This window comes from Sphingomonas sorbitolis (genome assembly GCF_036663875.1).
Taxonomy (GTDB): Bacteria; Pseudomonadota; Alphaproteobacteria; order Sphingomonadales; family Sphingomonadaceae; genus Sphingomonas.
The window spans coordinates 1-54,912 of the sequence record NZ_JAXOJS010000003.1 but is presented as its reverse complement, the minus strand read 5'-3'; the positions used below and the strand labels follow the sequence as shown (position 1 = coordinate 54,912).

General features: G+C 65.7%; 56 protein-coding genes and 1 tRNA gene (1 of these 57 only partly in view). 28 read left to right on the top strand and 29 right to left on the bottom strand.

Features of this window, described 5'->3' with window-relative positions; translation table 11 throughout:
* Window positions 1-289 carry the 5' portion of a MarR family transcriptional regulator gene (locus U1763_RS09510; protein ID WP_243643313.1) on the bottom strand. It extends 200 nt beyond the left edge of the window, so only the first 289 of its 489 coding nucleotides appear in the window; its start codon is at window positions 287-289; its stop codon lies beyond the left edge, outside the window.
* A 58-nt stretch (window positions 290-347) separates the two neighbouring features.
* Between U1763_RS09510 and U1763_RS09505 the strand changes: the two genes are divergently transcribed.
* The 4 genes from U1763_RS09505 (at window position 348) to U1763_RS09490 (ending at window position 2,828) form a co-directional block, all read left to right on the top strand.
* On the top strand, window positions 348-1,457 hold the full coding sequence (locus U1763_RS09505; RefSeq protein WP_277982235.1) for a branched-chain amino acid aminotransferase: 1,110 nt from the start codon (window positions 348-350) through the stop codon (window positions 1,455-1,457).
* A gap of 52 nt (window positions 1,458-1,509) precedes the next feature.
* Window positions 1,510-1,584 (top strand) — tRNA-Gln (locus U1763_RS09500).
* 86 nt (window positions 1,585-1,670) lie between these two features.
* Window positions 1,671-2,087, top strand: a complete 417-nt coding sequence (locus U1763_RS09495) for a secondary thiamine-phosphate synthase enzyme YjbQ (protein WP_332755029.1) — start codon at window positions 1,671-1,673, stop codon at window positions 2,085-2,087.
* A 123-nt stretch (window positions 2,088-2,210) separates the two neighbouring features.
* Window positions 2,211-2,828 carry a CC0125/CC1285 family lipoprotein gene (locus U1763_RS09490; RefSeq protein ID WP_332755028.1) on the top strand — a complete coding sequence of 206 codons (618 nt, stop codon included), beginning with the start codon at window positions 2,211-2,213 and terminating at the stop codon, window positions 2,826-2,828.
* Between the two features lie 166 nt (window positions 2,829-2,994).
* Here U1763_RS09490 and mfd read toward each other — a convergent pair whose 3' ends face one another.
* Both mfd and U1763_RS09480 read right to left on the bottom strand, forming a co-directional pair.
* Window positions 2,995-6,465, bottom strand: a complete 3,471-nt coding sequence (gene mfd, locus U1763_RS09485) for a transcription-repair coupling factor (RefSeq protein WP_332755027.1) — start codon at window positions 6,463-6,465, stop codon at window positions 2,995-2,997.
* Window positions 6,466-6,583: 118 nt separating this feature from the next.
* Entirely contained in the window at window positions 6,584-6,850 is a 267-nt protein-coding gene (locus U1763_RS09480) for an FAD assembly factor SdhE (RefSeq protein WP_307085518.1), read from the bottom strand.
* A gap of 73 nt (window positions 6,851-6,923) precedes the next feature.
* Between U1763_RS09480 and recG the strand changes: the two genes are divergently transcribed.
* On the top strand, window positions 6,924-8,975 hold the full coding sequence (gene recG, locus U1763_RS09475; protein WP_332755026.1) for an ATP-dependent DNA helicase RecG: 2,052 nt from the start codon (window positions 6,924-6,926) through the stop codon (window positions 8,973-8,975).
* A gap of 2 nt (window positions 8,976-8,977) precedes the next feature.
* Here the strand turns inward: recG and U1763_RS09470 are convergent, their stop codons facing one another.
* From U1763_RS09470 to serS, 5 genes are all read right to left on the bottom strand, one after another.
* Window positions 8,978-9,295 (bottom strand): PilZ domain-containing protein, encoded by a 318-nt coding sequence (locus tag U1763_RS09470; protein WP_132738446.1) that lies wholly within the window; start codon window positions 9,293-9,295, stop codon window positions 8,978-8,980.
* Between the two features lie 106 nt (window positions 9,296-9,401).
* Complete coding sequence (gene tyrS, locus U1763_RS09465; RefSeq protein ID WP_332755025.1) at window positions 9,402-10,625, bottom strand: tyrosine--tRNA ligase; 1,224 nt, start codon at window positions 10,623-10,625, stop codon at window positions 9,402-9,404.
* A gap of 249 nt (window positions 10,626-10,874) precedes the next feature.
* Window positions 10,875-12,080 carry a peptidoglycan DD-metalloendopeptidase family protein gene (locus tag U1763_RS09460; RefSeq protein ID WP_332755024.1) on the bottom strand — a complete coding sequence of 402 codons (1,206 nt, stop codon included), beginning with the start codon at window positions 12,078-12,080 and terminating at the stop codon, window positions 10,875-10,877.
* Window positions 12,080-12,844 carry a 5'/3'-nucleotidase SurE gene (gene surE / locus U1763_RS09455; RefSeq protein ID WP_332755023.1) on the bottom strand — a complete coding sequence of 255 codons (765 nt, stop codon included), beginning with the start codon at window positions 12,842-12,844 and terminating at the stop codon, window positions 12,080-12,082. Before surE ends, U1763_RS09460 begins: the two co-directional genes overlap by 1 nt.
* Window positions 12,844-14,121: a serine--tRNA ligase gene (gene serS, locus U1763_RS09450; RefSeq protein ID WP_332755022.1), complete on the bottom strand. Its 1,278-nt coding sequence runs from the start codon at window positions 14,119-14,121 to the stop codon at window positions 12,844-12,846. The genes surE and serS overlap by 1 nt, the downstream gene beginning before the upstream one ends.
* Before the next feature lie 146 nt (window positions 14,122-14,267).
* Between serS and U1763_RS09445 the strand changes: the two genes are divergently transcribed.
* Window positions 14,268-14,708: a host attachment family protein gene (locus U1763_RS09445; protein ID WP_132738434.1), complete on the top strand. Its 441-nt coding sequence runs from the start codon at window positions 14,268-14,270 to the stop codon at window positions 14,706-14,708.
* Window positions 14,709-14,777: 69 nt separating this feature from the next.
* Here the strand turns inward: U1763_RS09445 and U1763_RS09440 are convergent, their stop codons facing one another.
* The gene (locus U1763_RS09440; protein WP_277982228.1) at window positions 14,778-15,689 is read right to left on the bottom strand and encodes a hypothetical protein; all 912 of its coding nucleotides are present in this window, start codon (window positions 15,687-15,689) and stop codon (window positions 14,778-14,780) included.
* Window positions 15,690-16,120: 431 nt separating this feature from the next.
* Between U1763_RS09440 and dksA the strand changes: the two genes are divergently transcribed.
* Both dksA and U1763_RS09430 read left to right on the top strand, forming a co-directional pair.
* Window positions 16,121-16,591 (top strand): RNA polymerase-binding protein DksA, encoded by a 471-nt coding sequence (gene dksA / locus U1763_RS09435; RefSeq protein ID WP_332755021.1) that lies wholly within the window; start codon window positions 16,121-16,123, stop codon window positions 16,589-16,591.
* Window positions 16,592-16,722: 131 nt separating this feature from the next.
* Entirely contained in the window at window positions 16,723-17,109 is a 387-nt protein-coding gene (locus tag U1763_RS09430) for a PilZ domain-containing protein (RefSeq protein ID WP_332755020.1), read from the top strand.
* Window positions 17,110-17,223: 114 nt separating this feature from the next.
* Here the strand turns inward: U1763_RS09430 and U1763_RS09425 are convergent, their stop codons facing one another.
* The gene (locus U1763_RS09425) at window positions 17,224-17,379 is read right to left on the bottom strand and encodes a YdcH family protein (RefSeq protein ID WP_082463337.1); all 156 of its coding nucleotides are present in this window, start codon (window positions 17,377-17,379) and stop codon (window positions 17,224-17,226) included.
* 268 nt (window positions 17,380-17,647) lie between these two features.
* Between U1763_RS09425 and U1763_RS09420 the strand changes: the two genes are divergently transcribed.
* Both U1763_RS09420 and U1763_RS09415 read left to right on the top strand, forming a co-directional pair.
* Window positions 17,648-17,863 carry a YdcH family protein gene (locus tag U1763_RS09420; RefSeq protein ID WP_132738422.1) on the top strand — a complete coding sequence of 72 codons (216 nt, stop codon included), beginning with the start codon at window positions 17,648-17,650 and terminating at the stop codon, window positions 17,861-17,863.
* Between the two features lie 143 nt (window positions 17,864-18,006).
* Complete coding sequence (locus U1763_RS09415; protein ID WP_132897998.1) at window positions 18,007-18,471, top strand: DUF1465 family protein; 465 nt, start codon at window positions 18,007-18,009, stop codon at window positions 18,469-18,471.
* A gap of 154 nt (window positions 18,472-18,625) precedes the next feature.
* Here the strand turns inward: U1763_RS09415 and U1763_RS09410 are convergent, their stop codons facing one another.
* From U1763_RS09410 to paoA, 4 genes are all read right to left on the bottom strand, one after another.
* Window positions 18,626-19,585, bottom strand: coding sequence for an NAD(P)H-dependent flavin oxidoreductase (locus tag U1763_RS09410; RefSeq protein ID WP_332755019.1), 960 nt, complete (start codon window positions 19,583-19,585; stop codon window positions 18,626-18,628).
* Window positions 19,586-19,676: 91 nt separating this feature from the next.
* Entirely contained in the window at window positions 19,677-21,869 is a 2,193-nt protein-coding gene (gene paoC, locus U1763_RS09405) for an aldehyde oxidoreductase molybdenum-binding subunit PaoC (protein WP_332755018.1), read from the bottom strand.
* 5 nt (window positions 21,870-21,874) lie between these two features.
* Complete coding sequence (locus U1763_RS09400; protein ID WP_332755017.1) at window positions 21,875-22,825, bottom strand: FAD binding domain-containing protein; 951 nt, start codon at window positions 22,823-22,825, stop codon at window positions 21,875-21,877.
* Window positions 22,822-23,466 (bottom strand): aldehyde dehydrogenase iron-sulfur subunit PaoA, encoded by a 645-nt coding sequence (gene paoA, locus U1763_RS09395; protein ID WP_332755016.1) that lies wholly within the window; start codon window positions 23,464-23,466, stop codon window positions 22,822-22,824. Before paoA ends, U1763_RS09400 begins: the two co-directional genes overlap by 4 nt.
* Before the next feature lie 108 nt (window positions 23,467-23,574).
* On the opposite strand from paoA, the gene U1763_RS09390 reads away from it, so the two are divergent.
* Window positions 23,575-23,775 carry a hypothetical protein gene (locus U1763_RS09390; protein ID WP_132738404.1) on the top strand — a complete coding sequence of 67 codons (201 nt, stop codon included), beginning with the start codon at window positions 23,575-23,577 and terminating at the stop codon, window positions 23,773-23,775.
* A 79-nt stretch (window positions 23,776-23,854) separates the two neighbouring features.
* Here the strand turns inward: U1763_RS09390 and U1763_RS09385 are convergent, their stop codons facing one another.
* A complete protein-coding gene (locus U1763_RS09385) occupies window positions 23,855-25,270 on the bottom strand; it encodes a dihydrolipoyl dehydrogenase (protein WP_332755015.1) in 1,416 nt (471 codons plus the stop codon).
* Between the two features lie 102 nt (window positions 25,271-25,372).
* Here U1763_RS09385 and U1763_RS09380 point away from each other — a divergent pair, with 102 nt between their 5' ends.
* The 3 genes from U1763_RS09380 (at window position 25,373) to U1763_RS09370 (ending at window position 28,775) form a co-directional block, all read left to right on the top strand.
* On the top strand, window positions 25,373-25,999 hold the full coding sequence (locus U1763_RS09380; RefSeq protein WP_332755014.1) for a glutathione S-transferase family protein: 627 nt from the start codon (window positions 25,373-25,375) through the stop codon (window positions 25,997-25,999).
* Window positions 26,000-26,207: 208 nt separating this feature from the next.
* Window positions 26,208-27,287 (top strand): LacI family DNA-binding transcriptional regulator, encoded by a 1,080-nt coding sequence (locus tag U1763_RS09375; RefSeq protein ID WP_431358238.1) that lies wholly within the window; start codon window positions 26,208-26,210, stop codon window positions 27,285-27,287.
* A complete protein-coding gene (locus U1763_RS09370; protein ID WP_332755013.1) occupies window positions 27,288-28,775 on the top strand; it encodes an MFS transporter in 1,488 nt (495 codons plus the stop codon).
* A 4-nt stretch (window positions 28,776-28,779) separates the two neighbouring features.
* Here the strand turns inward: U1763_RS09370 and U1763_RS09365 are convergent, their stop codons facing one another.
* Genes U1763_RS09365 through U1763_RS09350 form a run of 4 tightly spaced genes read right to left on the bottom strand, consistent with a single transcriptional unit; the run spans window position 28,780 to window position 30,886 of the window.
* The gene (locus tag U1763_RS09365) at window positions 28,780-29,172 is read right to left on the bottom strand and encodes a VOC family protein (protein ID WP_332755012.1); all 393 of its coding nucleotides are present in this window, start codon (window positions 29,170-29,172) and stop codon (window positions 28,780-28,782) included.
* Between the two features lie 45 nt (window positions 29,173-29,217).
* Entirely contained in the window at window positions 29,218-29,787 is a 570-nt protein-coding gene (locus U1763_RS09360; RefSeq protein WP_132738389.1) for a DUF1190 domain-containing protein, read from the bottom strand.
* A gap of 11 nt (window positions 29,788-29,798) precedes the next feature.
* Window positions 29,799-30,212: a DUF350 domain-containing protein gene (locus U1763_RS09355; RefSeq protein WP_332755011.1), complete on the bottom strand. Its 414-nt coding sequence runs from the start codon at window positions 30,210-30,212 to the stop codon at window positions 29,799-29,801.
* Window positions 30,213-30,244: 32 nt separating this feature from the next.
* Complete coding sequence (locus tag U1763_RS09350; RefSeq protein WP_332755010.1) at window positions 30,245-30,886, bottom strand: DUF2491 family protein; 642 nt, start codon at window positions 30,884-30,886, stop codon at window positions 30,245-30,247.
* A 225-nt stretch (window positions 30,887-31,111) separates the two neighbouring features.
* Here U1763_RS09350 and U1763_RS09345 point away from each other — a divergent pair, with 225 nt between their 5' ends.
* The 4 genes from U1763_RS09345 to U1763_RS09330 are packed head-to-tail and all read left to right on the top strand — an operon-like array spanning window position 31,112 to window position 34,001.
* Window positions 31,112-31,546, top strand: a complete 435-nt coding sequence (locus tag U1763_RS09345) for a YjfI family protein (RefSeq protein ID WP_056058971.1) — start codon at window positions 31,112-31,114, stop codon at window positions 31,544-31,546.
* A gap of 25 nt (window positions 31,547-31,571) precedes the next feature.
* Window positions 31,572-32,321, top strand: a complete 750-nt coding sequence (locus tag U1763_RS09340) for a PspA/IM30 family protein (protein ID WP_332755009.1) — start codon at window positions 31,572-31,574, stop codon at window positions 32,319-32,321.
* Entirely contained in the window at window positions 32,321-33,490 is a 1,170-nt protein-coding gene (locus U1763_RS09335; RefSeq protein WP_277982217.1) for a glutathionylspermidine synthase family protein, read from the top strand. Before U1763_RS09340 ends, U1763_RS09335 begins: the two co-directional genes overlap by 1 nt.
* Window positions 33,483-34,001: an ankyrin repeat domain-containing protein gene (locus U1763_RS09330; RefSeq protein WP_332755008.1), complete on the top strand. Its 519-nt coding sequence runs from the start codon at window positions 33,483-33,485 to the stop codon at window positions 33,999-34,001. Before U1763_RS09335 ends, U1763_RS09330 begins: the two co-directional genes overlap by 8 nt.
* A gap of 73 nt (window positions 34,002-34,074) precedes the next feature.
* Here the strand turns inward: U1763_RS09330 and trhO are convergent, their stop codons facing one another.
* The 5 genes from trhO to hppD all read right to left on the bottom strand — a co-directional run bounded on the left by trhO (window position 34,075) and on the right by hppD (window position 38,597).
* A complete protein-coding gene (gene trhO, locus U1763_RS09325) occupies window positions 34,075-35,049 on the bottom strand; it encodes an oxygen-dependent tRNA uridine(34) hydroxylase TrhO (RefSeq protein ID WP_332755007.1) in 975 nt (324 codons plus the stop codon).
* A gap of 55 nt (window positions 35,050-35,104) precedes the next feature.
* Window positions 35,105-35,470 carry a Rieske (2Fe-2S) protein gene (locus tag U1763_RS09320; protein WP_332755006.1) on the bottom strand — a complete coding sequence of 122 codons (366 nt, stop codon included), beginning with the start codon at window positions 35,468-35,470 and terminating at the stop codon, window positions 35,105-35,107.
* Window positions 35,467-36,111: a maleylacetoacetate isomerase gene (gene maiA / locus U1763_RS09315; protein WP_332755005.1), complete on the bottom strand. Its 645-nt coding sequence runs from the start codon at window positions 36,109-36,111 to the stop codon at window positions 35,467-35,469. Before maiA ends, U1763_RS09320 begins: the two co-directional genes overlap by 4 nt.
* Window positions 36,108-37,433, bottom strand: coding sequence for a homogentisate 1,2-dioxygenase (gene hmgA / locus U1763_RS09310; protein ID WP_332755004.1), 1,326 nt, complete (start codon window positions 37,431-37,433; stop codon window positions 36,108-36,110). Before hmgA ends, maiA begins: the two co-directional genes overlap by 4 nt.
* 93 nt (window positions 37,434-37,526) lie before the next feature.
* Complete coding sequence (gene hppD / locus U1763_RS09305; RefSeq protein ID WP_332755003.1) at window positions 37,527-38,597, bottom strand: 4-hydroxyphenylpyruvate dioxygenase; 1,071 nt, start codon at window positions 38,595-38,597, stop codon at window positions 37,527-37,529.
* A 79-nt stretch (window positions 38,598-38,676) separates the two neighbouring features.
* Between hppD and U1763_RS09300 the strand changes: the two genes are divergently transcribed.
* A complete protein-coding gene (locus U1763_RS09300; RefSeq protein ID WP_332755002.1) occupies window positions 38,677-39,165 on the top strand; it encodes a MarR family winged helix-turn-helix transcriptional regulator in 489 nt (162 codons plus the stop codon).
* On the opposite strand, the gene U1763_RS09295 is transcribed toward U1763_RS09300, so the two are convergent.
* Complete coding sequence (locus tag U1763_RS09295) at window positions 39,120-39,995, bottom strand: LysR family transcriptional regulator (protein ID WP_332755001.1); 876 nt, start codon at window positions 39,993-39,995, stop codon at window positions 39,120-39,122. The two genes, U1763_RS09300 and U1763_RS09295, sit on opposite strands and share 46 nt — an antisense overlap.
* Window positions 39,996-40,097: 102 nt before the next feature.
* Here U1763_RS09295 and U1763_RS09290 point away from each other — a divergent pair, with 102 nt between their 5' ends.
* Window positions 40,098-42,197: a malate synthase G gene (locus tag U1763_RS09290; RefSeq protein WP_443026916.1), complete on the top strand. Its 2,100-nt coding sequence runs from the start codon at window positions 40,098-40,100 to the stop codon at window positions 42,195-42,197.
* Window positions 42,197-42,724 (top strand): gamma carbonic anhydrase family protein, encoded by a 528-nt coding sequence (locus tag U1763_RS09285; RefSeq protein ID WP_332754999.1) that lies wholly within the window; start codon window positions 42,197-42,199, stop codon window positions 42,722-42,724. Before U1763_RS09290 ends, U1763_RS09285 begins: the two co-directional genes overlap by 1 nt.
* A 31-nt stretch (window positions 42,725-42,755) precedes the next feature.
* On the opposite strand, the gene U1763_RS09280 is transcribed toward U1763_RS09285, so the two are convergent.
* Entirely contained in the window at window positions 42,756-44,918 is a 2,163-nt protein-coding gene (locus U1763_RS09280) for a TonB-dependent receptor (RefSeq protein WP_332754998.1), read from the bottom strand.
* A 165-nt stretch (window positions 44,919-45,083) separates the two neighbouring features.
* Window positions 45,084-45,872 carry an N-formylglutamate amidohydrolase gene (locus U1763_RS09275; RefSeq protein ID WP_332754997.1) on the bottom strand — a complete coding sequence of 263 codons (789 nt, stop codon included), beginning with the start codon at window positions 45,870-45,872 and terminating at the stop codon, window positions 45,084-45,086.
* Between the two features lie 16 nt (window positions 45,873-45,888).
* On the opposite strand from U1763_RS09275, the gene U1763_RS09270 reads away from it, so the two are divergent.
* From U1763_RS09270 to U1763_RS09260, 3 genes are all read left to right on the top strand, one after another.
* Entirely contained in the window at window positions 45,889-46,797 is a 909-nt protein-coding gene (locus U1763_RS09270; protein ID WP_332754996.1) for a transglutaminase family protein, read from the top strand.
* 14 nt (window positions 46,798-46,811) lie between these two features.
* Window positions 46,812-47,645, top strand: a complete 834-nt coding sequence (locus U1763_RS09265; RefSeq protein ID WP_332754995.1) for a transglutaminase-like domain-containing protein — start codon at window positions 46,812-46,814, stop codon at window positions 47,643-47,645.
* A gap of 88 nt (window positions 47,646-47,733) precedes the next feature.
* Window positions 47,734-48,069: a hypothetical protein gene (locus U1763_RS09260; protein WP_332754994.1), complete on the top strand. Its 336-nt coding sequence runs from the start codon at window positions 47,734-47,736 to the stop codon at window positions 48,067-48,069.
* A gap of 146 nt (window positions 48,070-48,215) precedes the next feature.
* Here U1763_RS09260 and U1763_RS09255 read toward each other — a convergent pair whose 3' ends face one another.
* Together U1763_RS09255 and U1763_RS09250 are read right to left on the bottom strand one after the other, a co-directional pair.
* A complete protein-coding gene (locus tag U1763_RS09255) occupies window positions 48,216-48,944 on the bottom strand; it encodes a Crp/Fnr family transcriptional regulator (protein ID WP_332754993.1) in 729 nt (242 codons plus the stop codon).
* Between the two features lie 175 nt (window positions 48,945-49,119).
* A complete protein-coding gene (locus U1763_RS09250) occupies window positions 49,120-49,860 on the bottom strand; it encodes an arylesterase (protein WP_332754992.1) in 741 nt (246 codons plus the stop codon).
* On the opposite strand from U1763_RS09250, the gene U1763_RS09245 reads away from it, so the two are divergent.
* The 4 genes from U1763_RS09245 to U1763_RS09230 all read left to right on the top strand — a co-directional run bounded on the left by U1763_RS09245 (window position 49,859) and on the right by U1763_RS09230 (window position 54,694).
* On the top strand, window positions 49,859-50,557 hold the full coding sequence (locus U1763_RS09245) for an ABC transporter ATP-binding protein (RefSeq protein WP_332754991.1): 699 nt from the start codon (window positions 49,859-49,861) through the stop codon (window positions 50,555-50,557). The two genes, U1763_RS09250 and U1763_RS09245, sit on opposite strands and share 2 nt — an antisense overlap.
* Window positions 50,554-53,052 (top strand): ABC transporter permease, encoded by a 2,499-nt coding sequence (locus U1763_RS09240; protein WP_332754990.1) that lies wholly within the window; start codon window positions 50,554-50,556, stop codon window positions 53,050-53,052. Before U1763_RS09245 ends, U1763_RS09240 begins: the two co-directional genes overlap by 4 nt.
* A gap of 62 nt (window positions 53,053-53,114) precedes the next feature.
* A complete protein-coding gene (locus U1763_RS09235; RefSeq protein ID WP_332754989.1) occupies window positions 53,115-54,305 on the top strand; it encodes a YihY/virulence factor BrkB family protein in 1,191 nt (396 codons plus the stop codon).
* On the top strand, window positions 54,305-54,694 hold the full coding sequence (locus U1763_RS09230; RefSeq protein ID WP_332754988.1) for a reverse transcriptase-like protein: 390 nt from the start codon (window positions 54,305-54,307) through the stop codon (window positions 54,692-54,694). Before U1763_RS09235 ends, U1763_RS09230 begins: the two co-directional genes overlap by 1 nt.
* Window positions 54,695-54,912 lie beyond the last annotated feature (218 nt).

Below are 54,912 nucleotides of genomic sequence, written 5' to 3'. Positions count from 1 at the left end.
CGCCGGGCCGCGTCTCGACCAGCTTGCGGTCCGCCAGTTCGTTCAGGACGCGCCCGAGCGACTGCTTGGTGATCGCCAGCAACGACAGCAATTCGCTCACCGTCATGTCGGGTTTGCGCGCGATGAAATACAGCGCACGATGATGCGCGCGTCCCAAGCCTTCCTGCGCAAGCCCCTCGTCGATCGATCGCGTTAGATGGCTGTAGCCGAAGTATAGCAGCTCCATGCCACGGCGGAGCTCGGGTTCGCGAAGGAACAGGGGTGAGGCAGGCGAAGCTGTGGCAGACATGTTGACCGGTTTAGCCATCGCCCGTAGTCGTCGGCAACCCGCCTTGAGAGAGAATTCGATGTCCGCTCCAGCTTTTACGTCGCCCTCCGCCTTTCGGCATGAACCGAATGCGACCCCGGTCGAGGCGAACGAGCGCGCGAAACGGCTGATCGACCCCGGTTTCGGTCGCGTCTTCACCGATCACATGGCGATGATCCGCTATAGCGAGACCGAGGGCTGGCATGACGCCCGCATCACCGCGCGCGCGCCGCTGACGATCGATCCCGCCTCGTCGGTGCTGCATTACGCGCAGGAAATCTTCGAGGGGATGAAGGCGTATCGCCTCGCCGATGGCGGCACCGCGCTGTTCCGCCCCGAGGCGAACGCGCGCCGCTTCCAGGATTCGGCGCGGCGCCTCGCAATGCCCGAACTGCCCGAGGAGCTGTTCCTCGAGTCGGTCGAGCGTCTCGTCAAGACCGATGCGAACTGGATCCCCGAGAGCGACGGCGGCGCGCTGTACCTGCGCCCGTTCATGTTCGCCTCCGAAGTGTTCCTCGGCGTGAAGCCGTCCGCCGAATATCTCTACATGGTGCTCGCCTCGTCGGTCGGCGCCTATTTCAAGGGCGGCGCCCCGACGGTGTCGATCTGGGTAAGCCAGCAATACACGCGCGCCGCACAGGGCGGCACCGGCGCGGCCAAGTGCGGTGGCAACTACGCCGCCAGCCTGCTCGCGCAGTCCGAAGCGATCCGCAACGGCTGCGACCAGGTCGTCTTCCTGGATGCGGCCGAGCGTCGCTGGGTCGAGGAGCTGGGCGGCATGAACATCTTCTTCGTGTTCGACGACGGCAGCATGGCGACGCCTGCGCTGACCGGCACGATCCTCCCCGGGATCACGCGCGACTCGATCCTGACGCTCGCGCGCGCGCAGGGCATCGAGGTCCGCGAAGAGGGCTATACGATCGACCAGTGGCGCGCCGATGCGGCGAGCGGCCGGCTGGTCGAGGCGTTCGCGTGCGGCACGGCGGCGGTGGTGACGCCGATCGGCACGGTGGCGAGTCCCGAGGGTCGCTTCACGATCGGCAGCGGTGGCCCGGGGGCTTTGACGATGCGGATGCGCGACGCGCTGGTGTCGATCCAGCGCGGCACCGCACCCGACGACAACAACTGGCTGCACCATCTCGCGGATTGACGACCGCGGGGGCTTTTCAGACGCCGCCGCCCCGCTATAAGGCCGCCTCTGTTGGGGCGTCGCCAAGTGGTAAGGCAGCGGCTTTTGATGCCGCCATGCGCAGGTTCGAACCCTGCCGCCCCAGCCAGTCTCGGTCCCCGACCAATCTTCGTATTCGAGCCGATCCTTGCTCGACTGCTGGAGCAACCCACCCGGTCGATCGTTCGGTAGCGTATGCGCCAAGCCACCACATCCATCACCATCGACACCCGCCGTCAGGGCCTCGTCGACCTTACCGACCCTATCGAACGATGGGTCCGCGATCAGCGGATGGTGGAAGGTCTGCTGACGATATTCTGCCGTCACACCTCCGCCTCGCTCCTCATCCAGGAAAACGCGGCGCCCGAGGTTCGCACCGATCTCGAAGCGTATTTTGCGCGGATCGCGCCTGAGTCGCGTGAGTATCTCCACGACGACGAGGGGCCGGACGATATGCCCGCACACCTGCGCACGGCACTCACGCAGGTCCAGCTCTCGATCCCGCTGATCGACGAGCGACTCGCGCTTGGGACGTGGCAGGGGATCTACCTGTTCGAACACCGCCGCCGCCCGCATCGGCGCACGCTCGCGCTTCACGTCATCGGCGACTGACGCAGATCATGAAAAATGTGTCAGGCCGGTGGCGCATTGGAGCGATGTCGTTCATCAACCGTTCCACCACTGACGGCTAATAAGCGGCGTTTCGCCGCATTCGCCGCGAACGGAGACGACACCATGTTCAAGACACAGGGTCGCAAGGTCGCACTCGCAGCGCTCGCAACGGGCGCGCTGCTGCTGGCCGGATGCGCGACCGAGACCACTTATCGGCCGGCGACGGGCCAGGGGTTCAGCCGTACCGGCTATAGCGACCGCCAGGTCGAGCCGGGTCGCTTCCTCGTCAGCTTCGCCGGCAACAGCGTTACGTCGCGCGACACCGTGGAGCGCTACCTCTTCTTCCGCGCGGCCGAACTGACGTTGCAGAACGGCTATGATTATTACCTGATGGCCGACCGCGACACCAACCTCCAGTCGCGAACCTATTCGACGCCCGGGATTGGCGGCGGGTTCGGCTATGGCGGATTCGGCGGCTATTGGGGTCCGTCGTGGCGCTATTACGGTCGTGGTTTCGGCTGGCGTAACTGGAGCCCGGGCTTCGGCGGCGGGTTCGGTGGATACGGCGGCGGCTTCGGTGGCCCCTGGGGCAACGACTTCGATGTCCGCACGATCGACCGCTATGAAGCGACCGCCGAGATCGTGATGCGCAAGGGCCCGATCCCGCGCGACAACATCCGCGCGTTCGATGCGCGTAAGGTCGTCGACAGCATCGGGCCGAGCGTCGTGCTGCCGAAGTAAGCACGTACTCTAGACGGCGAAAAGGCCGGGCTATTCTCGCGAATGGCCCGGCCTTTTTCATGTGCCGTGTTCCTGCGAACGCAGGAATCCAGGATTGCAGACGATGGTGCTCGTAACCCTGGACTCCTGCTTTCGCAGGAGAACCGCACACTCCTAAATCAGGCGCTTATCCCGCCGCCTTCGCGAGTCCCTTCGACAGCTGAAGCGCCCCGTGCAGCCGCGCCTTCGGATCGCCCCACGCGCGTTGCAACACCAGTTTGCTGTCCGGCCGCAATCGCGCGACACCGTTGAGCCGCTCGACATACGCCAGCAGCTTGTCGATGTTCGGCGGCGTGTCGTTGTGGAACGACACCAGCACGCCGCGCGGGCCGACGTCGATCTTCGACACGCACGCGCGCTTTGCGTTCAGCTTGATCTCGATGACCTTGATCAGATTCTCCGTCGCGTCCGGCAGCGGCCCGAAGCGATCGATCATCTCGGCCGCGAAGGCCTCGATCTCCTGGCCCTCGTCGAGATCGTTGAGGCGGCGATACAGCCCCATCCGCAGGTCGAGATCGGGCACGTAATCCTCGGGGATCAGGATCGGCGCGTCGACCGTGATCTGCGGCGAGAAATCGCGCGGCCGCGACGAGGTCATGCCGCCGGCCTTGGCGTCCATGATCGCCTCCTCCAGCATCGCCTGGTAGAGCTCGAACCCGACTTCCTTAATGTGCCCGGTCTGCTCGTCGCCGAGCATGTTACCAGCGCCGCGGATATCGAGATCGTGGCTTGCCAGCTGGAAGCCAGCCCCCAGCGAGTCGAGATCGGACAGCACCTTCAGGCGCTTCTCCGCCGTCACCGTCATCTGCCGCTCGGGCGGCGTCACCAGATACGCATACGCCCGCGTCTTCGACCGCCCGACACGTCCGCGCAGCTGATACAATTGCGCAAGGCCGAAGCGGTCGGCGCGGTGGACGATCATCGTGTTGGCGGACGCGATGTCGATCCCGCTCTCGATGATCGTGGTCGACACGAGCACTTCGAACTTCTTGTCGTAGAACGCCGACATGCGCTCCTCGACCTCGGTCGGCGACATCTGGCCGTGCGCGACGACGAAGCGGATCTCGGGCACCTGCTCGCGCAGGAAGTCCTCGATCTCGGGCAAGTCCGCGACGCGCGGCGTGACGACGAAGCTCTGCCCGCCACGGTAATGCTCGCGCAGCAACGCCTCGCGCAGCACCACCGGGTCGAACGGCATGATGTACGTTCGCACCGCGAGGCGATCGACCGGTGGGGTCTGGATCACTGACAGCTCGCGGATCCCCGACATCGCCATCTGGAGCGTGCGCGGGATCGGCGTCGCGGTCAGCGTCAGCATGTGGACGTCCGCCCGCAGCGCCTTGAGCCGCTCCTTGTGCGTCACGCCGAAGCGCTGCTCCTCGTCGACCACCACCAGCCCGAGCCGCTTGAAGTCGATGTTCTTCGCCAGCAGCGCATGCGTGCCGATGACGACGTCGATCGTGCCGTTGGCCAGCCCCTCCTTGGTCGCCTTCGCCTCGCTCGCGGTGACGAGCCGCGACAGCCGGCCCATGTTCATTGGGAAGCCTTCGAAGCGGGCGACGAAGTTGTTGTAGTGCTGGCGTGCGAGCAGCGTCGTCGGGCAGACGATCGCGACCTGCTTGCCGCCCATCGCCGCGACGAACGCGGCGCGCAACGCGACCTCGGTCTTGCCGAAGCCGACGTCGCCGACCACCAGCCGGTCCATCGGTTTGCCCGCCGCCAGATCGCCGAGCACGTCCTCGATCGCGCGGTCCTGGTCTTCGGTTTCTTCGTACGGGAAGCGATCGACGAAGCTCGGATAGCCGCTCGCATCGGGTTCGAGCACATCGCCCGGATGCAGCGCGCGTTCGGCGGCGGTGGCGATGAGTTCGCCGGCGATCTCGCGGATCCGCTCCTTCATCTTAGACTTGCGACGCTGCCAGCCCTCGCCGCCGAGCCGGTCGAGCGTCGCGCCTTCCTCGGACGAGCCGTAGCGCGAGAGGACGTCGATGTTCTCGACCGGCACGTAGAGCTTGTCGCCGCCGGCATAGCTGAGCGCGACGCAGTCGTGCGGGCTCTGACCGACGGGAATCGAGGTCAGGCCCTCGTAGCGGCCGATGCCGTGCTCGGTGTGGACGACCAGATCGCCCGGCGTCAGCGTCGCCAGTTCCGCAAGGAACGCGTCGGCGGATTTCTTGCGCTTCTTGCGGTGGACGAGGCGGTCGCCGAGCATGTCCTGCTCGGTGAGCACCGCGATCCCCGGCGCGGTGAAGCCGTGATCGAGCGGCAGGACGATCAGCGCGACGCCGAAGCTGCGCGCGGTATCGGCGATGCCGAGCGCGTCCTGCCAGGTTTCGGCGTGCTTGCCGCCTTTCATGCCGTGGTCGGCGAGCAGGCTCCCCAGGCGTTCGCGTGCGCCGATCGAATAGCTGGCGAGGATCGGCTTGCGACCCTGCTTCCGGAGCTTCTCGACGTGATCCGCGACGGCTTCGTAGATGTTCGTTTGCGCCGCCCGCTCGGGTCCGAAATCGCGTGGGCCGTCGACGTCGAAGTCGAGCACGGTGTCGCTCGGCGGTTCGTGGAACGGCGAGGTGATGTGCGCGGCGAACGCCTCGACTCCGCCGGACCATTCCTGCGCGTCGAGGTACAGCGCCTTGGCGGGCATCGGCCGATAGCTGCCGGGCTGGGCGGCCTCGGCGCGCTTGCGGTTCTCGTAATAGTCGGCGATCGATTCGAGCCGGCTTTCGACCGCTGCGGCGACGCCGTTGTCGCGGACCACCACGTCGTCGGCGCCGAGATGGTCGAACAGCGTCGCCATCTTCTCTTCGAACAGCGGCAGCCAATGCTCCATGCCCGCGATCCGCCGACCTTCGGAGATCGCCTGGTACATCGGATCGCCGGTCGCGGTCGCGCCGAACGCGTCGCGGTAGCGGGTCCGGAAGCGTTTGATCGAGTCCTCGTCGAGCAACGCTTCGGACGCGGGGAGCAGCACGAAGCCGTCGATCCGGCCGGTGGTGCGCTGGTCGGCCGCGTCGAACGTGCGGACGCTCTCGATCTCGTCGCCGAAGAAATCGAGGCGGAGCGCGTGGTCCTCGCCCGACGGGTAGAGATCGACGATCCCGCCGCGCACCGCGTACTCGCCCTGATCGTGGACGGTGTCGGTGCGGACATAGCCGTTCGCCTGGAGCAGCATGGCGAGCTTGTCGCGACCGATCCGTTCGCCGGGGGCAAGCCGCGCGACGAGTTGGCGGATGCGGAACGGAGTGAGGACACGCTGAGTCGCGGCGTTAGCGGTGGTGAGAAGGAGCTGCGGCCCCTGGGGCTTGCCTTGCAGGCGTTGCAGCGCGGCGACGCGTTCGGCCATGATGCGGAGCGTCGGCGAGGCGCGGTCGTACGGAAGGCAGTCCCAGGCCGGGAAGCTCAGCACTTCGAGATCGGGCGCGAAATACGCCGCGGTCGAGGCGATCGCGCGCATCGCCGCATCGTCGGGGGCGATGAACACCGCGCGGGTCTTAGCGGCGCGCGCGAGGTCGGCGAGCAGCGACGGCTGGAAGCCGGACGGCACGCCCGACAGCGTCAGCGGGCTCGTCGCGGAAAGGATCGTCTTGAGGTCTGGCATTGGTTTCCTAAAGCCCTCTCCCCGTCGGGGAGAGGGTTGGGTGAGGGGCTGTTCCGGGCGCTGCACTGCTTGGCTGCCCCTCACCCCGACCCTCTCCCCAGCAGGGAGAGGGAGTATGTTACTTCACGACCGTCACGTAGTTGATATCGCGCATCGCCTGCATCATCGGCCCGTCCCATTCGGGCGGGCACGCGATCGAGCCGATCGCCCAGCCCATGATGTCGACGTCCTGTTCCTCGAGCAGCGCCTCGAACCAGTCGAGCTGCTCGGGCGTCCACGTCCGGCCATAGGTTTCGAAGAAGCCGCCGATCATCATGTCGGCTTCGCGCGTGCCGCGGTGCGAGCTGCGAAAGCCCAGGCGCTTGAGGCGGGTCTCGTGGTCCATCGTATCTCCAAACACGAAGAGCCGGCGACCCGCTGGTAGCGAGCGTCGGCTAGGCTATAGAGGCCAGATAGTCATGCGACCCGAAATCCTCAATCCGCTGTTCGCCGAAACCCTCGTCCTGAAGGGGGTGGGGCCCGCGCTCGCCAAGCCGCTCGACCGGCTCGGGCTCGCGCGCGTCGTCGACGTCGCCTTCCATCTGCCGACCGGGTACGTCGATCGCCTGCCGCGCACCGAGCTGATGTCGAGCGATGCCGGCCGGATCATCACGATCACGCTGACCCCGCGCGACTACAGGATCAGCGCCGGCCGCGGCCCAACGCGAATCCAGGCGACCGACGAGCACGGCAATTACGTCAGCCTCGTCTTCTTCGGCGGCAGTTCGGGCTGGGCGAAGAAGCTTCTTCCGATCGGCGAGGCCAAGCGCATCTCCGGCCGGCTCGACGAATACGGCCAGGAATTGCAGATCGTCCATCCCGACATCGTCGAGCCGGACGAGGAATTGCGCGAGCGCGAGCCGATCTATCCGCTGTCGGAAGGCCTCACGTCACGGCGGCTTGCTGCGCTGACCACGCAGGCGGTCGCACGTGCGCCGGACCTGCCCGAGTGGATCGAGCCCGGCCTGAAGGCGAAACGCGAATGGCCGGGCTGGCACGAGTCGCTGGCGCGCATCCACGCCGACCCGTCGGACGCAAAGGCGCGCGAACGGCTGGCGTATGACGAGGTGTTCGCGAACCAGTTGGCGATGACGATCGTCCGCGCGGATACCCGCAAGCGGCGGGGGCGGGCGCTGCAAGGCGACGGCCGGCTGCGCGACCTGCTCAAGCTCCCCTACACGCTGACCGGCGCGCAATCGCGGACGGTCGGCGAGATCGAGGGCGATCTCGCGCAGACCGCGCCGATGCTACGGCTGCTGCAAGGCGATGTCGGCTCGGGCAAGACGCTGGTCGCGGCGATGGCGATGCTGATCGCGGTCGAGGCGGGCGCTCAGGCGGCGATGCTCGCCCCCACTGAAATCCTCGCGCGCCAGCATTACGAGACGCTGCGAAAGACGCTCGCCGGGCTGCCGATCAACGTTGGCGTGCTCACCGGTCGCGACAAGGGCCGCGCGCGAGAGGCGACTCTGATGGCGCTGGCGAGCGGCGAGATCGACATCCTCGTTGGCACGCACGCGATCTTCCAGGACGCGGTCGGCTACAAGGATCTCGCTCTGGTGGTGGTCGACGAACAGCATCGCTTCGGTGTCGCGCAGCGGATGACGTTGCAGGCCAAGGGCGTCGCGCCGCCGCATCTGCTGGCTATGACCGCAACGCCGATCCCGCGTACCCTGACGCTTGCGCAATATGGCGAGATGGACGTTAGCCGCCTCGACGAGATGCCGCCCGGACGCCAGCCGATCGAGACGCGCGTTATCTCGGAGGACCGCCTCGACGACGTGGTCAATGCGCTCGGCCGGCATCTGGCGGATGGCGGCCAGGCTTACTGGGTGTGCCCGCTGGTCGAGGAGAGCGAGAAGAGCGACCTCGCCGCCGCCGAAATGCGCGCGGAGACACTGCGTGCCCGCTTCGGCGACAAGGTGGCGCTCGTCCACGGCCGCATGAAACCCGCGGAGAAGGACGCGGTGATGGCCGAGTTCTCCGGCGCGCGCACGTCAGTCCTCGTCGCGACGACGGTGATCGAGGTCGGCGTCGACGTCCCCAACGCGACGCTGATCGTCATCGAGCACGCCGACCGCTTCGGCCTCGCCCAGCTCCACCAGCTCCGCGGACGGGTGGGGCGCGGCACCGGCCGATCGATCTGCCTGCTGATGCGCGGGTCGTCGCTCAGCGAGACATCCCGCGCGCGCCTTGCCCTGATGCGCGAGACCAACGACGGCTTCCGCATCGCCGAGGAGGATCTGCGCCTCCGCGGTGCCGGCGAACTGCTCGGCACCAAGCAGTCCGGCGAGATGGCGTTCCGGCTCGCTACTCCCGACATGATGGCCGACCTGCTGCAATGCGCGCACGACGACGCGCGGCTGCTGATCGATCGCGACGGCGGGCTCGAAGGCCCGAGGGGGCAGGCGGCAAGGACGGCGCTCTATCTGTTCGATCGGGACGCCGGTGTTGCCTTGCTCCGCTCCGGCTGACGTCAGATGTTGCGGACCATCACCGTCAGCATGCCATAATAGTCGGACAGCGGGATCGTCTGTTCGAGTTCGCAGCCGATCCGTCCACCGAGCGACCAGCGTACGATCGCATCGACGCCGCCAAGTATTGGCAGGGTAATCCGCAGCCGATCGCCAGCCTCGGGCGAACCCTCGCATCGCGCCATCAGGCCGTTCGCGGACATGTTCACCAGCACCAGTTTCATGCTCCGGCCATCGCCGTCGATCGCATGCGTGCGGTGCATCACCTCGTCGCGTGGCTCGCCGCGGTGGTCTCGAACAGCCGTGGCATAATTTCGCATCGGATGTTCCCCGTTTTCTAGGACCATTGGCTTAACGGCGTCGCTGTGAACCTCGTGCGAACGGAGATGCTTAACGGCGTGTTTTCCACAACCAAAATGCCCTCCGTTACGAGGGAGTTAGCATCCCATGCCGCTTTTTCCCGAGGCTCAAACGGACCGGCGCCACGACCTCGATCGAGGCGGTCGGCTCCTTTTCGACGGTGCCGTCGATCCGCACCGCACCCTCGGCGATCTTCCGTCGCGCTTCGCCGTTGGAGGCGACGAAGCCTAGCCCGACGAGCGCCTCGACGATACCGATCGAGCCGTCCGCAACGGCAAAGCTTGGCAAGGAATCGCCCGATGCACCCTCCTCGAAGGTCTTTCGCGCAGTCTCCGCAGCCTGTTCGGCGGCAGCCCGGCCGCGACACATTGCCGTCGCTTCATTGGCCAGGACGATCTTGGCGGCGTTGATCTCGGCACCTTCGAGCGCCTCCAGCCGCGCGATCTCGTCGAGCGGGAGGTCGGTGAACAGCCGCAGGAAGCGGCCGACGTCGCGGTCGTCGGTGTTGCGCCAGAACTGCCAGTAATCGAAGTTCGGCAATTGATCTTCGTGCAGCCAGACCGCGCCCGACATCGTCTTGCCCATCTTGCCGCCGTCCGCGGTTGTGATCAGCGGGGTGGTGACTCCGTAGACCTCGGTGCCGTCCATCCGGCGCGACAACTCGATGCCGTTGACGATGTTGCCCCACTGGTCCGAGCCGCCCATTTGTAGGCGGCATTCGGCGCGGCGCGACAGCTCTAGGAAGTCGTATGCCTGGAGGATCATATAGTTGAATTCGAGGAAGCTCAGCGACTGTTCGCGGTCGAGGCGGAGCTTGACCGAGTCGAACGCGAGCATCCGGTTGACCGAGAAATGCTGGCCGACATCGCGCAGGAACGGGATGTATTCGAGCGCGTCGAGCCATTCGGCATTGTCGAGCATCACCGCGTCGGTCGGACCGTCCCCGAACGTCAGGAAGCGCTCGAAGATGCGCCGGATCGAGGCGACGTTGGCCTTGATCCCGTCCTCGCCGAGCAGCTTGCGCGCTTCGTCCTTGAAGCTCGGATCGCCGATCTTGCCGGTACCGCCGCCCATCAGCACGATCGGCTTGTGCCCGGTCTGCTGGAGCCGGCGGAGCAGCATGATCTGGACGAGGCTGCCGACGTGGAGCGACGGCGCGGTCGGATCGAAGCCGATATAGCCCGGCACGACCTGCTTGCCGGCGAGCGCATCGAGCGCGGTCGCGTCGGTCATCTGGTGGACATAGCCGCGCGAGGTCAGCGTGGTGAGCAGGTCGGACTGGTAGGTCATGGTGCGTCTCGTTCCCCTTCCGCTTGCGGGAGGGGTTAGGGGAGGGGCTTCGTGGCTCCCATGCCCTCCCCCGACCCCTCCCGCAAGCGGGAGGGGAGATTCACGTCATCCCGGCCATCACCGTCATAGTCTCAACCGTCATCCCAGCGAAAGCTGGGATCTTTGTGGGGCGGGTGCCGTGGCCCGAACCGGGATATCCCAGCTTTCGCTGGGATGACGGGAAGGGAGTGGGTTACGGTGGTGGACGGATCAGCTCCGCGGCAGCTGCGACGTCGGATCCACCGGCGTCCGCCCCTTGCGCAGTTCGAAGTGCAGTTCCGGACGATCCGCAAACCCGGTGTCGCCCGACAGCGCGATCGTCTGCCCTCGCTTCACGCTCTGGCCGCGCTGCACCAGCAGTTTCGAGGCATGGCCGTAGACGCTGGTCCAGCCGCCGCCATGCTTGACGATCACCAGACCGCCGAGCGCGGCGATGCCGTCGCCGACATAGGCGACCACGCCGTCCGCCGCGGCATGGATCGGTGTCGACATCGGCACGGCGATCTTGATCCCGTCGTTGCGTTCGCCGCTCGCACCCGGACCGAAGCGCTTCACGAGCTTGCCGTCGACCGGCCACAGGAACCCGCCGCTCGCCAGACGCGCTGGTGCGGTGACGACCGCGTTCGACGGCAGCACGCGGCGCGGTGTCGCGATCGGCCGAGCGGGCGCCTGGTTGCTCGCCAGCGCGGGCTCACCGCCGGTGAGGATATCGTCAATGTCGAGCTTGAACGCCTGCGCGCGTTCTGAAGCACTTGGCCTGCCGCCGCCCGGAGCGTCGGGGATCTGGATCCGCTGGTCGGCACGCAGCACGTATGGCTCGACCAGCGCGTTGGCGGCGACGATCCGCGACCATTCGACGCCGTACGCGCGCGCGATCGCGATCCCGGTCTCGCCGCGGCGGACCTGGTGATAACGCCCGCCGGGGATCGTCAGCCGCTGGCCAGCGCGAATCGTATAGGGCGATTCGAGGTCGTTGGCGCGCGCGATGGCTTCCATGCTCGCGCCGCTGCGGTCGACCACACGGGCGAGCGTATCGCCGGGCCGGACGAGATAGGTCGAGTCGGGAATGGTCTTCGCATCGGCGCTGACCGGCCGCGCTTCCCAGGCGGGGCGCGGTGCGGGCAGGGCGGCGACTTCGCCGGTATCGCGGCCAGGAATATCCTGCGGCGGCGTGTCGTCCCGGCGCGGCCGATCGTCGTCTTGTCGTGGCCGATCATTGTCCCGACGGGGCCGATCATTGTCCCGACGGGGCCGATCATCGTCTCGACGGGGCTGATCATCGCGCCGCGGCGGGGGATCGCGATACGGCTGGGCCGGCGCGGTGCCGTAACCGGCCGGACGTTCGACCTGCGGAATACACGCGACGAGCCCGAGCAGCGGCACTGTCGCCACCGCAAACAGGCTCGCGCGCCGCATCAGCGATAGGCCCGTTCGAGCATATCCATCGATTCGAAATGTGTCAGGTCGAGATGCAGCGGCGTCACCGACACATACCCCTCCGCGGTCGCTTCGAGATCGGTCGCGTGCGCGGGCGTCTCGACGGTCCGACCAAGCGCGAACCAGTGATACTCGTAGCCGCGCGGGTCGGTGTTGCTGACGATCTGCAACCGGCCATAGTCGCGCAGGCCCTGGCCGACCACGCGGACGCCCTTGACCGCATCGGCCGGCCCGGCGGGGAAGTTGACGTTGATTAACGTGCGCGGCGCCAGCGGGGCGTCGATCAGCGGACGCAGCACGCGCTCGCCCCACGCCGCGGCGGCTTCGAACGGTACGCTGTCGCCCATGCCCTCGCGGCTGTAGATCTGGCTCAGCGCGATCGAGCGGATGCCGCCCAGCGCGCCTTCCATCGCTGCCGAGACGGTGCCCGAATAGGTCACGTCCTCGGCGAGGTTCGCGCCGCGGTTGACGCCCGACAGGATCAGGTCGGGTGGGCAATCCTTCATGATCTTGGCGAGCGCCATCATAACCGCATCGGTCGGCGTGCCCGCAACGGCGAAGCGCTTCTCGCCATGCTTCCGCACGCGGATCGGCCGCGACAGCGTCAGCGAATGGCCCGCGCCGGACTGTTCGTCGGCAGGCGCCACTACCCAGACATCGTCCGAAAAGGTCCGCGCGATCGTCTCCAGCACCTTGAGACCGGGCGCATGATAGCCATCGTCGTTGGTCAGCAGGATCCGCATCAGCGCTTTGGCTCCAACACTGTCAGACCGCCGAGATACGGCTGGAGCACCGTCGGCACCGCGACCGAGCCGTCTTCCTGCTGATAATTCTCCAGCACCGCGACGAGCGTCCGGCCGACCGCGAGCGCCGACCCGTTGAGCGTGTGGACGAACCGCGTGCCCTTCTCGCCCTCGGGGCGATAGCGCGCGTTCATCCGGCGTGCCTGGAAATCGGTGCAGGTCGAGACGCTGCTGATCTCGCGATAGCGCGCCTGGCCCGGCAGCCAGACTTCGAGATCGTAGGTGCGTGCCGCGGTGAAACCCATATCGCCGGTGCATAGGAGCATCCGCCTGAACGGTAGCTGCAACGCGTCGAGCACGCCCTCCGCACACGCCGTCATCCGCTCGTGCTCGGCCTCGGACATGTCGGGGGTGACGATCGAGACCATCTCGACCTTGTCGAACTGATGCTGGCGGATGTAGCCGCGCGTATCGCGACCCGCCGCGCCCGCCTCTGAGCGGAAGCACGGGGTCAGCGCGGTGAACCGCAGCGGCAATTCGGCTTCGGTGAGGATCTGTTCGCGGACGATGTTGGTCAGGCTCACCTCGGCGGTCGGGATCAGCCAGCGACCATCGGTGGTGCGGAACAGATCCTCGGAGAATTTGGGGAACTGGCCGGTCCCGAATACGGCCTCGTCGCGGACCAGCAGCGGTGGCGAGACCTGCTCGAAGCCGGCGTCTGCGACGTGATCGAGCATGAACTGGCCAAGCGCGCGTTGCAGCTTGGCGGCAGGTCCGCGGACCAGCGTGAAACGCGCCCCGGACATCGCCGCACCGGTCTCGAAATCGAGGCCGATCGACGGGCCGATCGCGTCGTGCTCGCGGGCAGTGAAGGCGAAGGTCGTTGGCGTGCCACGAGTGTGGACAAGCGCGTTGTCGTCCTCGCCACCGCCTTCGGGCACGTCGGCGGCGGGAAGGTTTGGGATCGCCGCGAGCATGTCGCCAAGCTCGCCACTCAGCCGCGCCTCGTCTGCCTCGAGCTGCGGCAGCGCCTCCTTCAGGCTCGCGACCTCGGCCATCAGCGCCTGCGCCTTCGCCTCGTCCTTCTGCGCCTTGGCCTGGCCGATCACCTTCGACAGCTCGTTGCGACGGGTTTGCGCGGTCTGTGACTCCGCGATCGTCGCCCGCCGCTGCTCGTCGAGCGCGACCAGCGCGGCGGACTGCGGTGCGAAGCCCCGCTTGGCGAGGGCGGCGTCGAAGGCGGCGGGATCGTCGCGGATCAGGCGTATGTCGTGCATGCCCGAGGCTATGCCGAGACGGGTGCGCAGGCGCAAGGCGGCCCCTCTTAATCCCCCCTTTGCCGGGAAGGATCGAGAGGGTCCGCAACCTCTCGAGTTTGCGGGGCGTTCATTCATCACACGCACAGCGAAGAAGGAGATATCGCATGCATCTTCCCCATAACTCCGTCGTGCTCGTCGCGGACGGTCGGAAAATGCTGTTTCTGCGCAACGAGGGCGACAATACGGACTTCAATCTGGTCGTTGAAAAGGCACAGGAGCACGTTAATCCTGCCACCCGCGATCAGGCAACCGATGCCGCCGGGCGTGCATCGTCGCCACGTGGCGGTGTGCAGAGCTCGGTCGAGCCGACCGATTTCCACCAGCTCGAAGAAGATCGTTTCGCCGCCGAAGCCGCCGATTTCCTCAAGGTCCGTGCGCTCAAGAACGATTACGAGTCGCTCATCGTCGTCGCACCGCCCAAGACTCTCGGCGAGCTGCGCAAGCATTACCACAAGGAGGTCAGCAGCCGGCTGACGGGCGAGCTCGACAAGGATCTGACCGGCCATCCGATCGCGGATATCGAGAAAGCGCTGAAGGCGGCCTGACTTTAGCCTAAACAAAAGGCCCCGCCGGACGTGTCCAGCGGGGCCTTCTTAATGCGTGCTGCGCTAGAGTTAGGCGGCGATCGCGGCTGGCTTGGCGAAGCGTTTGCGGGCAACCAGTGCGGCTGCGGCTGCACCGAACAGCAGCACCATCGGCGGCGCGGGAACCGGGGCAGGTGGCCCGCCACTCGATCCGGTGCTTCCGCTCGAACTGGCGCTGCTCGCACTCGACGCGCTGCTGGCGCTGCTCGCGCTGCTGGCACTCGACCCGCTCGAGCTTGCCGACGATGCACTGCTGCCCGACGAGGCCGAGCTTCCCGACGATCCGTTCGAGCTCCACCCGCCGGTCGAATTCCAGCCGCCGTTCGATCCCCAGCCCTTGCTGCTCGAGCCATAGCTCGACCCGTCATGGCCGGGTTTGTCAGGCTTGCCGCCCGACGAACTGCCGCTGCTGGCGGACGATGCCGAGGACGCGGAGGAGGCCGACGACGCGCTGCTCGACGAGGTCGACACGTTGCCGCTCGATGACGAGGACACATCGCCGCTGGAGCCGCCGGCCGACGTCGATCCGCCACTCGACGTCGACGAGATGACGATGCTGCCGCTCGAGCCGCCGCTTCCGCCAAAGCCGCCGCCGAAGCCACCGCCAAGCCCGCCGCCGAAAAAGCCACCGCTGCCGCCAATGACAACCGGCGCTGCACCAGCCCCGCCGCCGCCGATATACCCCTCGCCAACCGGCGCGGGGATCGGAACCGGCGCGGCATTGGCGACCGTAACGACGGTCGGAGCACAGGTCGTCCGGGTCGTGGTGGTGACGCGGCGAACGCGGGGTCGCTGCACAGCGGCGATCTGCGGGCGGGCAACGCGCTTGACGAGTACCCGCTTGGTATTGGCGGTGCGATTGGAGCTTTCCGCAACATGCACGGCGCCGCCGCCGATCAGGGCACCACCACACGCACAGGCGCACAATTTGGCCAAGGCCATCCTAACCGACATAGCGTCATTCTTTCGTTGCCGGCACCCTCGTGTTGCCGGATCCCCGTGTGCGATGATTACGACATCGCTATCCCACTAACTGCAAAACAAACCGTTAAGCGCAATAGCATTAACCACATTCGGCGGGCTGAATCACCTGTTTGCCGACTTCGATGCATCCGACTCGCCGTTAACGTGCCGGCTTGGGACATCTTTGATCGTCTGGGAAGCGAATGGGGGGAGGAGCCGTAGCCAATGGTCGGCTGCCCAGCGTGAAACGCGAAATTGTATACTTGTAATATAATGTCGAAGCGGGCGATGTTTGCGCAAGTCCGGTCGCTTGTGGTCGTCTCCGTGCACGACTATAGGCCCATTCACCATTTGGGGGCGGTCCTCGGAGATCAGCGTGGTTGATCCGACGGGGCCAGAGGGAGAGTGGTATGGCAACCGTGATGAATCGTATGGGCGATACCGGAACTACCAACCGAAACGCTGCGAACGACAGCGACGTGGAAGGCTATCGGCCTGATGCCGACGAACCCTTTATGAGCTTGAAGCAGCAGGCGTATTTCCGTCGTAAGTTGCAGGAGTGGAAGGAGGCGATTCTTCGGGAGTCGCAGGAGACGTTGTCGCAGTTGCAGGTGGATTCGCTGCGCGAGGCGGATCTCACGGATCGTGCGTCGAGCGAAACCGACTGGTCGATCGAACTCCGCACGCGGGATAGGCAGCGCAAGCTTGTCTCGAAGATCGAGGCGGCGATTCGCCGGATCGACGAGGGCGAATATGGCTATTGCGAAGTCACCGGCGAGCCGATCAGTCTGGCCCGGCTTGAGGCACGGCCGATCGCGACGATGACGGTCGAGGCGCAGGAGCGGCATGAACGCAACGAGAAGGTCTCGCGCGAGGATTGATTCGGGATATCCCCTCGATCGAGCCTGAGGTAGAGTCGCGATCGGTCGGCGCCCGCCGTTAAGTATTTCGGCGGGTATTTGGCCTATACGTGAACGTGGCTTCGGCCACTGGGCCTCGACGGTGCGAGACAATGATGGACAGCTTCGATCGTACGACAGCCACGGATCGATCTTCGGATGGCGTGGTGCAGGATGCACCGTCGGGAGATTCGGGTTCCGGAAAGCGGGCATTGCCGCGCGACAGTCTCTTGCTGGTCGCGCAATGCCAACTTGGTGACGAGCGCATCGTACACGAGGTTCGCGTCCGCAATCTGTCCGAGGGAGGGCTGATGATCGAGCTGGACCGGCCGGCCGACGTTGGCACGCGAGTCTGGCTCAATTTGCGCGGGATCGGTGAGATTGTCGGCAAGGTCGCCTGGAGCATGGCCGGACGGATGGGGATCGCGCTCGACAAGCCTATCGATCCTAAAAAGGCGCGCAAGCCGACTAGTGGCGCGACCAAATCGTCTGTTTCGTGATTTTTTAGGTTCAGTTATGCCCTCGTGCAGCGACACCGGATGCGTTTGACCGTGACGATTGCTCCTCAAGTCCCTGCCCGAAGAGCGATCGCAGGATAGGGGTGGTTCAGACCATTACAGGCTGACGATCTCTTCCTTGAGCCGCAGTTTCTGCTTCTTCAGGCTCGCGAGGATAGCAGCGTCGGGCAAGGGCCGGTGCGTTTCGGCGGCGATCCGCTGATCGAGCACAGCGTGCTTGGTTTCCAGGGCTGTCTGATGCGTCGTCTGCACAGTGAAGTACCTCCTGCATTATGTTTGGGTCCTGAGTAAACCACCATGTCACGATAATGTCTTCATCGAAAATGGACCAAATCGATTGGGCGACCGGTTCAGGCGATGACCCGTTTCTGGGTGGTAAGATCAAGACCCATTGTCGGCCGTGTCGATTTACGCGAAGTTTCGTTGCATGACGCGCTTGCGCCCGACGCGATCCTCGCGACGCTTTAGCGCTCGCCAGCGCGTCCGCATTTGCTAAGGACTCGGGCGACGGAGGATCGGCATGTATCTTAGAGACGGCGTGGACGAGGCGCAGATTCGGGTTCGGCTCGACGGGATGCGGATCGAGCACCGCGACCTCGACGATGCGATCGCCGCGCTGATCCTGCTGCCGGTCCCGGACCAGTTGCAGATTGCACGACTGAAGAAGCGGAAGCTCAGGCTGCGCGATGAGATCGCCGCGTGCGAGGACATACTTGTACCCGATATCATCGCCTAGGCGGCGGTGATGACGAGCATCAGGACGCACTGATCACCGTCTGTGTCCAAGATGCATCGTTTTGGTACGTTTCGTACAAACCGCCGGTTGGATCGCTGGTCATCACACTGGGCGGGGCGGAGTGGCTATGGCATCGCACCTCGATGAATGGTCTGCAGGAATCGCCTTTGCATCGGCGACTGGTCGATGCGCTGTATAGCGAAGCGATGGTGTTGGCCGATGAGGCACGCACCTATTTCGATGAGGTAGGGCGCACGGACCGGGATACGCTCGATCCGATGATCCGCGTGAGCTTCAGTTGCGAGTCGCTGAAAGTGACGACGCGATTGATGCACGTGATTGCCTGGTTGTTGACGCAGCGAGCGATCGAGGCGGGCGAGTTACATCCTCGCGATGCGCTCGATCCCGCACGACGGCTTGGCGATGCTCCGGCGACCGACCAGAGCCTGCTCGACGTCCTCCCCACGCGGGCGCGGACGCTGATCGAGGCCAGCGCCGATCTGCATCGCCGGGTCGGCCGGCTTGATCGGGGACTGGACCAGATCGACCTCGATGTCACCAGCCCCGCCTTGTCGATACAGCGCATGCTCGCACGGGCATCATTCTAGGGCGTACCCGACCGCAGTCGGGATCCGACCGATTAGTACGGATACGCCTCGAGCCGAGGAGGCTGGGTCAATTCGCTGCATCGCGCCTTCACCTGGAGAGGCGCGGGTGACACTCGCTCACGAGCGTGGCCCAGCAGGGCTTGGGATAGAGCGGTCAGAGCGCCAATCGCGTCCGCGCCGCGCGATACTCGCGCTCCAGCCGATCGACGCGATCGGCGACGCTCTCGACCTTGCTGACCGCGCCGATGCCCTGGCCCGAACCCCAGATGTCGCGCCACGCTTTGGGCTTCGATCCGTTGCCGCCGCCGAAGTCCATCGTCTTGAGATCACCCTCGGGCAGATTGTCGGGGTCCATGCCCGCCGCCTCGATCGACGCGCGGAGGTAGTTGCCGTGCACGCCGGTGAACAGGTTCGAATAGACGATATCGGCCGCCTTGCCCGCGACGATGCCGTCCTTGTAAGCCGCATCCGCGTTCGCCTCGGTGGTCGCGATGAACGGCGAACCGATATAGCCGAAGTCTGCGCCCATCGCCTGCGCCGCGAGCACCGCGTCACCGGTCGCGATAGAGCCCGATAGTGCGAGCGGGCCGTCGAACCACTGGCGGATTTCCTGGATGATCGCGAACGGCGATAGGCGACCGGCATGACCACCGGCCCCGGCTGCGACCGCGATAAGACCGTCGGCGCCCTTCTCGATAGCCTTCCGCGCGAACCGGTCGTCGATCACGTCGTGAAGCGTGATGCCGCCCCAGCCATGTACCGCGGTGTTGAGGTCCTCGCGTGCGCCGAGCGAGGTAATGACGATCGGCACCTGCCACTTGGCGCACGTCTCGAGATCGCTCTCGAGCCGGTCGTTGGATTTGTGGACGATCTGGTTGACCGCGAACGGTGCCGCCGGGCGATCGGGATTGGCGCGGTTGTGCGCGCTGAGTTCCTCGGTGATCCGGTGCAGCCACTCGTCGAGCATCGCCTGAGGCCGCGCATTGAGCGCGGGGAACGAACCAACGATACCCGCCTTGCACTGCGCGATCACCAGATCGGGGCCGGAAATGATGAACAGCGGCGAGCCGATGACGGGCAGGCGCAGGTTTTTTAGAATGGCGGGTACGGTCATGCCAGTTTTCTAGCGCAACCTATTCGCGCGCGCCAGAGCCGCTTTTGTCCTCCACCCAGGCCGCTGAGGCGGCCGGGTGGAGGGCAGGGTATCAGGCCATCTTGCCGATGACCTTGTCGAGCGTCAGCGGGTATTCGCGGATGCGGACGCCGCATGCGTTGTAGACCGCATTGGCGATCGCCGCGCCGACGCCGCACAGGCCGAGTTCGCCGATGCCCTTGGCCTTCATCGGCGAGGATTTCTCGTCGAGTTCGTCCATGAAGAACACATCCTGCATCGGAATGTCGGCATGTGCGGGTACGTGATATTCGGCGAGGTCGTGGTTGACGAAATAGCCGAACCGCGTGTCGACGATCGCGTCTTCCATCAGCGCCGCACCGACGCCCATCGTCATCGCACCAATCACCTGGCTGCGCGCCGATTTCGGGTTGAGGATGCGGCCCGCGGCGAATGCACCGCTCATCCGCCGGACGCGGATCTCGCCGGTTGCCGAGTCGACCCCCACTTCGACGAAATGCGCACCGAACGTGGCCTGCGCGTACGTCTTGGTCAGGTCGCCGAACTCGATCGAGTCCTCTGCGGAGATGCCGGCATCGCCCGCGGCTTCCGACAGCGAGACGCTGCGGTTGCCCGATTTTACCTTGCCGTCCTCGAACACGACGTCGGTCGAGTTGAAGCCGAGCTTCTGCGCGACCCGCTCGCGCAACGCCATGCACGCCGCATAGACGCCCGCGGTCGAGCTGTTGCCGCCCCACTGGCCGCCCGAACCCGACGAGGCCGGGAAGCTGCTGTCGCCGAGCAGGACGATGACCTTGTCCATCGGTACGCCCATCATCTCGGCCGCAGTCTGCGCGATGATCGTGTAGCTGCCCGTGCCGATGTCGGTCATGTCGGTGGCGACGGTGACGACGCCCTTCTTGTCGATCCCGACGCGCGCGCCCGACTTCATCGTGACGTTGTCGCGGAATGCCGATGCCATCCCCATGCCGACCAGCCAGCGGCCGTCGCGGATTTGCCCCGGAACCGGGTTGCGCTTGTTCCAGCCAAAGCGCTCGGCGCCGGTCTTCAGGCAGCCGACCAGATCACGCTGTGAGAACTGGCGCGACGGCTTTTCCGGATCGACCTGCGTATCGTTGATGATGCGCAGCTGGACCGGGTCCATCTTCAACTTCTCGGCCAGCTCGTCCATCGCGGCTTCAAGCGCGAGCAGGCCGACGGCTTCACCCGGTGCACGCATCGCGTTACCCTCGGGAAGATCGAGCACGGCAAGACGCGTCGCGGTCATGCGGTTGGCGCCGGCGTAGAGGAGGCGCGTCGCATTTGGCGCGGTCTCGGGACCACCACCGGGAAGATCGCCCGACCAGCTCTCATGCGCAATGGCGGTGATCCTGCCGTCCTTCTGCGCACCGATGCGCAAGCGCTGGATCGTCGCCGGGCGATGCGTCGTGTTGTTCATTACCTGCGGGCGGGCAAGCGCTAGCTTCACCGGACGTCCGCCGATCGCACGCGAGCCGAGCGCCGCCATCACCGCGTCGCTACGGACCCAGAGCTTTGAGCCGAACCCGCCGCCGACATAGGGCGACATCACATGGATGCTTTCCTTCGGCAGCAGCAGCGTCTCGCTCATGTCACCAACCGCCCAGGCGATCATCTGGTTCGACGTCCAGAGCGTGAGCTTGCCGTCTTTCCAGGCCGCGGTGGTGGAGTGCGGCTCCATCATCATGTGGCTCTGGTCGGGCGTGGTGTAGCGCTCGTCGAGCTTGACCGGCGCCTTGGCGAACGCGCCGGCGAAGTCGCCGACGGCGGTGTCGGGCGTGCCGCTCTTTGGCTTGGTCGCCGAGGATTGCGATGCGGCGAGATCGAACCGACCGGCGGTGCGCGCGTAGTTGACGCGGAGCAGCTTGGCACCGGCGCGGGCCTGCTCGAACGTCTCGGCGACGACGACCGCGACGGCCTGGTCGTAATGCTGGACGTCCGGGCCGGCGAGCATCCGCGCCGTGTGGTTCTTGGCTTTGCCGAGCTTGCCGGCGTTCTGGTAGGTGACGACCGCGAGCACGCCCGGGGCGGCCTTCGCGTCGGCGTCGTCGATGCTCTCGATCCGGCCCTTGGCGATCGCCGAGCCAACAATGTAGCCATAGGCGGCGTTCGGCGCGGCATCGTTGCGCTCATAGGCGTAATGCGCGGTGCCGGTGGTCTTCAGCTTGCCGTCGACGCGGTCGAGCGGCTGGCCGAGCACCTTCATGCGGTCGGTCGGGTTCGCCGTGGCGGGGGTATCGAACTTCATGGCGATCAGGCCTTCGCTTCTTCGAACACGGCGCCGATGGTGCGTTCGACCAACGGCAGCTTGAACGCGTTCTGTGATGTGGTGCGGGCGCCGGCGAGGACTGCCGATGCGGTCGCCTTGGCGCCATTCGGCATCTGCGCCTCGGCGGCTTCGACGCGCCACGGCTTGTGCGCGAGGCCACCGAAGGCAAGGCGGCCGCGACCGCCGGGCTGGATCACCGCGGCAACGGAGATCAGCGCGAACGCGTAGGACGCACGGTCCCGCACCTTCTGGTAGATGTGCGTGCCGCCGATTGGCTTCGGCAACGTCACCGCCGTGATCAGTTCGCCGGGCGCGAGCGAGGTCTCGATGTTCGGCGTAGCACCGGGGAGACGGTGGAAATCCGCGATCGGGATCGCGCGCGTCTGGCCGGCAGCATTCACCGTCTCGACCGTCGCATCGAGCACGCGCATTGCGACCGCCATGTCGCTCGGGTGTGTCGCGATGCACGCGTCGCTCGTGCCCATCACGGCCAGGTTGCGGTTGAAGCCGCCGATCGCCGCGCAGCCGCTGCCGGGCTGGCGCTTGTTGCAGGGCTTGGTGGTGTCGTAGAAATACGGGCACCGCGTCCGTTGGAGCAGGTTGCCAGCGGTCGTCGCCTTGTTGCGGAGCTGACCCGATGCGCCGGACACCAGCGCGCGGCTCAGCACGCCGTAATCCTTCCGGACGCGCGCGTCGGCGGCGAGATCGGTGTTGCGGACCAGCGCGCCGACACGGAGACCGCCCTCGGAGGTCGGCGTGATCTTGTCGAGGCCCAGGCCGTTGACGTCGATCAGATGCTGCGGCGTCTCGATCTGGAGCTTCATCAGGTCGAGCAGGTTGGTGCCGCCCGCGATGAACTTTGCACCCGGCGTGCGAACCGCGGCGCTGGCGGCTTCCTTCGCCGAGGTGGCGCGCTCGTAGGTGAAGGCCTTCATGCGCTGCGCTCCGTACCCGCGACGTCGTGGATCGCGTCGATGATGTTCGCATAGGCACCGCAGCGGCAGATGTTGCCGCTCATCCGCTCGCGCAGTTCGTCGGTGGTGACTGTCGGCTGGGCGGCGATGTCGCCGGTGACGTGGCTGGGGATGCCCGCCTTGATCTCGCCGAGCGTCGCGACGGCCGAACAGATCTGGCCGGGGGTGCAATAGCCGCACTGATAGCCGTCATGCTTGACGAACGCCGCCTGCATCGCGTGCAGCTTCTCGGGTGTGCCGAGGCCTTCGATCGTCGTGATCTCCTCGCCTTCGTGCATGACGGCGAGCGTCAGGCAGCTGTTGATCCGGCGACCCTCGACGATCACGGTGCACGCGCCGCACTGACCGTGATCGCAGCCCTTCTTGGTGCCGGTGAGCTTCAAATTCTCACGCAGCGCGTCGAGCAACGTGGTGCGCGTGTCGACGTTGAGCTTGGTGGTGCGGCCGTTGACCTTCAGCGTCACCGGCATGGTCGGCGGAGCCGACTGCGCGATGCCCTGCGTCTGGGCCTGCGCGGCGGGTGCCGCTGCCAACGTGGCCGACGCGACACCGCCGGCGATCACGCCACGGCGCGACACCGGAAAACCTTCATCCTGATGCATATAAACCCCTGTATATGTTGGCCTAACGGGTGAAGCGCTGCAAAGTTGCGCTGCTTCGCATTTGGTTCCGTGAATTCTCGATCATGAAGCTTCGGGTAGGGTATTGTAATGCGGACGATTTCTTCGAGCGTGTCGGTGCGGCTGTATCATCTGGACGACAGCGGCGAGGGCGGGGCGGCGACGACGCTGTTCTATGGGCCGCTGGGCGAGGCGCTGGCGATCGCCGCGCAGCAGGAGGAAGACGTCCAGGCGGGGCTGTACTTGGCGACGGAAAACGACGTCGTCGCGTATCTCGATCTGGAGGAGTAGCGCTGATCTAACGATCCTCCCCCGCCAGGGGGAGGTGGCACCGGAGGTGACGGAAGGGGAGGATCGATCGTGCGGAGCTTCAAGTCCCGGGCGTAAACCCGTCATCGCGATCCGGCGGAGTCGGCGCATGTACCTCGCTGCAGATCGAGCGGAGCGCGCCTTTCATCCCCTCCTCGAACGTCGGATGATAGAAGGGCAGATCCAGCACCTCGGTCGCGGTCCAGCCGCTCTGGATCGCCCACGCGATCAGGTGCGCGCTATGCTCGACCGCCGGCCCCGCCATCGTCGCACCGGTCAACCGGCCATCTCGGCGCTCAGCATAGAACCGCACCAGCCCGGCATTGCATGCCTCGACCTTCGCCCGGCCCTGATCGTCATACGACGCGGTGCCGATCACGCTGTCCGCATCGTCGTCCTTGGCGATCTTGCCGATCACCGCGACGTTGGGGTGCGTGAAGGTGATCGCGAACGGCACGGTCCGCTTGCCCGGCGTCACCTCGGGATAGCTGGCGGCGTTGCGCCCGGCGATCGTCCCCTCAGCAGAAGCCTCGTGCAACACCGCGCGATCATGATCGGCATCGCCCGCGATGAAGATCGGCGCGGTGCCACACTGCATCGTCTCGCAATCATAGTCCGGCATGCCGTGGTCATCGAGCGTGAGGCCGGTCGTCTCGAGCCCGATGCCCTTGAGGCGCGGCGGTCGCCCGGTCGCGACCAGCAGATAATCGAAGCGCTGCTTGCCGGAAGCCGGCCCACTCCACGACAGCATGACGCCATCATCCTCGGGCGTCACCTCGAGCTCGACACCGAGCAGGATCGGCATCTCGCGCGACAGGATCGCGTGATAGGCTTCACCGACATGGTGGTCCTTCAGCCCGCCGATCGTGTCACCCGTATCGAACACCATCGTCTCGACGCCGAGCCGCGCCATCGCCTGCGCCAGTTCGAGCCCCAACGCACCCGCACCGACCACACCGAGCGACTTGGGCAGATCGTTCAGTTCGAAGATGCTTTCGTTGGTCAGAACCCGGTCGCGCACCGCGTCGAACATTGCGGGGATCATCGGGCTCGATCCGGTCGCGATCACCACCGCCTTTGCATGAACCTCGCGACCATCGCTGAGCGACAGGACCGTCGCGCCGGCGAATTTCGCACGCGCCTCGATCTTCACGTCGTCGGGCAGTTTGTCGATTGAAGCCTCGACCCCGGCGACGAACGCGTCGCGTTCCTCGCGAACCCGCGTCATTACCGCGACGCCATCCACCCTACCCGACGCCTCGATCCCGAACACCGAAGCATGCTCGACCGCATGCATCGCATTCCCCGCCGCGATCAACAGCTTGGAGGGCATACATCCCACGCTCGCACAGGTCGTACCGCCAAAGCCCTCGTCGATCAGCAGCGTCTTCGCACCGTTGCGACGCGCGCTCCTCTCGGCGGCGAGGCCAGCGGTTCCGGCACCGATGATCGCCACGTCGCAGGTCAGCTTCGTCATAAGTCTCTCCGTTGCCGGAGAATTCCGGAGCCACGCTTGACGAAACCTTCGACGCCGCCCAGCCGTTCCGCAGTGCAGCACATTCCCTGACGAAGGACGCTCATGTTAACCCTCCACCACCTCAACTACTCGCGTTCGATCCGCGTCCTCTGGCTGCTCGAGGAACTCGGCATCGAATACGACCTCGTCAAATACGAGCGTGACGAGAACTTCCGCGCGCCGCCCGAGCTGAAGGCAATCCATCCGCTCGGCAAAGCGCCGGTCCTCGTCGACGACGCACTGACACTCGCCGAAAGCGCGCCGATCCTGTCATACATCGACGAACGCTACAGCGACCGCCGCTTTTCGCCGCCGGTCGACAGCGATGCCGCCGCGATCCACGACGAGTGGCTGCAATATGTCGAAAGCTCGGCCGCGCTGCCGATCATGATGACGATGTTCGGCAAACGGATGGGCGGACTGCCCGAAGGCCTGACCAAGTTCACCGGCCCCGAAGTCACCAAGACGCTCGACTATATCGCTGCAGGCGTCGGCGATGGCCCGTATCTGATGGGTGAACAGCTCATGCTGGCCGATATCCAGATGTGCTACATGCTCGCGATCGCCGAGAGCACGGGCTTGCTGAAGGAGCATCCCGAGGTCGCGGCCTATCTCGATCGGCTCCGCGCGCGCCCGGCGTTCATCGCCGCGACGGAAATCGGTGGACCATTGATGCCGCCGCGTCGCTAATCACGTGACCGCCATCTCGGCCCGGCGTCGAGATGGCGGATCAAGCGTAGCCTGCGCATACGTATTCAGCGGCATGGTAGCGGTAGCGGCTTGATTCTGTGGCACGATTGTCACGGTGCTGCCGCGCCGTTCGTTGACGCGCCCCGCATTCTCGAGTGATGCTCGATCACGGTCACCCCGCCAGCAAGGCGCGTGTGGAACCGTGAGGATGCTGGAGGACCCGATCGTCGTGACTGCCGCCGCCAAGCCTATGGGCAAGCTCACGGGAAAGCCGACTTCGTTCGACATCGCGCAACTGGCGGGCGTGTCGCAACCAACGGTCTCGCGGGCGTTGCGCGGCAGTCCGACCGTCAATCTCGCGACGCGGCAACGGATCGAGGCGATCGCGCGACAGCTCAACTACACTGTCGATCGCAGCGCCTCCAACCTCCGCAACGGCACGACAAAGACGATCGCGCTGCTGCTGTTCCGCGATCCGACGCCCGACGAGACGGTGGTCAATCCGTTCTTCCTCGGCATGCTCGGCGCGATGATGGCGGCGTGCGCGTCGCACGGTTACGACCTGCTCGTGTCGTTCCAGCAATTCTCCAGCGACTGGCACACCGATTACGAGGACAGCCACCGCGCCGACGGGCTGATCCTGCTCGGCTATGGCGATTATGCCGATTATCGCGCGCGGCTCGAGATGCTGGTCGCGCAGGGGACGCACTTCATTCGCTGGGGCTCGGTTCAGCCAGGGCAGCCCGGCCTCACGATCGGCTGCGACAATATTGCGGGCGGCACCGCGGCGGCGCGGCACCTGCTCGAACGGGGGCGTAAGCGGATCGCGTTTCTCGGTAGTGCGACCGATCATTATCCCGAGTTCCACGACCGGTATCGCGGCTATGTCGCTGCGCTCGGCGAGCACGGCCTGACGGTCGATCCACGACTCCAGGTCGAATCGATCTCGACCGAGGAGGACGCGACCAGGGCCACGCACGAGCTGCTCCAGCGCGGCGTCCAGTTCGACGCGATCGTCGCGGCCAGCGATCTGATCGCACTCGCGGCGATGCGCGTGCTGGCAGGGGCGGGGATCGCCGTGCCGTACGATGTCGCGATCGTCGGGTTCGACGACATCCCCGCCGCCAGCCTCGCCAATCCGCCGCTGACGACGATCGCGCAGGACAGCGGTCTCGCCGGGCGACGGCTCGTCGAGATGCTGCTCGCGCGGATCGGCAATCGCCCGGTCGAGAGCATGATGCTCCCCACCCAACTCGTGATCCGGCGCTCGTCGGGCGAAGGACGCTGAATGCTGTCACGTAGGGAAAAGCCGGCCCAGGGGTTCTGGGGGCTGTGGAATATCTCGTTCGGGTTCTTCGGGATCCAGATCGGCTTCGCGCTGCAGAATGCGAACGTCAGCCGGATCTTCCAGTCGCTGGGGACCAGCGTCGACGATCTCGCCTTCCTGTGGATCGCCGCGCCGTTGACCGGGCTGCTCGTCCAGCCGGTGATCGGGCATTACAGCGACCGGACCTGGGGCAAACTCGGGCGCCGGCGGCCGTATTTCCTGGCGGGCGCGATGCTGGCCACGATCGCGCTGCTGGCGATGCCGAACGCGCCGGTGTTGTGGGTCGCCGCGGTGTTGCTGTGGATGCTCGACGGGTCGCTCAACGTCGCGATGGAGCCGTTTCGCGCGTTCGTCGGCGACATGCTCGGCAGCCGCCAGCGGACCGCGGGGTTCGCGTTCCAGACCGGGTTCATCGGCGCGGGCGCGGTGATCGGGAGCCTCGCGCCGATCATCCTCACCGACGTGTTCCAGGTCGCCAACACCGCCCCCGCGGGCGGTATCCCGCCCTCGGTGCAATACGGCTTCTACATCGGTGCATTAGCCCTGTTCTTCGCGGTGCTGTGGACCGTGCTGACAACCAGCGAATATTCGCCGGCGGAGATGGCGGCGTTCCAAGACGAGGGTGAGGTTGCACCCCGCGACACGGTCGTACGGTCGAACGCCAGGCTCGCACCGGTCTGGATCGCGCTCGGTGCGATCGTCATCGCCGCGGTGGCGCGGTTCGGGCTCGACAAGCCGGTCTACCTGCTAGGCGGCGGGCTGATCGCGTTTGGCGCTGCGTTGCTGGTCAGCGCGGCGCTCGTGCGGGCGGGTAGGGAGTCCAACGTTCTCAGTCAGATCGTCGGCGATCTTGGCACCATGCCGCAAACGATGAAGCAGCTAGCACTCGTCCAGTTCTTCACCTGGTCGGCGCTGTTTATCATGTGGATCTACACCACGCCGATCGTCACGCAGCATGTGTTCGGCACGACCGACACGACCAGTGCGGCGTATAACGAGGGCGCGAACTGGGTCGGCGTGCTGTTCGCGGTGTATAACGGCGTCGCCACTTTGTGGGCGTTCGTGATGCCGGCACTGGCGACGCGGATCGGTCGCCGCGACGCCCATATCCTCGGGCTGCTCTGCGGCGCGGCGGGGTTCGCGTCGTTCCTCGTGGTGCGCGACCAGTATCTGCTGATCGGATCGATGGTGCTGATCGGGATCGCTTGGTCGTCGATCCTGACGATGCCCTATGCGATCCTGTCCAACGCGCTGCCGCAGGCGAAGCTTGGCGTGTACATGGGGTTGTTCAACATCTTCATCGTGTTGCCGCAGCTGATCGTGTCGTCGGTGATGGGACAGGTGGTGCGGACGTTCTTCCCGGGCGACGCGGTCTGGGCGATGCTGATTGCCGCCGGCGTGATGGGGGTTGCAGCGCTGGCAATGCTACGAGTGCCGCGGGCCGCCTAGTCGCTTAGAAATAGGGCGCGTCGGTCATCCGTTGTGACACCCACCAGAGTATCCCGCGCGGATCGCGGATGCCGCCCTGTCGGTCGCCATACGGCATGGCGGAGACCGGCATGATGCTTTCTCCGCCCGCCGCGATCGCCCGTGCCATCGCGGCATCCGCATCGGCGACGTAGAGGTACAGCGATACCGAACTCGCCGGGAATTGGTCGGAAGCTTCGCTTAGCATGATCGCCGAGGTGTCGAACAGCATCTGGCAATTCGCGATCCGGCCGGTCGGATCGCTGCTCCGGCCAATCTCGCGCGCGCCGAACGCGGCTGTCAGGAAGTCGATATACTCGTTGGCGCCGTCGACGAAGATATACGGCGTGACGACGGCAAAGCCCGCTGGAACATGCATCGTATCTCTCCCCCCTGATCGGAAGACCGGTTCGCTATAGGTGGATCAGCCGCCGAAGCTGCGTCCGCCGAACCCGCCACCGAAACCGCCGCGCGAGATCACCGAACTGCGCGACTGAACGCGGGCAGGGGCTCTTGCCGTGGTCGGTGTGAAGGCGTCCGAGCCCACGCGCGTCCGGCCCGTGACATAGTCGCGGTTGATACGCCCGCCTGCCCCGCCATAATAATTGCCGTCACGATCCCGGTACATCGGTGCGCCGCGGTTGCCGAAGCCGCCGTTGAGCGCCTGGCCGACGAGGAAGCCGGTCAGCAGCGGCGTGAAGAAACTGCCGCCGCTGCCGTTGTTGCGCGGCTCGCACTGCGCCGCGCCATATTGCTCCTCGCAGGTCTGCTTGTCCTCGAACCGAGGCGCGGTCTTCGCCGCATCGGCCTTGGCCTGCTCGAACGCGGTGTCGCACTGGACCGCGGACAGCGCGCCCGCCGCGCGGCATTCCGCCACCGACGCATAGCTCTGCGCCTCGACCGGCTTGCCACCGACATCGCCGTCGCACGCGGTCAGCGAAATGCCCGAGCCTGCGATCAGGCTGGTGAGGACGATCGATCTGGAACGCTTCATCGCTATGCCCCTCAGTTCGTCATGCAGGCGGCGTTGAGGATGCCGACGCACAGCGAGATGCTTGCCATATAGGTCGCCGCCGCGATTTCGCCGCGGACGATCCGGTCGTTGAAGTCGCGCATCACGAAATGCTGGACCATCAGGAACGTCACGATCTGGATGATGCCCGCCAGCAACGCCCACACTGCGAACTCGACCAGCGAGACGGTATGCGTCAGCGCGGACGCGAGTGGCAGAACATAGCCGAGCAGCGCCGCGCCGAGCGTGATTGCCGCGGCGGTATTGCCTTCGCGGATCAGCGACTTCTCGTGATACGGCGTCGCGACCTGATAGACGATCTTGAACAGTATCGTGAACGCCCCCGCCGCGACGAACGCGATCAGGAAGGCGAGCGCGCTGGCGCCGAAGCTATATTGGTCGATCATGGCATTTCCCCCGGAGCCGTCTGCGCGTGACGCTAGGCCCTGAACTCGCCGAGTTCCAGTGCCACGCCCAGCATGATCTCGAACGAGACGTCGCCGGACTCGGTCTCCATGTCGATCGCGAGCAGCAATTCGCGGCCGTCGTCGCCCGGCAGGTCGCGGCTGAACAGCATGCAGGTCTGGAAGATCCGGCGATCGACGATCCCGTCGCGATTGTCGTGCAGTTCCTCCCAGAACGTCACGGGCTCCTGCTCGCTCGCTTCGGGGCCGAACCATGCGCGGCTGTATTCGGGCAGTCCCTCGGTGGTGAAGGTGCGTGCCTTGAGCCGGCTCTTCCACGCCGGGCGCTCGGCGGCGGACGACGGGTAGCTGCTGTCCCACGGCGCGAACAGCGTGACATCGGTGACGTCCTGCCCATCGCGGTCGTTCGACACCGCCTGGAACATGATGTCGTCGTCGGTGTAGAACCGGTGGACGAAGCCGCCCTCGTTGAGGTCGATCAGCCCCTGCGCGACGATCACCAGCGTATCGCGGTCGAACGGAAACAGGAGTTCCGACCCAAACCGACGCCAGGCGAGTGGATCGACCGTCACCGTCCGCCCCAGCGTGACGTTGCGGACGACGGGCAGGGCGTTCTGGTCAAGCGCTGGCTTGCGGCCGAACAGGCGATCGAACATGCAATCCTCGCGTGTGTGTGGTTGGCGTGCCTCTTAGGCCAAAGCGGGCCGGCTCGCAAAGCGCAACCCCGTCATCCTGACGAAAGTCAGGACCCAGAGCCAACAGCGCCGCCGTCCGTGACCCTGGGTCCTGACTTTCGTCAGGATGACCGAAGTGGGGAGGGTGGCAGGCGCTCGCGAAAAGCCTATGTGTCTCCGCGAGCGACAAGCACGGGAGTTCTTGCATTGACCGACATCTGGACCGTCCGCAGCCTGAAGGCGGCGCTCGACACGTCCGAGCCTGCGAAAGCCGGCGAGTTTTCCGCACGGATCCTGGAAGGCGCGGACCCGGTATTGCTGGTGACGATGCACCATCACGGCGACCTCGAACTGTTCGTCAACGTCAGCGAGGCGCAGATCGCGTGCTCGACTTTGCTGTGGCCCTGCGACGAGCAGGAGGATCAGCTGGCGTTCAACACCTTCCTGTTGAAGTCGCAGAAGCTGGTGCCGCTGTCGAACTTCGGGATCGGTACGGTCGATGGCCGAGACTATTACGAGTTGTTCGGCGAACTGGCGACGTCGAGCCCGCTCGATACCGTGATCATCGAACTGCGCACGCTTGCCGAGAATGCGATCGATGCGGCCACCGACCTGCGCCACGCGCAGATTCCCGCCGCCTGATTTAGATACAAACGGAGAGACTGGCATGGCCATCTGGAGCAAGCTTTTCACCCTCGGTCGTGCCGGCGCGCACGAAGCCGGCGCCGCGGTTGTCGATGCGAACGCGCTGCGCATCCTTGACCAGGAAATCCGCGATGCGGACAAGGCGCAAGGCAAGGCGCGTGACGATCTCGCGGGGCTGGTCGCGCGTCGCCGTATCCTCGAAACCGAAGTCGAGAGCTTTCGCGCTCAAGCTGCGAAGTACGAGGCTTCGGCGCGGATCGCGGTCGAGAAGGGCAACATGGATCTCGCGCGCCAGGTCGCGCAGCGGATCGCCGACCTCGAGCAGGATATCGCGCTGAAGAGCCCCCAGGTCGAGGACATGCGCGCCGCCGAGGAGCAGATCCACACCGCGGTCGCGCAGACCGACCGCAAGATCGAGCAGCTCCGCCGCGAGGTCGAGGTCGTGAAGGTCAACGAGTCGGTCCAGAAGGCGCAGGCCTCGGTCGCGTCGGGCAGCATGGGCGCGGGCAACAAGCTCGGCTCCGCGGCGGACAGCCTCGCGCGTATCCGCGAACGCCAGGCGATCCGCGGCGAACGGATCAAGGCGGCAGGCGAGTTGGAAGACCGTCGCACCGGCGCCGATCTCGACGAGAAGCTGCGGCTCGCGGGGATCGGCCCCGGCCAGTCATCCGCGGACGACGTGCTCGCGCGCCTGACCGCCCCGAAGACGCCGCAAGTCGGCCAAACGCTGCAGATCGAGCAGCGCGACGACTCCAAGACGTCGGACTCCTGATGCGCCGGATCGCGGTCGACCCGCGCGGCGACTGGCGCGAACGGGCCGACGCGATCGGGTTCGTCTATCACGACACGGATGGCGAACCCTATTGGGACGAGGGTGCTGCCTACAGCTTCACGCTGGCGGAGATCGAGGACGACCTGGAACCCGCCGCCGAACAGCTGCACGCGATGTGCCTCGATCTGGTCGACGAGGTGGTCCGCGATCAGCAACTGATGGAACGCCTCGCGATCCCGCGCGAGCAGTGGAACTACGTCGCCGAGACGTGGCGAACGCGTCACCCGTCGCTCTACGGCCGGTTCGACTTCGCCTATGACGGGACCGGGCCGGCCAAGCTCTACGAGTATAACGCCGATACGCCGACGTCGGTGTTCGAATGTGCGACGTTCCAGTGGATGTGGCTTGAGGACCTGCTGGCGAGCGGTGCGTTGCCGGCAGGCACAGACCAGTTCAACAGCCTGTTCGACAAGCTGCGCGAGCGGTTCCGTGCGCTGTTCCCGAGCGGCGGATTTGTGCACTTCGCAGCGGATGCGAGTGCCATCGAGGATCGCCAGACGGTACGGTTCTTCGAGGATCTTGCGTCGCAGGTCGGGATCGAGCCGAAGTTCGTCGAGATGAAGGATATCGGCCTCGCAGCCGACGGCCGCTTCATCGACACCGATGGCTTCGAGGTGCAGGCGGCGTTCAAACTGTATCCTTGGGAGTTCATGCTCCGCGAGCCCTATGCGCCGAACCTGTCGCGCGCCGACGTGCGCTGGATCGAGCCGGCGTGGAAGTCGATCCTGTCGAACAAGGGCATCCTGCCGTTGCTGTGGGAACGGCATCCCGAGCATCCGAACCTGCTGCCCGCGTTTTTCGACGACGATCCCGCGGCGAAGATCCTTGGGCCTAAATATGTGCGTAAGCCGCTGTTCTCGCGCGAGGGCGCGAACGTCGAGGTGATCGGCGAGAGCGGCCACACTGTGCTCGACCAGGGCTATGGTGCCGAGGGCGCGATCCGCCAGGCCTATGCACCACCGCCGACATTCGACGGCCGCCATCCGGTGATCGGCGCGTGGATGGTCGGCAACGAAGCCGCGGGGATCGGCGTTCGGGAGGATGACACGGTCGTGACGCGCAATCTCGCGCGGTTCGTGCCGCATATCATCGAGGCGAATGATGACTGACGCGCGTGACCTGCCGCCACTGCCGCCGATGGAACGGCTGGTCGAACTGATGTTCGATGCCGCACGGACGGGGCGGGACGAGATGATCCCGGCGTTGTTGCAGGCGGGCGTCGATATCGAGGTGACCGATGCGAAAGGCTACACGCCGTTGGTGATCGCCAGCTACAATGGCCAGGCGCTTGCCACAGCGGCGCTTCTCGCGGCCGGTGCGCAGGTCGATGGCGCGGCGGATGCTCGCGGCAACACCGCGCTGATGGGCGTCTGCTTCAAGGGCTATACCGAGATTGCACAGATTTTGCTCGAAGCAGGCGCCGATGTGAACCGACGGAATGGCGTCGGCCAGACCGCATTGATGATGGCAGCGCTGGTGAACAAGACGGCGATCATCGACTTGTTGCTAGAGCATGGTGCGGACCCGACGATCGTCGATGCGGCAGGGAACAGCGTGCATTCGCTGGCAATGTCGCAGGGGAACACGGCTTTGGCCCACCGCTTCGCAACGACCGGTTAGCTATCCCAAATTGTTCACCCGCGAAGGCGGGTGCCAGTCTGGGCACCCGCCTTCGCGGGTGAACAAGCTTCTGTCAGTCGTCAGCCTCTAGCTCGGCACCGGCATGAGTCTTAGGCAACACCGCCCCGACATGCGTCTCGCCCCGAGCCTCAGCCAGCCGTACCTGCCGCTCGCGCTCCGCATACCCCGCCCGCTGAGCCTCATCCCGCGCATCATGACACGCCGGGCAACTCACCCCCTCGACAAAAAGTGGCGACGCGCGATCCGCCACGCTCACCGGCATCCGGCACGCATGGCACAGCACATGACTTCCCAACGCAAGCCCATGTCCGACCGCAACCCGCTGATCGAACACGAAACACTCCCCCTCCCAAAGGCTCTCTGCCGCGGGCACGGTCTCCAGATACTTCAGAATGCCGCCCTTGAGGTGATACACCTCGTCCAGCCCCTCGGCCTTAAGGAACGCAGTCGACTTCTCGCACCGTATCCCCCCGGTGCAGAACATCGCGATCTTCGGCGGCGGGCCGTCCCCGACCAGTTCGTCGCGGTGCTCGCGAAACCACGCCGGAAAGTCCCGGAACGTCCGCGTCTGCGGATCGACCGCGCCGGCAAACGTTCCGACCGCGACCTCATAGTCGTTGCGCGTATCGATCACGATCGTCCCGGGCTCGGCGATCAGCGCGTTCCAGTCCTGCGGCTCGACATAATGGCCGACGCCCTCCAGCGGATCGATCGCAGGCTCGCCCATCGTCACGATCTCGCGCTTCAGCCGAACCTTCATCCGGTGAAACGGCATCGTTTCCGCGCGAGATTCCTTGACGTCGAGGTCGGCACATCCCGGCAGCGCGCGGATATGCGCGAGCACCGCATCGATTCCCTCTTCGGACCCGGCGATCGTCCCGTTGATTCCCTCGGCGGCAAGCAGCAGCGTCCCCTTCACGCCGTTGGAACAGCACACCAGCGCAAGCGGCGGCTGGATTGCGGCAATGTCGGCGAACGGCGTGAAGCGGTACAGCGCCACGACGCGGATGGGCAGGGTTTCGGTCATCGGTTCATCGTGCAGGGGAGGAGGTGCGCTCCCTTAGCGCAAGTCGCCCGCCGCGTCAGCCTGCGGTGACGATCATCCCGTCGATCACCGCGACCGGCCACGGCGTCAGCCGCGTTCCCCCGCACGGTCCGCCGACACAGGCGCCGCTGTCGATCTCGAACAGCGCGGAGTGCCAACTGCACGCGATCAGGTCGCCGCGCGGGGTGAGATAGTCGTCGAGCACTTGTGCGAGCGGCAGGCCCATGTGCGGACAGCGATCGACATAGCCGAACACGGAGCCCCCCTTGCGTACGACGAATCCGTGGAAGCGGCCGGCGCGCATCTGGAGCACGAAGTTCCGCGCCTTGCCGTCCACGATCGCGTCGAGCGGCGCGAGATTGATCCCGCCCGGCGTCGCGGTCAGTCGTTCGCCGTCGCTCATGCGGGGTCGGCGTCCGGCTGCCGGTCGGGGTGAGCAGCGGCGAAGGCGGGGAGCGCGCGGGCTTTGTCGGCTGCGGCCTTCAGGCGAGGGTATGGCGATAGATCGACCGCGAACCGTTCGGCCGAATAGACTTGCGGCACGAGATGACAATCGGTGATCGTCGGTGTCGCGCCGAACGCGAAGACGTCGCCATGCCGCGCGATCTGCGTCTCGAGCGCGGCGAAACCGTCGCCGATCCAGCGTGCGATCCAGCGGTTCACCGCCACCTCGTCCGCGCCGAACTCGGTGCGCAAGGCGTCGAGGATTCGGAGGTTGTTCACCGGGTGGATGTCGCAGGCGATCGTTGCGGCCATCGAACGGACAATCGCTCGGTCGTTGGCGCCAACGGGGAGCAGCGGTGGATCGGGATAGGTCTCGTCGATCCATTCGAGAATCGCGGGACTCTGCGTCAGGACGGCGTCTTCGGTCTCCAGCGCCGGCACGAGCCCCTGCGGATTGAGCGTGCGATACCTCGCCTCGAGTTGCGCGGCTTTGCGAAGGTCGTGCGTGACCTGCGCATACGCCACGCCCTTCAGGGCAAGCGCGATGCGGACGCGGTAGGCGGTGGTCGAGCGCCAGTAGCCGTGCAGCGTCAGGCTCACTTCGGCAGGATCGCCTTGGGGAAATCCGACCAGACCGCATCATAATCGAGTTGCGAATGCTCGAGCGCATAGGCGGTCGGCTTGTACGGCCAGCAGCTCTCCAGCATGAACGCCATCGTCCCGTCGATCTTGTACGGTTTCAGGTCGGCCGCGCTCGCACCTAGCCAGCTCGCCAGATCCGGTCCGTGGCCCGACATCAGATTGTGCAGCGAAATGCCGCCCGGCGCGAACCCCTCGGCCTTTGCATCATACGCGCCGGTGATCAGACCCATTGCCTCCGACATGACGTTGCGGTGGAACCAGGGTGGGCGGAACGTCCCCTCGGCGACCATCCAGCGCGGCGGGAAGATCACGAAATCGGCGTTCGCGCGGCCGGGCACGTCGCTCGGCGAGGTCAACAGCGTGAAGATCGACGGATCGGGATGGTCGAAGCTGACCGTATTGATCGTGTTGAATCGCGACAGATCGTACCGCCAGGGCGCGAGGTTGCCGTGCCATGCGACGACGTCGAGCGGCGAGTGATCGAGCGTCGTAGTCCATAGCGATCCCATGAACTTCTGGACGACCTCGACCGGCTCGTCGCGGTCCTCGAACCACGCGACCGGCGTCTCGAAATCGCGCGGGTTGGCGAGGCCGTTGGCACCGATCGGGCCGAGATCGGGCAGGCGGAACAGCCCGCCGTGGTTCTCCGCGACATACCCGCGCGCTTCGCCATCGGGGAGTTCGGCGCGGAAGCGGACGCCGCGGGGCACGAGCGCGATTTGGCCCGGCGCGATGTCGATCCGGCCGAGTTCGGTCAGCAACTGCAGTCGTCCGGCCTGCGGCACGAACAGCAGCTCGCCGTCCGCATCCATAAACACGCGGTCGGTCATGTCGGTGTTCGCGGCGTAGACGTGGAGTGCGACGCCTTCCAGATCGGCGGGATCGCGGTTGGCGAGCATCGTCGTCATGCCGTCGATCAAATCAGTGCCGGGGCCGGGCACCTCGATCGGGTCCCAGCGCAGGCGGTTGGGTGCTAGCGGCGCGTCGGTGGTGCCGGGCGCGAACCGCTTGGCGCCGGTATAGCGCTCGAACGGCGGATGCTCAGCGGTCGGGCGCATCCGGTAGAGCCAACTACGGCGGTTTTCGTGGCGTGGCGCGGTGAAGGCGGTACCGGAGAGTTGTTCGGTATAGAGGCCGAACGCGGGGCGCTGTGGGGAATTGCGGCCGATCGGGAGCGCGCCGGGGATCGCCTCGGTCGATACGTGGTTGCCGAAGCCGGGCTGGTACTTGGTCTGGCCGGCGGTCTCGCCTGCGGCATTGGCCGGCTGGTGGATTGTCATGGCTTCCTCTCCGTCACCTGTTCCGATCAACGCCCGAACCGCCGGCCGTTCAAACTCTTTCTACTCCTCTCCCCGAGGGAGAGGGCTTAGAACTTACGCGTCGACCGTTATGACCCCGCGACGGATCTGGTCGAGCTCGATGCTTTCGTACAAAGCCTGGAAATTGCCGTTGCCGAAGCCTTCATTGCCCTTGCGCTGGATGATCTCGAAGAAGATCGGCCCGAACATGTTCTCGGTGAAGATCTGGAGCAGCAGCCCCTCTTCGCCGACGCTACCGTCGATCAGGATGCGGTTGCGGCGCAGGCGTTCGAGATCGTGGCCGTGGTTCGGGACACGCTTGTCGACCAGTTCGTAATAGGTCTCGATCGTGTCCTGCAGCTTGACGCCGCGGGCGCGCAGCTTCTCGACCGTCTCGAAGATATCGTCGGTGGTCAGCGCCAGATGCTGGATGCCCTCGCCGTTGTAATCCTTGATGAATTCCTCGATCTGGCTCTTGTCGTCCTGACTCTCGTTGAGCGGGATGCGGATCGCACGGTCGGGGGCGATCATCGCCTGGCTGAACAGGCCGGTCGCCTTGCCCTTGATGTCGAAATACTTCTGCTCCTCGAAGCCGAAGATCTGGCCGTAGAACTCCGCCCAGGTCCGCATCTGGCCACGCTTCACATTGTGCGTGAGGTGGTCGAGCAGATCGAGGCCGACGTTGTTCTCGGCTTCCGCTTCGGCCGCGCCCGGAACCGCATTCCAGTCATCGTACAGGCTGCCGGCCGCGCCGTGCTTGTCGACCAGATACAGCAGCGAACCGCCGATCCCTTCGAGCACGTAGCTGCCCTCGCCGAGCGCGCCCATGCTGGCATCGGCCGCCTTGGCGCCGCGTGCGAGCGCCGCGTCGAACGCCGCCTTGGCGTCATGGACGCGGAACGCCATACCGCTCGCCGACGGGCCGTGATCCGCACGGAATGCCGCCGCATGGCCGCCGTCTTCGCGGTTGAGCAGCAGGTTGATGCGGCCCTGCTTGTAGCGCGTGACGGCCTTGGTCGGGTGGGTCGAGGCGGCGACGAAGCCGAATTGCTCGAGTTGCGCGGCCATCCGGTCGGGATCGGGCGAGGTGAATTCGGCGAACTCGAACCCGTCGAGACCCATCGGGTTTACGTCCATATGGTCCATGATCACATCCTGACAGTTGGTATCCGTTGTTACCAATCTGGCGGGTTGAACAACTGGTGTCAATCGTTACGATTTCCACATGGCTCACCGTACACTCGTTCTGGACGATTTCATCCCGTATCGCCTGTCGATCACTTCGAACCTCGTCAGCGAGGCGGTGGCGGATACGTACGAGGCGCTGTTCGGGCTGACGATCCCGGAGTGGCGGCTGGTGGCGGTGGTCGCCGAAGCGGACGGCATCACGCAGCAGCAGGTCGGCCAGCAGACCCGGATGGACAAGGTTACGGTCAGCCGCGCGGCGATCGCGCTGGTCGAACGCGGGCTGATGCAGCGGCATGCGAACCCGGAGGATCGCCGCTCGCACCTGCTGAGGCTGACCGATGACGGTCACACGCTCTATGCGTCTGTCGCACCGAAGGCGCTCGATCTGGAGCAGCGCATCTTCGCCGGGTTCTCAGGCGCAGAGGTGGAGCAGTTCGTGGCGATGCTGAGACGGATCGATGCGGTGACGATCGACCTCGTTCAGGACTCCCACGGCGGCATTGGCGACCAGAGACCGCGCAGATAATCGAGCAGCGCGGTGGTGCCCGCCGATACGGGACCCCGTGCATGCACCGCGTAGATCCCGACGTCCGCCGATCCGGCCAGTTCTGGCAGGACGCGAACGAGTCGGCCGCTCGTGAGATCCGCGCTGACGTCCCATAGCGACCGCAGCGCGATGCCGACGCCCGCTAGCGTGAGTTCGCGGACGACTTCGCTGGAGTTCGTCGCAACATAGCTCGGGCGATCGATCGTGACGTCGCCGTCGGGTCCGGCCAGGCGCCACGGCATCTGGCCTTTCGCGGCGAGCAGGCGGTGTTCCGTAAGATCGGCCGCGTCGTGCGGTGCACTGTAGCTCGGTGCGGCACAGAGGACGCGACGGCTGTCAGCGAGGCGATGGCCGGTCAGGCTCGGCGGTATGGCAGGCGCGATCCGGATCGCGAGGTCGAGCCGGTCGCCGATGACGTCGGCAAAACCGTCGGACAGGTCGAGGTCGAGTTCGATCGCAGGGTGCGCGTCGAGGAACGGCTTCAGGTGTGGCGCGATGTGCAGACGCCCGAACGAGGTCGGCGCGCTGACCCGCAATGGCCCCGCCGGCGTCTCGGCGCGGTCCGACACGCGCGCCTCGGCGTCGCGGATCGCGGCGAGGATTTCCACCATGTCGCGGTGATACGCCGCGCCCCGCGCGGTTAGCTCCAGCCGCCGTGTTGTCCGGTTGAGCAACCGCACGCCCAGCCGCGCTTCCAGCCGCGCGATCCGTTTCGACACCATCGCGGGCGAGATGCCGAGCGATCGCCCCGCCGCACTTAGGCTGGCCGTGCGGACGACCTCGGCGAAGAGGACGATGTCGGGATCCATTCGTTCTCCAGGCGATCAACAGCTTTCGGTTTATAGCGTCTAGTGGAGAAGGTGGCGGGCGTCTATCGTGTCGCCAGAGCATAGGAGAGCAACATGGCCGAGATGATCGAAAAGGCAGGTCTGAAGATCGCCGCATCGCTCGTGGACTTCATCGAGACACAGGCGTTGCCGGGGACGGGTCTCGATGCTGCCGCGTTCTGGCAAGGCGTGTCCGATATCTACGCCCGGTTCGCGCCGGAGAACGCCGCGTTGCTCGCTGTCCGCGATGACCTTCAGGCTAAGATCGACGCGTGGCACGAAGCCCGCGCCGGCAAGCCGATCGACCAGGCAGAGTATCAGGCGTTCTTGCGCGCGATCGGCTATCTGGTCGACGAGCCTGCGCCGTTCGCGGTTGCGCCGACCAACGTCGATGCGGAGGTCGCGTCGCTCGCCGGCGCGCAGTTGGTGGTGCCGATCCTCAACGCGCGCTTCCTGCTGAACGCGGCGAACGCGCGGTGGGGGAGCCTGTACGATGCACTCTACGGCACCGACGCCATTCCCGGAGCGGCATCGGGCAAGGGATATGACGCCGCCCGAGGTGCGCAGGTGATCGCATGGGCGAAGGCGTTCCTTGACGATGCGGTGCCGTTGGCGAGCGGATCGTGGACCGACTGGACGGGTGGTACGCCTGAACTCGCCGATCAGAGCCAGCTCGTTGGCCATGCGGGCGACAACATCCTGTTGCGTCACAACGGCCTGCACATCGAACTAGTCATCGACCCTCAGCACCCGATCGGTCGTGATGACCCTGCGAACCTCGCTGACGTCGTGCTCGAATCCGCGCTCAGCACGATCGCCGATCTAGAGGACTCGATCGCCGCGGTCGATGCCGAGGACAAGGTCGCCGCTTACGCCAATTGGCTCGGGCTGATGAAGGGCGACCTGACCGCCAGCTTCGACAAGGGCGGGCACATAGTCACGCGCACGCTCGAACCGGATCGCCGATACACCGCGCCTGACGGCAGCGCATTCACGCTCCCCGGCCGCAGCCTGATGTTCGTACGCAACGTCGGCCACCTGATGACCACGCCTGCAATCCTGCTCGCTGACGGCAATGAAGTACCCGAAGGCATCCTCGACGGCATCGTCACGTCGTTGATCGCGCTCCACGATCTGAAGACCACCGGCGCGATCCGCAACAGTCGGGCGGGCTCGATCTACATCGTCAAGCCGAAGATGCACGGCCCCGACGAAGCCGCCTTCACCAACCGGCTGTTCGATGCGATCGAGGACCTGCTCGGGCTGGCCCGCCACACCATCAAGGTCGGCGTGATGGACGAGGAACGCCGCACGTCCGCCAATCTCGCCGCGTGCATCGCCGCGGTGAAGGACCGGGTCGTATTCATCAACACCGGCTTCCTCGATCGCACCGGGGACGAGATGCACACCTCGATGCGCGCCGGTCCGATGATCCGCAAGGGCGACATGAAGGCCTCGTCGTGGATCAAGGCGTATGAGGATCGCAACGTCCAGATCGGGCTCGCCTGCGGGCTCAGCGGCAAGGCGCAGATCGGCAAGGGCATGTGGGCCGCGCCGGACCGGATGGCGGACATGCTCGAGCAGAAGATCGCGCATCCGATGACCGGCGCGAACACTGCCTGGGTGCCGTCGCCGACCGCCGCGACGCTACACGCGACGCATTACCACCGCGTCGACGTGTTCGCGCGGCAGGCGGAGCGCAAGGCCGAGCCGATCGCGTCGCTCGATGCGCTGCTGACGATCCCCGTCGCGACCTGGCACAACTGGCAGCCGGACGAGGTCCGCGAGGAACTGGAGAACAACGCGCAGGGGATCCTTGGCTATGTCGTGCGCTGGGTCGACCAGGGCGTCGGCTGCTCGAAAGTGCCCGACATCCACGACATCGGCCTGATGGAGGACCGCGCGACGCTGCGGATCAGTTCGCAGCACATGGCGAACTGGCTGCTCCACGGCATCGCCACGCCCGACGAGGCGGATGCGGCACTGCGACGGATGGCGGCGAAGGTCGATGCGCAGAATGCAGGCGATCCGCTGTACCGGCCGATGGCGGGGCATGAGGACGAGAGCCTCGCGTTCCAGGCCGCCCGCGCGCTGGTGTTCGATGGCCTGACGCAGCCTAGTGGCTATACCGAGCCGCTGCTCCACGCCTTTCGCGCGCGGGCAAAGGAAAGGGATGCCGCCTGATGCCACTCTACGCGATCGAGGGTAAACGCCCGACGCTGGCCGACGACGTCTGGGTCGCGCCGTCCGCCGATGTGATCGGCGACGCACGGCTGGGGGAGGGGGCAAGCGTCTGGTTCGGTGCGGTGATCCGTGCCGACAACACGCCGATCCTCGTCGGTGCGCAGACCAACATCCAGGAAGGCGCGATGCTGCACTCCGATCCCGGCGCGCCGCTGACCGTCGGCGAAGGCTGCACGATCGGCCATCACGCGATCCTCCACGGCTGCACGATCGGCGACAACGTGCTGGTCGGGATGGGGGCGACGGTCCTCAACAATGCGGTGATCGGTGACGATTGCCTAATCGGCGCGAATGCGCTGGTGACCGAGGGGAAGGTGTTTCCGGCCGGGAGCCTGATCGTCGGAGCGCCGGCCAAGGCGGTGCGGGACTTGCCGCCCGAAGCGATTGCCGGCCTTAGGACGTCGGCCGCAGCCTATGCGGCCCGACAGCGCGTCTATGCCGAAGGGCTCGAACGGATAGACGACTAGGGGCCAGCGCATCGCGCCGGCCCCAGTCGCCTCACAGCCCGAAGCGCAACGTCGCGCGGAAATCACGGCCGGCGAGCGGTGCGAAGTCCTTCAGGAAGCTAGTCGCGCGCCGTGCATTTACGTCGAACAAATTGTTCGCGCTCAGCACCAGCGTCGTCTTCGAATCCTTGCCGAACGGACTGAGGCCGATCGAGGCGTTGACCATGGTATAGTCGTTGGTCTTCGTCTCGAACGCGGCGATGCGGTTCTGGTCGAACACGTGCTCGACCTCGACTCGGCCGTTCAGCCGGTCGCCCTGTGCCTCGATCCCGCCGAGCACACGCATCGGCGGAATGCGCGGGACGGGGCCCTGGTCGACGATGTTGGCATGCACGTAATCGCCCAGCACGTCGGCGTTGACCGCATAGCCGCCGATCTGCGCCACCTTCACCGAAGCATCCGCCTCGAACCCGTAATAGCGGGCGTCGGCCTGCTGATACTGGAAGCAGGGCAGGTCGACCACGCGGCCCGACGGATTGGCCGCCGCCTGGCACACCGACGCCGCGACCTGATTCTCCGAGATATAGTTCGAGAACCAGTTGTAATAGGCCGACGCGTCGAAGCTGAAGCCGTCGCCGTGCGCGTGCAGCGTGCCTTCGAGGCCCCAGGACTTTTCCAGCTTGAAGTCGGGATTGCCGAGTTCATACGCCTGCGTGCCGGCATGCGCGCCGTTCGCGAACAACTCCTCGGCCGACGGCGCACGCTCGGTCCGCGATCCGTTCAGCCCGACGCGGATGCTGTCGGTCAGCGCATAGGACGCACCGAGCGACCCCGATACCGAATGATAGCTCTGGCTGCCGCGGAAGAAGCGCAGATCGTCCTCGGGCGTCCGCGCGGCGAGATCGGTGATCTCGTAGCGCACGCCACCCTCGGCGTGGAACTTGCCCGATTCATACTGCTGGAGCGTGAATAGACCGGTCTGGTTGGTCTCGTTCTTCGGCAGGAAGGCCTCGTCGCCGACCACGTTGAAGATCCGGTTGTAGAACTGCACGCCCGACGCGCCCTGCCAGCCGCCGCGGTTAGCCTGGACGACTTCGAGGCGCCCTTCGAGGCCCTTGTTGTAGAACGCGGTGCCGACCGAATTGTCTTCTTCAAGCTCGAAGTGACGATAGCTCGCCTGGCCGACGCGCACACGGATCTTCGAAAACACGTCGCCGCCGGTGTCGATCTCGCCGCGCAGGTCGACGCGGTTCTGGACGACGTCGAGACGCGGTGCCTCCTGCTCTTGGCCGGCTTGCGTGGCGTAGCGGATGGGCACGCCGTACAGGCTGTCGTAATGGCTGTACGACACGCCGAGGCTGCCATTGTCGGTGATGATCGATGCGCCAGCGCCCGCCGTCCAGGTCTCGGCCTGCGTATTGGGAAGCTTGCCCTTCAACTGCGCCGATGCGGCATAGTCGATCGGATCGGCCTCATTCGGGTCAACCGGCAGGGCGGCGGTTGCCAGCGCCTGGGCGCGGGCGTCGCGCGAGAGGATGTATCCGCCGGTGCGCAGGTCGCCCGACTTGAGGTACGAGCCATCCGCATGCAGCACGAGATGCTGGCCGACCGCGACGTCGCCGGCCATGCCGCCCGACCGCTCGTTCGCCGCCGAGCCATAATTGGCGATCCCGTTCAACCGGTAGCCGTTCTCGGGCACCGACCGCGGGATGCGTGTGTCGATGACGTTGACGACGCCACCAACCGCCGACGTGCCGTAGAGCAGCGCGCTGGGCCCGCGCAGGATTTCGATACGCTCGGCGAGCAGCGGGTCGATGATGACCGCGTGGTCGACCGATGTGTTCGACACGTCGATCGAGCCGATCCCGTCGGTCAGCACGCGGATACGGTCACCCTGGAAACCGCGCAGGATCGGACGCGAGGCGCTCGGCCCGAACGACGACGCGGACACGCCGGGCTGGCGTGCGAGCGTCTCGCCGAGCGACGGACGCAATTGGCGCGTGAGTTCCTGGCCGGTCAGCACCGTCGTACCCTGCAACACGTCGCGCTCGCTGGTCTGGAGCGGCGCAGTGACGATGATGTCGCGCTGGTTGGTCGAGCCGACCGATGCCGGAGTAGGGGCGGGGGTCGTGGTATCCGTGGCGACCGTCTGGGCGTGAGCCTGAGGGGCGAGGAGCGCAGCCAGGGCGGTGGCGCCGAACAGCATCGTCTTCATGAAATTCCCTTGTCGTCGTCGGGGTATCGTCCCTGTACGACTCGTTGGGTAAATTTGATGATACATCATATCAAGTGACAATCTTGCCATGTACGCATTTGGTCACCGCGCTGTTACCGCAATGCAACACAGATCAAGACCTGCGCAGCGAGACGGGTCACTCGGTCAGACCAGCGCCTGCGCCACCGGCAGCACCCGGGCCAGCCGCTTGGCCCACGCCGCACATCCCTCGCTCGACCCCAGCAGATCCTGCCGAACCTCGATCTCCGCATACAGCCGCCGCTGCGGATACGCATGACGCGGGATGGTATAGTCGATCAGGTCCATCCGGTACGGTTCGTTGTCGCCCACCACCAGATCCGCCTCGTCGCGCAACACGTCGAGCAGTGCATGCGCGAACGCGGTGTTGCCGCCGTCGTGCAGGATGCCGATATGCCAGGGCCGCGCCTGATCCCGCAACGCGCCCTTCATCGCCGGTGTGAAGCTGTGCAGCGCGACCAGCACCGTCGCCATCCCCGCCGCATCGCGCCGCGCGATCTCCGCCGCGATCGCCGCCTGATACGGCGTGTGGATCTCGGCGAACCGCGCCGCGCGGTTGGTCTCGCCGAGCCCGGCGTTCGCCGGAATCACCGTCCCGTCGCTGACCTCGGCGATCAGATCGGGCTGGCTCGGGCTCCGGTTGCAGTCGATCACGAGCCGCGAATAGGTCTGGCGGACGAACACCGCGTCGAGCTTCTCCGCGAGCAGCGCGCCCAGTTCGCCGATCCCGATGTCCCAGCCGATATGCCGCGACAGCTCAGCATCGCTCAGGCCCAGCGACGCCAACGCCTTGGGCACGGCATTTCCCGCATGATCGCCGATCAGCAGGAACGATGACGCACCTTCGGGGTTGATTACCCTGACCGGTGCGGCATCTTCGGTCCCAAGCAGCGTTTGGCTGGCAGTGCTGTTCATGCGACGTGGATCCTCGATGCCATCTCTAACGCTCTCTCATGTAACCAAATACTCGTATCGCCAACCGGTTGCGTTCGGCGAGCACAGGATCATGGTCCGGCCGCGCGAAAGCTACGACCAGCACCTGATCGACACGCAGCTGACGATCACGCCGGAGCCCTCCGACGTCCGCTGGCTGCACGACGTGTTCGGCAATGCGGTCGCGATCGCTACCTTCGACAAGCGCGCCAAGGACCTCGTGATCGACAGTCGCGTCCGGCTCGATCACACTCCCGCCGAACTTCAGAACGTCGATATCGAACGTTACGCGCGCTTCTATCCGTTCACCTATTCGTCGGAGGAGATGCCCGACCTGCTCCGCTCGATCGAGCGCCAGCATCACGATCCGTTGCGCGAGATCGACAGCTGGGCGCGGCGGTTCGTCGCGCCGGGCGGGCAGACCGATACGCTCACCATGCTCTCTGAGATGACCGCAGCGATCAAGCGCGAGTTCACCTATGTGCAGCGCCCCGAAAAGGGCACGCAGTCGCCGATCGAGACGCTCGCCAAACGCAAGGGCACCTGCCGCGATTATGCGATGCTGATGATCGAGGCGGTCCGCGCGCTCGGCTTCGCGGCGCGGTTCGTATCGGGTTATGTCTACAATCCGACACGTCGGGAACATCGCACCGGCGGCGGCAACACGCATGCCTGGGTCCGCGTCTATATCCCCGGCTCGGGCTGGGTCGAGTTCGATCCGACCAACGGCATTGTCGGCAACCGCGGGCTCGTCCGCGTCGCCGTCGCGCGCGACATCTACCAGGCGGTGCCCGTCTCCGGCACCTGGAGCGGCTTTCCGGGCAGCTTCCTCGACATGAGCGTGTCGGTCGACATCACCGTCGACGAGGATGAGGCGGCTAACCAACAAACATCACTAACAGCTTGAATAGGGGGACATCGATGCTGATCCGAGCCGGCTATGACATTCGTTTCGAAACCGACGTCGAAACCCCGATGCTGGCGATGCTCAGCGTGCATCCGTCGCGCAACAAGGATTTCGTGACCCCGCACCGGATCGCCGCCGATCCCGACGTGCCGACCTATGATTATCTCGACGCGTTCGGCAACGTCTGCACGCGGTTCACGGTCCCCAGCGGTGGCCTGACCCTGTCCTGCGACTTCACGATCGAGGACAGCGGCCTGCCGGATTCGGTCTCCCCCGACGCCGTCCAGCACGCGGTGCAGGACCTGCCCGACGACATCCTGATCTACCTGCTCGGCAGCCGCTATTGCGAGACCGACCGCCTGTCGGAGACCGCGTGGTCGCTGTTCGGCCACGTCCCTGCGGGCTGGCAGCGCGTCCAGGCGATCGTCGACTTCACGCACAACCATGTCGAGTTCGGCTATCATTTCGCGCGCTCGACTAAGACTGCGTGGGACGTCTATCAAGAACGCCAGGGCGTCTGCCGCGATTTCGCGCATCTCGCCGTTACACTGTGCCGCTGCATGAACATCCCCGCACGCTATTGCACCGGGTATCTCGGCGACATTGGCATCCCGCCGGTTGATGCACCGATGGACTTTTCCGCATGGTTCGACGTGTATCTCGGCGGCACGTGGCACACACTCGACGCGCGCCACAATCGCCCGCGGATCGGGCGGATCCTGATGGCGCGGGGGCGCGACGCCACTGATACCGCGCTCACCACCAGCTTCGGCCCCGCGCGTCTGGTCGGGTTCGACGTCCACACCGACGAGGTCGAAGCGCTAGGCCGGCTCGAACAGGCGGGTTAAACCGGCTATGCTTCAAGTTAGGCCTTGTCGCATGTAGCGCGTTGGGCCTAACGGCACCGATCCCCTAACTTATGCTGCGATGCACAACATGACCTCGACCCCAGACCAGTCCGTCCCGTCCAACGCAAACGCGCTGCTGCTGCAGGCGATCGCGCTGCGCCAGTGCATCACCGCGACCTATAACCGGATGGTTTGCACGCTGGCACCGCACATCCTCTACACCAAGCATGACGACGTGTTCGTCGACGCGATCACGCTAGAGCGCGACGGTCAGCCGCCCAAGGAGATCAAGCTCGGCACGTTCAAGCTCGCCGGTCTGAAGGATATCGAGGTCATCGATCGTCCGTTCGTCCCCGACGCGATCTTCAACCCCGGCGACATCAAATACGACCGCGTCACGCTGTTCGTCGTCGACCGCACCTGAAACTGCACTGACGATCCTCCCCCGCCAGGGGGAGGTGGCAGGCGTCAGCCTGATGGAGGGGGAGGCAAGCGAAACGCCTGCTCCATGTCCTCACCCTCCGTCACCTTCGGCGACATGTCCCCCTGGCGGGGGAGATCGGAATTTCCCTAGGCCGCAGGCGGCAACCACGCCGTCTCGATCTCGCCATAGCGATCGGTGAACCCGGTCGCCGCGACCAGCGCCGCCTCATCGACGATCCGCACCCGCCGCCCGGTCCGCTCGATCACGCCGCTCTTCTCCAGCGCGCGGATCGTGCGGTTCACATGCACCTTGGTCAGCCCCAGCGCATCGCCGATATCGGTCTGTGTCAGCGGCAGGTCGAATGAGTCGACGATCCCGCCCGCCGTCACGCGCAACCGCGCCATGATGTCGAGCAGCAACGTCGACAGCCGCTCGCTCGCGCCCATCCGGCCGATCGTCGTCAACCGGTCGCTCATCGCGACATTCTCGGCCGCCGCGATCGCATATAGCAGCCCGGCGATCCGCGGTTGCGCGCGGAACAGTAGCCCGAGTTCGGTCTTAGGCAATTCGATCACCCAGCAATCCGAGATCGCGGTCAGCGTCGCCGCCGCCTGCGACCAGGCCATGCTCGACGTACCGATCAGGTCGCCCGCATAATGGAACCGTAGGATCTGCCGGCCGCCGGTGATCAGCTTGGTCGAGGAATGCAGCCATCCCTGGCGCACGACGTACAGCGCGTGGCTCTCGCCACCTTCCGCCATCAGGATGTCGCCGGCCTTCAAGCGCCGTTCGCCGCGCTCGGCCCGCGTGATCGCGTCACGCTCCGCATCGGTCAAGTCGAGATGTCGACCAAGCCGTGCGATCAAACCGCTCAATTGCATTGCATCGCCCCCTTTGTACTCCCGGCGTTGCACCAACCACGCGCGCGGCGAAAGAGGGAATGCAATGTGATGTCCGTCGCAGAACCGGACGGGGGAATGGACTCTTCGCCGTATCGCGTCGTGGCCGTGTTGCGACCGTCACGCAGACTTGAGCTGCAAGCACACGGGATCATTCAGTATTTCTCAAAGTGGTCATTATCACCGGTGCGACACGCGCCGCGATCCGGTCGACACCGTTGCGGTTGGGATGGACATGATCGGCCTGCATCAACTGCGCCTTGCCGATTACGCCATCGAGGATGAACGGGTACAGCGTCGCATTATAACGCGTGGCAAGATCGGGCCAAATACCGTTGAACTGCACCCCAAAATCCGGGCCCAGATTGGGTGGCGCCATCATACCCGTCAGCATGACCGGAATGCCGCGACGTTTCGCCTCGTCCATCATCGCCGTCATGTTGGCGCGCGTTTCCGTCGGGGAAATCTGGCGAAGAACATCGTTGCCGCCCAGCCCCAACAGGATGAGGTCGGGTTTGCGCTTCATATTGTCGAGCGCGAACGCGAACCGCTGTCGTCCCGCTGCGCTGGTATCGCCCGAGACGCCGGCATTGACGATCGTCGCGTTGACTCCATCCTTGCGCAACCGGTTCTGCAAGGCATCGGGCAGGCTCTGCCCGCGGTCGAGGCCATAGCCGGCGTACAGACTGTCTCCGAAGGCGAGGATCAGTCGCTCGGGCCCCTGCGGCGCCGGGGTCGCAGCGGCTGGCGAGACCGCGTTCGTCGCAGGTGGCGGGGCAGGGATCTCTGGTGTCCGATCGCAGCCGGCCAGCAGCCCCGCTTGGAGAAGCGCTAGTCCGCCCCCATAAAGAGGCCAGCGTCGCATCCGTTTCTCCAAGATATTGGTCTCCATGTCCGAACCTGCTTCCGCCGATATGGTGATCTCGGCGCGCGATGTCACGCTGACACTCGGCGCATCGACTGCCGCGACGACGATCCTCAAGGGCATCGATCTCGACATCGCCCAAGGTACCAGCGTCGCGCTGCTCGGGCCCTCGGGGTCTGGCAAGTCGTCGCTGATGGCGGTGCTCTCCGGCCTGGAGCGCGCGACCAGCGGTCGGATCGAAGTTGCCGGGCTCGATTTCGGCAAGCTCGACGAAGACGCTCTGGCCCGCGCGCGGCGTGGACGCATCGGGATCGTCCTGCAGGCCTTCCATCTGTTGCCGACCATGACCGCGCTCGAGAACGTGGCCGTGCCGATGGAACTGGCCGGGATGCCCGACGCGTTCGATCGAGCGGAAGCCAAACTCGCGGCGGTCGGCCTCTCGCATCGGATCGGCCACTACCCCACGCAGCTTTCCGGTGGCGAGCAGCAGCGCGTGGCGATCGCCCGCGCACTCGGCCCACGTCCGGCGCTCGTCTTCGGCGACGAACCGACTGGCAACCTGGACGCAGCCACCGGGGCATCTGTCATGGACCTTCTCTTCGACCGCCGCGCCGCGACCGGTGCCACGCTGATCATTATCACCCACGATCCGGTACTCGCGGCGCGCTGCGACCGCATCGTCGAACTCGCCGACGGCCGCATCGCCGCGGATCGCTTGCGGTGAGCGAATGGCGGCTGGCGTGGCGGCTTGCCCGTCGCGAACTCGATCTTCGCTTTCGCGGGCTGCGGCTGCTGCTCGCCTGCCTGTTCCTTGGCGTCGGCGCTTTGGCCGCGATCGGCAGCCTGACGCAGTCGATCGACGCCGAGCTTGCTTCCCGCGGTAGCGCGATCCTCGGCGGCGATGTCGAGTTCGGTACGTCGCAGCGTGCCGCGACGCCTGACGAGCGCGCGGCGATGGCGCGGCTCGGCACGGTGTCCGAAACCGTGCGAATGCAGGCGACCGCGATCCGCGGCACCAACAGCGTGCCGGTCCAGCTCAAGGGCGTCGACGCGGTCTATCCGCTCTACGGCACGCTCGCCGTACAGGGTGGATCGGTCGCGAAGGTTGACGATCCCAAGGCGATCTGGATCGTCCCGGCCCTGGCGCAGAGGCTTGAGGTTGGGCGCGGCGCGCGCGTACGGCTGGGGACCGCGGACTTCACCGTTGCCGGCGTGATCGCGAATGAACCCGACCGGCTGGGCGAAGGCTTCACGCTCGGCCCCGTCGCGATCGTCTCGATAGCTGGTATAGCGCGGACCGGTCTGGTCCAGCCCGGCAGCCTTTACGAGAGCAAGTACCGCGTGCGCCTGTCGCCAAGCGCCTCGCCGACGACCGCAGTGGATCGGTTCAAGGCGGCATTCCCCACCGGCGGCTGGGAAACCAAGACGCGTGACCGAGCCGCGCCTGGCGCCGAGCGCTTCGTCGATCGCATGGGGCAGTTCCTGTTGCTGGTCGGGCTGTCCGCACTCGTCATCGCCGGGATCGGCGTCGGCAACGGCGTGTCCTCCTACCTCGCCGCCCGCCGCAGCAGCATCGCGGCGTTGAAGGTTCTCGGCGCGACGTCCGGCCTCATTGCCAAGATCTACCTCCTCGAAGTCGCGATCGTGGCGGCGATGGGGATCGTTCTTGGTCTGATCGCGGGGGCGGCGACGGTGCCGTTGATCGTCTGGCTCGCAGGCGACGTTCTGCCGGTGGCGCCGCGCTTCTCGCTCCAGTTCGTCCCGCTCGCGCTCGCCGCTGCTTACGGCATGCTGATCGCGCTGGCTTTCACCGCGCCACCCCTGATCGAGGCGGGCAGCATTCCCGCGGCGGGCTTGCTCCGCGGTGTCTTCGGCAATCGGTCGGTCCCTTTACGCCGGACCTTGCCCTGGGTCCTCGGTGCCGGAGCCGCGATCGTCGCACTCGCGCTGTCGACCGCGGACCAGCCAGGCCTCAGCGCTGGCTTCCTCGCGGCGGTGGCGGGCGTGCTGCTGGTATTGGCAGCGTTCGGCTGGGCGGTACGCAGAGTCGCCGCAGCTCTTCCCCGTTCGCGCAAGCCGTTGCTCCGGCTCGCCATCGCTGGGCTCCACCGCCCCGGCGCGCGGACCGGCACTCTGGTCGTTGCGCTGGGGCTCGGCCTGACACTGTTCGTCCTGCTCGCCGGCATCCGCACGAGCATCGACGCGAACATAGAGCTCACCGTACCCAAGCGCGCGCCGGCGCTGTTCGCATTGGACGTTCCGCCCGACCGCGAGGCTGAGTTCCGGCGGACCATCGAAGGCGTCGCTATCCACCCGGTCATCCGCACCGTGCCCGCGATGCGCGGTACGATCACCGGCTACGGCACGACGCGTGTCGCTGATCTCAAGACGCTCCCCGATGGCGCATGGGCTTTACGCGGCGAACGCGGGCTCACCTATTCTGCAACCTTGCCCGAGGGCAGTGAACTGACCGCCGGTCGGTGGTGGCCGCGCGACTATAAGGGACCGCCGCTGGTCTCGATCGACGAACGATTGGCCAAGGTGCTCGACCTCAAGATCGGCGATCCGCTCACCTACACCTTGCTCGGCGTCGAGCGGACTGCGCATATCGCGTCGTTCCGCCGGATCAGCTGGGATACGCTCGGCTTCAATTTCGTCATGGTGTTCTCGCCCAACGCGATCCAGGACGCGCCGCATAATCTTGCCGCGACGATCGAGCTCGCGCCGGGGCAGGAAGCATCCGTCATGCGAGCATTGTTGCCGCGCTTCCCCTCGGTCTCGGTGATCGAGGTTCGCGGCGTGCTTGGCCAGGTTCGCGATATCGTCTCGCAGATGGCGACCGCGATCACCGCAGCCGCGTCGGTGGCGATCCTTGCCGGGATCGCGGTGCTGATCGGCGCGATCGCGGCGGCACGAGAGGCGCGGACCTATGACGGCGTGATCCTGCGGACGCTCGGCGCGACGCGGCGACAGGTGCTCGCGGTGCAGGCGCTCGAATACGCGTTCCTGAGTATCGTGTTGTCGGTGCTGGCATTGCTGTTGGGGCTGGGTGGCGCCTGGTATGTCGTAACGCAGCTCTTCAGTTTCGAATGGCGCCCGGACTACGCGACGGTGTTGGCGACGTTGCTGGGCGGGGCGGGGTTGACGATGGTGATCGGCTTGATCGGTGCGTGGCCCATTCTCGGCGCACGGCCGGCGCAGGCGTTGCGGCAACTCTGAGGGTCCGTTTGTGTCCGCGCGGCGTTGGGCGGCAATACACCGGAGGGGGCAAGACGCTGAGCATGAACGAAACACCATCCGAGCATCAGGCCACCAGCCCCTGGTCGATGTCGGCTCGCGAATGGTGGAAGGTCCTCAAACGCACCTGGGCCGAGGGGAACGACGACAATATCGGCCTGATTGCGGCCGGTACTGCGTTCTACGGGTTCGCCGCGATCGTGCCGCTGCTCGCGTCGGTTGTCCTGATCTACGGCCTGGTTGCCGATACCGCCACGGTGGTCGCGAACATCCGCGCGCTGTTCAACGTCCTTCCCGACGACGCCGCCCGGGTGATCGGCGATCAGCTCGCGACCGTCGTCAATACGTCGGAGGGCAAGAAGGGTTTCGGCCTCGTGATTGCGCTGGGCATCGCGCTGTATGGCGGAACGAAGGGCGCATCGTCAATCGTCACCGCGCTCAACATCGCTTACGAAGAGAAGGAGACGCGCGGGTTCATAGCGCTGAACCTGCTCGCCTTCGCAATCACCGGTGGTGCCGTTTTGCTGGCCTTGGTCGCCGCCCTGTCGACCGCGGCATTCGCACTTCTCGACAGCCTGATTCCGGGTGCTCCCGAGATCCTGTTGCTGGCGATCCGTCTCCTCAGCTACGGCGTGCTTGCGTCGCTGGGCGTCACCGCGGCCGCCTGCCTGTACCGGTTTGGTCCCAATCGTCACAAGGCCAAGTGGGCGTGGCTGACCCCCGGATCGCTGGCCGCGACGGTGATATGGCTGGGCGCGACGATCGGGTTCGGCGTCTACGTCTCGCGCTTCGGCAATTACGGTGCGACCTATGGTTCGTTGAGCGCGGTGATAGTGCTGCTCACATGGTTGTGGTTGTCGGCCTATGTGTTCCTGCTTGGCGCAGAGCTGAATTCGGAACTCGAACACCAGACGACGAGCGACACGACGACCGGTGCGTCGGCTCCGATGGGCGCACGAGGCGCAACCGTCGCCGACACGGTCGCAACCAAGATCGCACTTCAGCCAATTGCTCGATCTGTAGAGAAAGACGGGGCAGGGGTCTTGGCAGTTGCGCATCTGAGCGGCGTACAGGCAGGGCTACCCGCATCGCTTCTGGCGCTCGGCGGCCTCCGCTCTATCCGCCGCGGCTCGCCGGTCGCGGGGCTTGGCATGATCGCGATCGGCGCAGTGCTCGCCCATCGCAAGCAAATTGTATCCGGTCAGGTGACGAAGAACCCGCGAGACAAAACCTGATGGCCTATGGTCAGTCTACCAAGCTGTTCTTCGACGGCGGATGCCGGCCAAACCCCGGCCCGATCGAATTCGCAGTCGTTCGCAAGGGCGTCACTTATTACCGTCACGATCTGGGTGACGGCAGCAACAGTGACGCCGAATGGCTGGCCGCCATCCATGCGCTGGACGTCGCAGCGCAGAACGGCGACCGCGATATCACGCTGCTCGGCGATTCCACGCTGGTCGTCACGCAAGCCAACGGCACGGCGCGGTGCCGTTCGCCAGAATTGGAAGCACACCGGGCAAGGTTCGCGGCACTGGCCTCGGATTTCGATCGGCTTCGCATACGGCATATCGGCCGAACCCAGAACCTCGCCGGCATAGCGCTCGCCAAGCTGCATCCTCGCTAAGGCGAGCAACGCCCATCCAGCCGCGCTGGGCCGTCGAAGCTCGTTTTTCCAAAAAGTGCCATGGAACTGTAGAAAAGCGTTTGACGGTGTGGCGAGGTGGTCTTAGAGGGGTGTCACCGCAGCGAACGACCACACGGTCTGGACGCCGCGGTCGCAAAAAACCAGATGCTGCAAGCTTTCTCGGAAGGGAGGGTTATGCGAGTGTCGGTATTTTTGTC

Excerpts from the sequence above, each read along its gene's own strand:
- U1763_RS09265 (WP_332754995.1), top strand. The coding sequence starts at position 46,812 with ATGCTGATCCGAGCCGGCTATGACATTCGTTTCGAAACCGACGTCGAA.
- U1763_RS09235 (WP_332754989.1), top strand. The coding sequence starts at position 53,115 with ATGAACGAAACACCATCCGAGCATCAGGCCACCAGCCCCTGGTCGATG.
- hppD (WP_332755003.1), bottom strand. The coding sequence starts at position 38,597 with ATGGACCATATGGACGTAAACCCGATGGGTCTCGACGGGTTCGAGTTC.
- U1763_RS09245 (WP_332754991.1), top strand. The coding sequence starts at position 49,859 with ATGTCCGAACCTGCTTCCGCCGATATGGTGATCTCGGCGCGCGATGTC.
- U1763_RS09430 (WP_332755020.1), top strand. The coding sequence starts at position 16,723 with ATGATGGACAGCTTCGATCGTACGACAGCCACGGATCGATCTTCGGAT.
- mfd (WP_332755027.1), bottom strand. The coding sequence starts at position 6,465 with ATGCCAGACCTCAAGACGATCCTTTCCGCGACGAGCCCGCTGACGCTG.
- U1763_RS09280 (WP_332754998.1), bottom strand. The coding sequence starts at position 44,918 with ATGAAGACGATGCTGTTCGGCGCCACCGCCCTGGCTGCGCTCCTCGCC.
- surE (WP_332755023.1), bottom strand. The coding sequence starts at position 12,844 with ATGCGGATCCTGCTGACCAACGACGATGGCTATCATGCGCCCGGTCTC.
- U1763_RS09290 (WP_443026916.1), top strand. The coding sequence starts at position 40,098 with ATGATCGAAAAGGCAGGTCTGAAGATCGCCGCATCGCTCGTGGACTTC.
- U1763_RS09385 (WP_332755015.1), bottom strand. The coding sequence starts at position 25,270 with ATGACGAAGCTGACCTGCGACGTGGCGATCATCGGTGCCGGAACCGCT.
- U1763_RS09230 (WP_332754988.1), top strand. The coding sequence starts at position 54,305 with ATGGCCTATGGTCAGTCTACCAAGCTGTTCTTCGACGGCGGATGCCGG.
- U1763_RS09445 (WP_132738434.1), top strand. The coding sequence starts at position 14,268 with ATGCATCTTCCCCATAACTCCGTCGTGCTCGTCGCGGACGGTCGGAAA.
- U1763_RS09420 (WP_132738422.1), top strand. The coding sequence starts at position 17,648 with ATGTATCTTAGAGACGGCGTGGACGAGGCGCAGATTCGGGTTCGGCTC.
- U1763_RS09340 (WP_332755009.1), top strand. The coding sequence starts at position 31,572 with ATGGCCATCTGGAGCAAGCTTTTCACCCTCGGTCGTGCCGGCGCGCAC.
- paoC (WP_332755018.1), bottom strand. The coding sequence starts at position 21,869 with ATGAAGTTCGATACCCCCGCCACGGCGAACCCGACCGACCGCATGAAG.
- U1763_RS09380 (WP_332755014.1), top strand. The coding sequence starts at position 25,373 with ATGTTAACCCTCCACCACCTCAACTACTCGCGTTCGATCCGCGTCCTC.
- hmgA (WP_332755004.1), bottom strand. The coding sequence starts at position 37,433 with ATGACAATCCACCAGCCGGCCAATGCCGCAGGCGAGACCGCCGGCCAG.
- U1763_RS09295 (WP_332755001.1), bottom strand. The coding sequence starts at position 39,995 with ATGGATCCCGACATCGTCCTCTTCGCCGAGGTCGTCCGCACGGCCAGC.
- U1763_RS09370 (WP_332755013.1), top strand. The coding sequence starts at position 27,288 with ATGCTGTCACGTAGGGAAAAGCCGGCCCAGGGGTTCTGGGGGCTGTGG.
- U1763_RS09300 (WP_332755002.1), top strand. The coding sequence starts at position 38,677 with ATGGCTCACCGTACACTCGTTCTGGACGATTTCATCCCGTATCGCCTG.
- U1763_RS09350 (WP_332755010.1), bottom strand. The coding sequence starts at position 30,886 with ATGTTCGATCGCCTGTTCGGCCGCAAGCCAGCGCTTGACCAGAACGCC.
- U1763_RS09260 (WP_332754994.1), top strand. The coding sequence starts at position 47,734 with ATGACCTCGACCCCAGACCAGTCCGTCCCGTCCAACGCAAACGCGCTG.
- recG (WP_332755026.1), top strand. The coding sequence starts at position 6,924 with ATGCGACCCGAAATCCTCAATCCGCTGTTCGCCGAAACCCTCGTCCTG.
- U1763_RS09285 (WP_332754999.1), top strand. The coding sequence starts at position 42,197 with ATGCCACTCTACGCGATCGAGGGTAAACGCCCGACGCTGGCCGACGAC.
- U1763_RS09505 (WP_277982235.1), top strand. The coding sequence starts at position 348 with ATGTCCGCTCCAGCTTTTACGTCGCCCTCCGCCTTTCGGCATGAACCG.
- U1763_RS09440 (WP_277982228.1), bottom strand. The coding sequence starts at position 15,689 with ATGGCCTTGGCCAAATTGTGCGCCTGTGCGTGTGGTGGTGCCCTGATC.
- U1763_RS09330 (WP_332755008.1), top strand. The coding sequence starts at position 33,483 with ATGACTGACGCGCGTGACCTGCCGCCACTGCCGCCGATGGAACGGCTG.
- U1763_RS09365 (WP_332755012.1), bottom strand. The coding sequence starts at position 29,172 with ATGCATGTTCCAGCGGGCTTTGCCGTCGTCACGCCGTATATCTTCGTC.
- U1763_RS09355 (WP_332755011.1), bottom strand. The coding sequence starts at position 30,212 with ATGATCGACCAATATAGCTTCGGCGCCAGCGCGCTCGCCTTCCTGATC.
- U1763_RS09400 (WP_332755017.1), bottom strand. The coding sequence starts at position 22,825 with ATGAAGGCCTTCACCTACGAGCGCGCCACCTCGGCGAAGGAAGCCGCC.
- U1763_RS09390 (WP_132738404.1), top strand. The coding sequence starts at position 23,575 with ATGCGGACGATTTCTTCGAGCGTGTCGGTGCGGCTGTATCATCTGGAC.
- U1763_RS09360 (WP_132738389.1), bottom strand. The coding sequence starts at position 29,787 with ATGAAGCGTTCCAGATCGATCGTCCTCACCAGCCTGATCGCAGGCTCG.
- U1763_RS09275 (WP_332754997.1), bottom strand. The coding sequence starts at position 45,872 with ATGAACAGCACTGCCAGCCAAACGCTGCTTGGGACCGAAGATGCCGCA.
- U1763_RS09470 (WP_132738446.1), bottom strand. The coding sequence starts at position 9,295 with ATGCGAAATTATGCCACGGCTGTTCGAGACCACCGCGGCGAGCCACGC.
- trhO (WP_332755007.1), bottom strand. The coding sequence starts at position 35,049 with ATGACCGAAACCCTGCCCATCCGCGTCGTGGCGCTGTACCGCTTCACG.
- U1763_RS09375 (WP_431358238.1), top strand. The coding sequence starts at position 26,208 with ATGCTGGAGGACCCGATCGTCGTGACTGCCGCCGCCAAGCCTATGGGC.
- tyrS (WP_332755025.1), bottom strand. The coding sequence starts at position 10,625 with ATGACCTACCAGTCCGACCTGCTCACCACGCTGACCTCGCGCGGCTAT.
- serS (WP_332755022.1), bottom strand. The coding sequence starts at position 14,121 with ATGCACGACATACGCCTGATCCGCGACGATCCCGCCGCCTTCGACGCC.
- dksA (WP_332755021.1), top strand. The coding sequence starts at position 16,121 with ATGGCAACCGTGATGAATCGTATGGGCGATACCGGAACTACCAACCGA.
- U1763_RS09410 (WP_332755019.1), bottom strand. The coding sequence starts at position 19,585 with ATGACCGTACCCGCCATTCTAAAAAACCTGCGCCTGCCCGTCATCGGC.
- paoA (WP_332755016.1), bottom strand. The coding sequence starts at position 23,466 with ATGCATCAGGATGAAGGTTTTCCGGTGTCGCGCCGTGGCGTGATCGCC.
- U1763_RS09270 (WP_332754996.1), top strand. The coding sequence starts at position 45,889 with ATGCCATCTCTAACGCTCTCTCATGTAACCAAATACTCGTATCGCCAA.
- U1763_RS09335 (WP_277982217.1), top strand. The coding sequence starts at position 32,321 with ATGCGCCGGATCGCGGTCGACCCGCGCGGCGACTGGCGCGAACGGGCC.
- U1763_RS09250 (WP_332754992.1), bottom strand. The coding sequence starts at position 49,860 with ATGGAGACCAATATCTTGGAGAAACGGATGCGACGCTGGCCTCTTTAT.
- U1763_RS09480 (WP_307085518.1), bottom strand. The coding sequence starts at position 6,850 with ATGGACCACGAGACCCGCCTCAAGCGCCTGGGCTTTCGCAGCTCGCAC.
- U1763_RS09490 (WP_332755028.1), top strand. The coding sequence starts at position 2,211 with ATGTTCAAGACACAGGGTCGCAAGGTCGCACTCGCAGCGCTCGCAACG.
- U1763_RS09320 (WP_332755006.1), bottom strand. The coding sequence starts at position 35,470 with ATGAGCGACGGCGAACGACTGACCGCGACGCCGGGCGGGATCAATCTC.
- U1763_RS09495 (WP_332755029.1), top strand. The coding sequence starts at position 1,671 with ATGCGCCAAGCCACCACATCCATCACCATCGACACCCGCCGTCAGGGC.
- U1763_RS09415 (WP_132897998.1), top strand. The coding sequence starts at position 18,007 with ATGAATGGTCTGCAGGAATCGCCTTTGCATCGGCGACTGGTCGATGCG.
- U1763_RS09460 (WP_332755024.1), bottom strand. The coding sequence starts at position 12,080 with ATGCGGCGCGCGAGCCTGTTTGCGGTGGCGACAGTGCCGCTGCTCGGG.